Annotated in this window: 53 protein-coding genes and 1 other annotated feature; of the genes, 13 read left to right on the top strand and 40 right to left on the bottom strand. The window is 50.7% G+C overall.

The window, feature by feature from the left end:
- Positions 1-143: 143 nt before the first annotated feature.
- Genes ABEA66_RS35580 through speB (ABEA66_RS35610) form a run of 7 tightly spaced genes read right to left on the bottom strand, consistent with a single transcriptional unit; the run spans position 144 to position 8,104 of the window.
- On the bottom strand, positions 144-1,439 hold the full coding sequence (locus ABEA66_RS35580; RefSeq protein ID WP_345595226.1) for an MFS transporter: 1,296 nt from the start codon (positions 1,437-1,439) through the stop codon (positions 144-146).
- A gap of 52 nt (positions 1,440-1,491) precedes the next feature.
- Entirely contained in the window at positions 1,492-2,424 is a 933-nt protein-coding gene (gene opp4C, locus ABEA66_RS35585) for an oligopeptide ABC transporter permease (protein WP_192704536.1), read from the bottom strand.
- 17 nt (positions 2,425-2,441) lie between these two features.
- Positions 2,442-3,392, bottom strand: coding sequence for an ABC transporter permease (locus ABEA66_RS35590; RefSeq protein WP_079913523.1), 951 nt, complete (start codon positions 3,390-3,392; stop codon positions 2,442-2,444).
- Entirely contained in the window at positions 3,385-4,422 is a 1,038-nt protein-coding gene (locus ABEA66_RS35595) for an ABC transporter ATP-binding protein (protein ID WP_345595229.1), read from the bottom strand. Before ABEA66_RS35595 ends, ABEA66_RS35590 begins: the two co-directional genes overlap by 8 nt.
- A gap of 42 nt (positions 4,423-4,464) precedes the next feature.
- The gene (locus ABEA66_RS35600; protein WP_345595231.1) at positions 4,465-5,439 is read right to left on the bottom strand and encodes an ABC transporter ATP-binding protein; all 975 of its coding nucleotides are present in this window, start codon (positions 5,437-5,439) and stop codon (positions 4,465-4,467) included.
- 20 nt (positions 5,440-5,459) lie between these two features.
- The gene (locus ABEA66_RS35605; protein WP_345595233.1) at positions 5,460-7,097 is read right to left on the bottom strand and encodes an ABC transporter substrate-binding protein; all 1,638 of its coding nucleotides are present in this window, start codon (positions 7,095-7,097) and stop codon (positions 5,460-5,462) included.
- Between the two features lie 26 nt (positions 7,098-7,123).
- The gene (gene speB, locus ABEA66_RS35610) at positions 7,124-8,104 is read right to left on the bottom strand and encodes an agmatinase (protein WP_306293552.1); all 981 of its coding nucleotides are present in this window, start codon (positions 8,102-8,104) and stop codon (positions 7,124-7,126) included.
- 338 nt (positions 8,105-8,442) lie between these two features.
- Here speB (ABEA66_RS35610) and ABEA66_RS35615 point away from each other — a divergent pair, with 338 nt between their 5' ends.
- On the top strand, positions 8,443-9,042 hold the full coding sequence (locus ABEA66_RS35615; protein WP_345595236.1) for an ANTAR domain-containing response regulator: 600 nt from the start codon (positions 8,443-8,445) through the stop codon (positions 9,040-9,042).
- A 148-nt stretch (positions 9,043-9,190) separates the two neighbouring features.
- Here the strand turns inward: ABEA66_RS35615 and speB (ABEA66_RS35620) are convergent, their stop codons facing one another.
- Complete coding sequence (gene speB / locus ABEA66_RS35620; RefSeq protein ID WP_079913528.1) at positions 9,191-10,168, bottom strand: agmatinase; 978 nt, start codon at positions 10,166-10,168, stop codon at positions 9,191-9,193.
- 330 nt (positions 10,169-10,498) lie between these two features.
- Here speB (ABEA66_RS35620) and ABEA66_RS35625 point away from each other — a divergent pair, with 330 nt between their 5' ends.
- Positions 10,499-11,107, top strand: a complete 609-nt coding sequence (locus ABEA66_RS35625) for a transglutaminase-like domain-containing protein (RefSeq protein ID WP_345595239.1) — start codon at positions 10,499-10,501, stop codon at positions 11,105-11,107.
- A gap of 154 nt (positions 11,108-11,261) precedes the next feature.
- On the opposite strand, the gene ABEA66_RS35630 is transcribed toward ABEA66_RS35625, so the two are convergent.
- Positions 11,262-13,937, bottom strand: a complete 2,676-nt coding sequence (locus ABEA66_RS35630) for a YhgE/Pip family protein (protein ID WP_345595241.1) — start codon at positions 13,935-13,937, stop codon at positions 11,262-11,264.
- Positions 13,938-14,054: 117 nt separating this feature from the next.
- Positions 14,055-15,137 (bottom strand): Gfo/Idh/MocA family protein, encoded by a 1,083-nt coding sequence (locus ABEA66_RS35635; protein WP_345595243.1) that lies wholly within the window; start codon positions 15,135-15,137, stop codon positions 14,055-14,057.
- A 196-nt stretch (positions 15,138-15,333) separates the two neighbouring features.
- Between ABEA66_RS35635 and ABEA66_RS35640 the strand changes: the two genes are divergently transcribed.
- Positions 15,334-16,578, top strand: a complete 1,245-nt coding sequence (locus ABEA66_RS35640; RefSeq protein ID WP_425571591.1) for an MFS transporter — start codon at positions 15,334-15,336, stop codon at positions 16,576-16,578.
- A gap of 258 nt (positions 16,579-16,836) precedes the next feature.
- Here the strand turns inward: ABEA66_RS35640 and ABEA66_RS35650 are convergent, their stop codons facing one another.
- The 9 genes from ABEA66_RS35650 to ABEA66_RS35690 all read right to left on the bottom strand — a co-directional run bounded on the left by ABEA66_RS35650 (position 16,837) and on the right by ABEA66_RS35690 (position 26,022).
- A complete protein-coding gene (locus ABEA66_RS35650; protein WP_345595245.1) occupies positions 16,837-18,033 on the bottom strand; it encodes an MFS transporter in 1,197 nt (398 codons plus the stop codon).
- Between the two features lie 22 nt (positions 18,034-18,055).
- Entirely contained in the window at positions 18,056-18,499 is a 444-nt protein-coding gene (locus tag ABEA66_RS35655; protein WP_345595247.1) for a MerR family transcriptional regulator, read from the bottom strand.
- 275 nt (positions 18,500-18,774) lie between these two features.
- Complete coding sequence (locus ABEA66_RS35660) at positions 18,775-19,590, bottom strand: ABC transporter permease (RefSeq protein WP_079913535.1); 816 nt, start codon at positions 19,588-19,590, stop codon at positions 18,775-18,777.
- A gap of 1 nt (position 19,591) precedes the next feature.
- A complete protein-coding gene (locus ABEA66_RS35665) occupies positions 19,592-20,368 on the bottom strand; it encodes an ABC transporter ATP-binding protein (protein ID WP_345595250.1) in 777 nt (258 codons plus the stop codon).
- 4 nt (positions 20,369-20,372) lie between these two features.
- Positions 20,373-21,437: an ABC transporter substrate-binding protein gene (locus ABEA66_RS35670; RefSeq protein ID WP_079913537.1), complete on the bottom strand. Its 1,065-nt coding sequence runs from the start codon at positions 21,435-21,437 to the stop codon at positions 20,373-20,375.
- A 129-nt stretch (positions 21,438-21,566) separates the two neighbouring features.
- The gene (locus tag ABEA66_RS35675; RefSeq protein WP_345595252.1) at positions 21,567-22,061 is read right to left on the bottom strand and encodes a DinB family protein; all 495 of its coding nucleotides are present in this window, start codon (positions 22,059-22,061) and stop codon (positions 21,567-21,569) included.
- Between the two features lie 93 nt (positions 22,062-22,154).
- Positions 22,155-22,739 (bottom strand): sulfite oxidase-like oxidoreductase, encoded by a 585-nt coding sequence (locus ABEA66_RS35680; RefSeq protein ID WP_345595254.1) that lies wholly within the window; start codon positions 22,737-22,739, stop codon positions 22,155-22,157.
- 57 nt (positions 22,740-22,796) lie between these two features.
- Entirely contained in the window at positions 22,797-24,980 is a 2,184-nt protein-coding gene (locus tag ABEA66_RS35685; protein WP_345595299.1) for a PAS domain-containing protein, read from the bottom strand.
- Positions 24,981-25,074: 94 nt separating this feature from the next.
- Complete coding sequence (locus tag ABEA66_RS35690) at positions 25,075-26,022, bottom strand: Gfo/Idh/MocA family protein (RefSeq protein ID WP_345595256.1); 948 nt, start codon at positions 26,020-26,022, stop codon at positions 25,075-25,077.
- Positions 26,023-26,241: 219 nt separating this feature from the next.
- Between ABEA66_RS35690 and ABEA66_RS35695 the strand changes: the two genes are divergently transcribed.
- The gene (locus ABEA66_RS35695) at positions 26,242-26,823 is read left to right on the top strand and encodes a hypothetical protein (protein WP_345595258.1); all 582 of its coding nucleotides are present in this window, start codon (positions 26,242-26,244) and stop codon (positions 26,821-26,823) included.
- A 127-nt stretch (positions 26,824-26,950) separates the two neighbouring features.
- On the opposite strand, the gene ABEA66_RS35700 is transcribed toward ABEA66_RS35695, so the two are convergent.
- The 4 genes from ABEA66_RS35700 to ABEA66_RS35715 all read right to left on the bottom strand — a co-directional run bounded on the left by ABEA66_RS35700 (position 26,951) and on the right by ABEA66_RS35715 (position 31,236).
- Positions 26,951-27,967, bottom strand: a complete 1,017-nt coding sequence (locus ABEA66_RS35700; protein WP_345595260.1) for an aldo/keto reductase — start codon at positions 27,965-27,967, stop codon at positions 26,951-26,953.
- Positions 27,968-28,174: 207 nt separating this feature from the next.
- Positions 28,175-29,773 (bottom strand): anti-sigma-I factor RsgI family protein, encoded by a 1,599-nt coding sequence (locus ABEA66_RS35705; protein ID WP_345595262.1) that lies wholly within the window; start codon positions 29,771-29,773, stop codon positions 28,175-28,177.
- Positions 29,766-30,575, bottom strand: coding sequence for an RNA polymerase sigma factor SigI (sigI, locus tag ABEA66_RS35710; protein WP_079913545.1), 810 nt, complete (start codon positions 30,573-30,575; stop codon positions 29,766-29,768). The genes ABEA66_RS35705 and sigI overlap by 8 nt, the downstream gene beginning before the upstream one ends.
- A 232-nt stretch (positions 30,576-30,807) precedes the next feature.
- Positions 30,808-31,236 (bottom strand): hypothetical protein, encoded by a 429-nt coding sequence (locus ABEA66_RS35715; protein ID WP_079913546.1) that lies wholly within the window; start codon positions 31,234-31,236, stop codon positions 30,808-30,810.
- A gap of 450 nt (positions 31,237-31,686) precedes the next feature.
- On the opposite strand from ABEA66_RS35715, the gene ABEA66_RS35720 reads away from it, so the two are divergent.
- On the top strand, positions 31,687-31,896 hold the full coding sequence (locus ABEA66_RS35720; RefSeq protein ID WP_079913547.1) for a KTSC domain-containing protein: 210 nt from the start codon (positions 31,687-31,689) through the stop codon (positions 31,894-31,896).
- 342 nt (positions 31,897-32,238) lie between these two features.
- The gene (locus ABEA66_RS35725; protein ID WP_345595266.1) at positions 32,239-34,203 is read left to right on the top strand and encodes a glycoside hydrolase family 15 protein; all 1,965 of its coding nucleotides are present in this window, start codon (positions 32,239-32,241) and stop codon (positions 34,201-34,203) included.
- 110 nt (positions 34,204-34,313) lie between these two features.
- On the opposite strand, the gene ABEA66_RS35730 is transcribed toward ABEA66_RS35725, so the two are convergent.
- The 4 genes from ABEA66_RS35730 to leuB all read right to left on the bottom strand — a co-directional run bounded on the left by ABEA66_RS35730 (position 34,314) and on the right by leuB (position 37,826).
- On the bottom strand, positions 34,314-35,039 hold the full coding sequence (locus ABEA66_RS35730; RefSeq protein WP_345595268.1) for a polymer-forming cytoskeletal protein: 726 nt from the start codon (positions 35,037-35,039) through the stop codon (positions 34,314-34,316).
- Positions 35,040-35,437: 398 nt separating this feature from the next.
- Complete coding sequence (gene gcvH / locus ABEA66_RS35735; RefSeq protein WP_345595270.1) at positions 35,438-35,821, bottom strand: glycine cleavage system protein GcvH; 384 nt, start codon at positions 35,819-35,821, stop codon at positions 35,438-35,440.
- A 105-nt stretch (positions 35,822-35,926) separates the two neighbouring features.
- On the bottom strand, positions 35,927-36,475 hold the full coding sequence (locus ABEA66_RS35740; protein ID WP_192704561.1) for a peroxiredoxin: 549 nt from the start codon (positions 36,473-36,475) through the stop codon (positions 35,927-35,929).
- 271 nt (positions 36,476-36,746) lie between these two features.
- Entirely contained in the window at positions 36,747-37,826 is a 1,080-nt protein-coding gene (gene leuB, locus ABEA66_RS35745) for a 3-isopropylmalate dehydrogenase (protein WP_079913551.1), read from the bottom strand.
- Between the two features lie 246 nt (positions 37,827-38,072).
- Here leuB and ABEA66_RS35750 point away from each other — a divergent pair, with 246 nt between their 5' ends.
- Positions 38,073-39,257 carry an aminotransferase-like domain-containing protein gene (locus tag ABEA66_RS35750; protein ID WP_345595273.1) on the top strand — a complete coding sequence of 395 codons (1,185 nt, stop codon included), beginning with the start codon at positions 38,073-38,075 and terminating at the stop codon, positions 39,255-39,257.
- Between the two features lie 119 nt (positions 39,258-39,376).
- Here the strand turns inward: ABEA66_RS35750 and ABEA66_RS35755 are convergent, their stop codons facing one another.
- The 8 genes from ABEA66_RS35755 to ABEA66_RS35790 form a co-directional block, all read right to left on the bottom strand.
- Positions 39,377-39,508: a hypothetical protein gene (locus ABEA66_RS35755; RefSeq protein WP_256865525.1), complete on the bottom strand. Its 132-nt coding sequence runs from the start codon at positions 39,506-39,508 to the stop codon at positions 39,377-39,379.
- A gap of 379 nt (positions 39,509-39,887) precedes the next feature.
- On the bottom strand, positions 39,888-40,880 hold the full coding sequence (ilvC, locus tag ABEA66_RS35760) for a ketol-acid reductoisomerase (RefSeq protein ID WP_079913553.1): 993 nt from the start codon (positions 40,878-40,880) through the stop codon (positions 39,888-39,890).
- 173 nt (positions 40,881-41,053) lie between these two features.
- A complete protein-coding gene (ilvN, locus tag ABEA66_RS35765) occupies positions 41,054-41,542 on the bottom strand; it encodes an acetolactate synthase small subunit (protein WP_345595276.1) in 489 nt (162 codons plus the stop codon).
- The gene (ilvB, locus tag ABEA66_RS35770) at positions 41,539-43,281 is read right to left on the bottom strand and encodes a biosynthetic-type acetolactate synthase large subunit (protein WP_079913555.1); all 1,743 of its coding nucleotides are present in this window, start codon (positions 43,279-43,281) and stop codon (positions 41,539-41,541) included. The genes ilvN and ilvB overlap by 4 nt, the downstream gene beginning before the upstream one ends.
- Positions 43,282-43,991: 710 nt before the next feature.
- Complete coding sequence (gene rplT / locus ABEA66_RS35775) at positions 43,992-44,351, bottom strand: 50S ribosomal protein L20 (protein WP_079913556.1); 360 nt, start codon at positions 44,349-44,351, stop codon at positions 43,992-43,994.
- A gap of 41 nt (positions 44,352-44,392) precedes the next feature.
- Positions 44,393-44,596, bottom strand: a complete 204-nt coding sequence (gene rpmI, locus ABEA66_RS35780; protein ID WP_079913557.1) for a 50S ribosomal protein L35 — start codon at positions 44,594-44,596, stop codon at positions 44,393-44,395.
- A 22-nt stretch (positions 44,597-44,618) separates the two neighbouring features.
- Positions 44,619-45,134: a translation initiation factor IF-3 gene (gene infC, locus ABEA66_RS35785; RefSeq protein WP_036746454.1), complete on the bottom strand. Its 516-nt coding sequence runs from the start codon at positions 45,132-45,134 to the stop codon at positions 44,619-44,621.
- Between the two features lie 133 nt (positions 45,135-45,267).
- Positions 45,268-45,405: a sequence feature (ribosomal protein L20 leader region), on the bottom strand.
- 54 nt (positions 45,406-45,459) lie between these two features.
- Positions 45,460-46,695 (bottom strand): glycosyltransferase family 2 protein, encoded by a 1,236-nt coding sequence (locus tag ABEA66_RS35790; protein ID WP_079913558.1) that lies wholly within the window; start codon positions 46,693-46,695, stop codon positions 45,460-45,462.
- Positions 46,696-47,051: 356 nt separating this feature from the next.
- Between ABEA66_RS35790 and ABEA66_RS35795 the strand changes: the two genes are divergently transcribed.
- The 3 genes from ABEA66_RS35795 (at position 47,052) to ABEA66_RS35805 (ending at position 49,407) form a co-directional block, all read left to right on the top strand.
- A complete protein-coding gene (locus ABEA66_RS35795; protein WP_144028024.1) occupies positions 47,052-47,231 on the top strand; it encodes a hypothetical protein in 180 nt (59 codons plus the stop codon).
- A gap of 453 nt (positions 47,232-47,684) precedes the next feature.
- On the top strand, positions 47,685-48,212 hold the full coding sequence (locus tag ABEA66_RS35800; RefSeq protein ID WP_079913581.1) for a phosphatase PAP2 family protein: 528 nt from the start codon (positions 47,685-47,687) through the stop codon (positions 48,210-48,212).
- A gap of 70 nt (positions 48,213-48,282) precedes the next feature.
- The gene (locus ABEA66_RS35805) at positions 48,283-49,407 is read left to right on the top strand and encodes an MGDG synthase family glycosyltransferase (RefSeq protein WP_079913559.1); all 1,125 of its coding nucleotides are present in this window, start codon (positions 48,283-48,285) and stop codon (positions 49,405-49,407) included.
- A gap of 119 nt (positions 49,408-49,526) precedes the next feature.
- Here the strand turns inward: ABEA66_RS35805 and trmB are convergent, their stop codons facing one another.
- The 3 genes from trmB to ABEA66_RS35820 all read right to left on the bottom strand — a co-directional run bounded on the left by trmB (position 49,527) and on the right by ABEA66_RS35820 (position 51,207).
- Positions 49,527-50,276, bottom strand: a complete 750-nt coding sequence (gene trmB, locus ABEA66_RS35810; RefSeq protein WP_345595283.1) for a tRNA (guanosine(46)-N7)-methyltransferase TrmB — start codon at positions 50,274-50,276, stop codon at positions 49,527-49,529.
- A gap of 121 nt (positions 50,277-50,397) precedes the next feature.
- Positions 50,398-50,565 carry a hypothetical protein gene (locus ABEA66_RS35815; RefSeq protein ID WP_345595285.1) on the bottom strand — a complete coding sequence of 56 codons (168 nt, stop codon included), beginning with the start codon at positions 50,563-50,565 and terminating at the stop codon, positions 50,398-50,400.
- Between the two features lie 48 nt (positions 50,566-50,613).
- Positions 50,614-51,207, bottom strand: a complete 594-nt coding sequence (locus ABEA66_RS35820; RefSeq protein WP_345595287.1) for a WGxxGxxG-CTERM domain-containing protein — start codon at positions 51,205-51,207, stop codon at positions 50,614-50,616.
- A gap of 222 nt (positions 51,208-51,429) precedes the next feature.
- On the opposite strand from ABEA66_RS35820, the gene mnmL reads away from it, so the two are divergent.
- On the top strand, positions 51,430-52,392 hold the full coding sequence (gene mnmL / locus ABEA66_RS35825) for a tRNA modification radical SAM protein MnmL/YtqA (protein ID WP_192704567.1): 963 nt from the start codon (positions 51,430-51,432) through the stop codon (positions 52,390-52,392).
- Here mnmL and ABEA66_RS35830 read toward each other — a convergent pair.
- On the bottom strand, positions 52,289-52,981 hold the full coding sequence (locus ABEA66_RS35830; protein WP_345595290.1) for a hypothetical protein: 693 nt from the start codon (positions 52,979-52,981) through the stop codon (positions 52,289-52,291). The two genes, mnmL and ABEA66_RS35830, sit on opposite strands and share 104 nt — an antisense overlap.
- Positions 52,982-53,123: 142 nt before the next feature.
- Between ABEA66_RS35830 and mnmM the strand changes: the two genes are divergently transcribed.
- Positions 53,124-53,708, top strand: a complete 585-nt coding sequence (gene mnmM / locus ABEA66_RS35835; protein ID WP_345595292.1) for a tRNA 5-(aminomethyl)-2-thiouridylate-methyltransferase MnmM — start codon at positions 53,124-53,126, stop codon at positions 53,706-53,708.
- A 48-nt stretch (positions 53,709-53,756) separates the two neighbouring features.
- Complete coding sequence (locus tag ABEA66_RS35840) at positions 53,757-54,722, top strand: type I phosphomannose isomerase catalytic subunit (protein WP_079913565.1); 966 nt, start codon at positions 53,757-53,759, stop codon at positions 54,720-54,722.
- Between the two features lie 84 nt (positions 54,723-54,806).
- Here ABEA66_RS35840 and ABEA66_RS35845 read toward each other — a convergent pair.
- On the bottom strand, positions 54,807-55,105 hold a 299-nt coding region (locus ABEA66_RS35845), incomplete at its 5' end, for a group II intron maturase-specific domain-containing protein (protein ID WP_345595295.1).

The raw sequence follows: 55,105 nt of genomic DNA on the forward strand, positions 1-55,105 counted from the left end.
TTTTTATGCAATCCATTTATTACCTAATGCGATGAAGTTTCTTTACACAGAGGGACTTTTTCGACAATCTGCAAGACCGCCCAAATTGGCGGTCTGTGTTTCTTTATGCAGCGTGCAGGTGGAAAGCCTATTCAGCTTCAATTTTAATGAGGCAAGGTACGCAGCTTCACTTCCGTCACCGGATCGGGATCCTTGTTCATATTGGAATGAATGAAGAACATGACCAAAGCCGCCAGAGATGAGAGCGTGCCCAGGAAGAACACGGCGCCGATTCCCCACAAATCGAACGCATGCCCGAACATGAGCGGTCCGATCATTCTTCCGACATTAGCGAAGCCTCCTGCCAGCCCCATATAGAACGGGGCATGGATTCCGGAGCGTTCCGAGAAGAAGGTCGGTATGGCCGGCAGCAGCATCATTTCGCCCAGCGTAGCCAGAATCATTCCAATGATCAAGTACAGGTACAGCTCATGGAAGAATAGGATGAAGGAGAACGCCGATACGGAGAATAGTGCACTAATCAGCATTTGCCGGACGATATTTTGCGCGAACCTTCTTTTAATCCAGCTCGTAAAGGGCTGCCCCACAAGAATAACGATTCCGTTAACCGTCCATAGTAAGCTGTAGAACTTCAAGTCCATTCCCTGCTCTTCAATATAAGGCGCCACTCCTGTGGACCATTGGGTGAAAGACAGCCAGAAGAACATGGAGCCGATCGAAAGGAACAAATACAGCTTCACGTTTCGCAGCAGCTGGCCGCGGTTTAGCTGAACGATTTCTTTTCTTACGGAGGAAGCACCCTTCCCTTCCTCTTGTCCCTGCACCGATGCATCTTCAGCCGTCTGGACAGAGCTTTCCTTCATAAAGAAATACAAGAACACGGCGAACAGCAGGGTTGTGCTTCCCGTCAGCACATAAGTTAACTTAAACGAAATAGATGCAATAAGTCCTCCTACCATCGCCCCAATAGACAAGCCGAAGTTGTTGCATACATACATCACGTTGTACAGCTTGCGCCGATGCTCCTTCCAGCGGAAGCCGACATACGCATTCATCGACGGCATGGAGATGCCGTTCGTAAACCCGAGCAGACAGACCAGCATAATGTAGATCGGCCAGCTATCCGTAAACGCAATGGAGAATAACGCCAAGGAGGAAAGAGTAAAAGAGCCGGAGATCATCGCCTTGGGGCCGATCCGATAGTACAGATTGCCGCCTGCGAATTCTCCGAGCACGCTGAACAATGCCTGATACAGAACGATCAGCCCGGCTTCCCCGTACGATTTTCCCATCACATTGTGAACATATAGGGTGGTCAAAGGCCACATGACCGCTTTGCCCGTAGAATTCACAAAGCTGGCCGTTAAGAAGAACAGAGCATCTCTAGGAAAAGATTGCAGAACGGACCCGACTGCAGACGAAGCTTGTTTTAAGTTCATTTTTTTTCACCACTATCATTGTAAAGTCGCCGCTAGCCCGGAATCTTCCCCATTAAGCGTTAATTTTCTTAGGGTCCATAGCATCCCTCACACCGTCTCCAATAAAATTAATCGATAATACGGAGACGATGATAATGAGCCCCGGGGGAATCCACAGCCATGGCTGACTCGTCAGCGCCGTAATCGATTGCGCAGCGTTTAGCATATTACCCCAGCTGGCCGTCGGAGGCTGAACCCCCATCCCGAGAAAGCTTAGCGAGGATTCGGATAAAATGGCCGCCGCTGCGCCGAAGGTTGCATTCACAAGAATCGGTCCCAGGGCATTGGGGAGAATATGGCCGAACAGCAGTCTGGGTGTACTCAACCCAAGGGCTATGCCTGCTTTGACAAACTCCGTTTGCCGCAAGGACATCACACTCCCCCGGACGAGCCTGGCCACAGAAGGCCAGCCGAGCAAAGCCAATACGATTATAATATTCGATAACCCGGTGCCAAGTACAGTGACAAGCACCAATATGACCATCAAACTGGGGAAGGACATGACCACATCAATCACCCGATTGATCACCATATCGACCCAGCCGCCCATGTAGCCGGCAATGGCTCCGATGACCGTTCCTATCATAACATAAAGAGCTACGGTAACTACACCTACCGCCAAGGAAACGCGGGTCGCATAGATAAGACGGCTCAGCACATCGCGCCCCACCTGGTCCGTTCCGAGCCAGTGCTCGGCAGAAGGAGCGGCAGAGAAGGCCTTACCTATCGCGTTCGGGTCATAGGGTGCGAGCATCGGAGCAAAGATGCCGATGAGGATCAAAAGCGCAAGCGCGACCAAGCCGGCTACCGCCATTTTATGCTTCATAAACCGCCTGAGGATGATCTTGGCATAGCTGTCGGACACAAACTCGGGGGATCGGCTTTGAAGAATTGAAGGCAGCGCTTCTGCTGCGGTCAGTTCTTTTTGCATATCCATCGAAGACATAAGGTTCTCCCTCCATCCTAATTGTACTTAATCCGGGGATCAACAACGGCATACATCAAATCGGACCATAAGTTAGCGCACAGCACCGTGAGAGCGGCCAGCATGTTAATTCCCATCAACAGAGGAAAATCCCGGGAAAGAATCGCTTGAATGGTGAGCTGGCCCATACCGTTCCATTGAAAAATACTTTCTGTAATAACCGCTCCCCCGATCAGAATCGGGATGTCGAGCCCTGCGATCGTTATGACGGGAATGAGCGCGTTTTTAAGCGCGTGCTTGTTGACAACGAAAAACTCCTTAACCCCCTTGGCTCTGGCCGTTCGCAAATAGTCCTGGCCCAATACCTCCATCACACTGGAGCGTACATACCGCACCATCCCGCCCGCTATCGAGGTCCCAAGAGTTATCGTAGGCAAAATCAGATGCAGTACGGTGTCCCACACGCCCCCGCTTCCGCCCATCGTGCTCATGCCTCCCGTCGGAAGAACGCCGAGCAGTACGCCGAACACATAGATCAAGCCGAGACCTAGGAAAAAGCTTGGGATTGATACCCATAGAAAGGAATTCGCCGACATGAAATAGTCGAACTTGGAATTGGCTTTGACGGCGCAATAGACGCCGATGGGAATGGAGATCAAATAACCGAACAGGATGGAGGTTCCCATCAGGAGCAGTGTAGGACCGATACGCTCGGAGATGAGGTTAACGACCGGCTGAAAGGAGCTGAACGAATGTCCCAAATCTCCATGGGCCAGATTCAGCAGCCACTTCAGATAACGAAGCAGGAACGGGTCGTTCAAGCCTAACGCCTCGCGGCGAATAGCTTTATCCGCTTCGGAGACGTCGGGATTAACATACATATCCACGGGATCGCCGGGAGCCAGATTAATGATGATAAAATTCAGAAAGGTGACGCCGAGCAGTACGGGAATGGCGATCAATAACCGGCGGATGACATAGTTAAGCATAGGCACGCTCCTCCGCTCCGGACACTTCCGCCCCTTCGAGAGGAAAATGGCAGGCGACTCTATGCTCTCCTGCGGATAAGCCTGGCTCCCTCTCTCGGCAAACCGGCTGCGCTATCGGGCAGCGGGTGTGGAAGCGGCACCCTGAAGGAGGCGAAGCCGGACTCGGCACATCGCCCTCCAGTACAATCCGCTGCGCGCTTCTCATACTCGGGTTAGGCGCCGGATAAGCATCCAGCAGCGCTTTCGTATAAGGATGCCTCGGGGCAGAGAAGATTCGTTTCTTGGGGGCTATTTCTACGATTTTGCCCAAATACATGACGGCGATCCGGTCGCTCACATATTTGACCGCCCCGAGCCCATGGCCGATGAACAGATAGGTTAATCGGAACTGCTGCTGAAGCTCCTTCAGCAGGTTCAAGACTTGAGCCTGAATCGATACGTCCAGCGCCGATACCGGCTCGTCGCAGACGATCAGCCTGGGACGAAGCCCCACCGCACGGGCAATGCCGATGCGCTGGCGCTGCCCTCCGGAAAATTCATGCGGATATTTGCCCAAGCTTTGCGGCGATAAGCCTACAAGCTCCATCAGCTCTGCCGCCTGCCGGAGCGCCTCCGCCTCGCTCACGCCGGTTAATGTCCTAAGCGGCTCTGTCATAAGTTCAACAATTCGCTTGCGCGGGTTGAGCGAGGAATAAGGATCTTGGAAAATCATCTGCAAATCCGAACGGAGAGATCTCATCCTGGATAAGCCCAACGGAGCAAGATCCTGGCCCTGGAACAGAATACTTCCCTCCGTTATCTCCTCCAGCTTGATAATGCTGCGGCCGAGCGTCGATTTGCCGCAGCCGGATTCCCCTACCAACCCTACCGTCTCGCCGGGGTAGACGTCCAAGTCGATCCCGTCCACCGCTTTGATATGGCCGATCGTGCGGGAGAACACCCCGCGTTTGATCGGATAATATTTCTTAACCCCCTTCAGCTGCAATAGAGGCTCCTGAGGCACTGTTGCGCTTCTTCCGGTTGTCAGCATCGTCGTTCCCCTCCATCATTGGGATTTGTATCATTCATGGTGTTACTGCACGGCCTCGCTGCCGGACAACCAGCACCTTACCTTATGGCCCTCGGCCGCCTCAATCAGCGGCGGGGCCTTCTTGCATATCTCCGCAGCCATCGTACATCGGGCCTGGTAACGGCAGCCCTCCGGCATATCGAGCAGAGAGGGGACTGCCCCCGGGATGGACTGCAGCTCTTCGTCCTCGAGCTCCAAATGCGGAATGGACCTCATCAATCCGATGGTATAAGGATGCATAGGGCGCTCGAACAGCTCGAATACTTCCGCTTCCTCGACCACCTGCCCCGCGTACATGACGATAATGCGGTCCGCCATTTCGGCTACGACGCCCAGATCATGAGAGATAAGTATGATCGAGGTGTTCGATTCGGAGCGGATTCGCTTCATCAGCTCCAGAATTTGCGCCTGAATCGTGACGTCCAGCGCCGTCGTCGGCTCATCGGCTATGAGCAGCTTCGGCTTACAGGCCAGCGCCATGGCGATCATGACGCGCTGCTTCATGCCTCCCGAGATGGTATGAGGATACTGGTGCATCACTTCCTCGGCCCTCGGGAATCCGACCGCCTTCAGCAAGCCGACAGCATACTGCCAAGCCTCCCTGCTTCGGAGCTTCAGATGAATCCGGATCGATTCGGTCAGCTGGCTGCCGATCGTGAATACCGGATTGAGCGAGGACATCGGATCCTGAAAGATCATGGCGATCTCTTTGCCCCGAAGAGAACCGAGCTCATTATCCGGCATAGTGACGAGATCTTGGCCCTGGAACAAAATCGAGCCGCTCTTGATGCTGCCGTTTCGTCCGAGCAGCTTCAGGATAGACAGGGAGGTCACGCTTTTCCCGCAGCCGGATTCCCCTACAATGCCTAATGTCTCTCCCTGCATCAGCGTAAAGCTGACATCGTCAACCGAGGTCACCTCTCCCGCTTCGGTTCGAAACGCTGTACGAAGCTGGCGGACTTCCAAAAGCTCCTCCATGTGCTCACCTCATTGTTTTTTTATTTGCGGTACCATTCGTTCACACTGTAATGCATACCATCCGTTACGCCGCCCTTGCCTTCGACCGATTTGGACAGGGCGATCAGGTTGTATTCGGAATAGACCGTAATGAGAGGAACATCCTCCTGAATCGTATTCTGCAGCTCTTTATAAATCTGGAATCGTTTGTCCTTATCCGTCTCGTTCATTCCCCGGTTGAACAAGTCATCAACGGCTTTGCTCTTGTACCTCATATCGTTCAATGCCGCTGTGGAACGATATACTGTAGCCGGACCGTCGGGGTCCATCAAGCTGCCGAAGCTGCTGAGCGCCAGGTCAAAATCTCCTTTGACAAGCCGTGACACCGTCGTAGGGAAATCAAAGTTCACCTGCTTAACCTTAAGTCCGATCGACTGGAAGTTTTGCTGAATGATATTGCCTGCCATTTCCCTCGTCTTATCTCCCGTCGGAACGATCAATTCGATGGTCTTGTTCATATCGAAGCCCGCTTCCTTCAGCAGCTGCTTCGCTTTCTCGGGATCGAAGCCGTAGGATTTCACATTTTTATCGTGATACGGATGCGAGTTTGAATACGGGCCGTCCTGAAGCTCCCCCGCTCCCGGCATCAACTGGTCGACAATCATCTGGCGGTCAATCGCATAAGCCAGAGCTTGCCGCACCTTCTTATCCGGGAAGCGCTCCATGTTAATTTCAACGGAGTTGTAGCGTCTTGTCTGCTGCTCCTCGGTTCGGAGATTCGCGAAGGTCTTCACGGTCTTCCACTCGGAGGCCGGGATATTGCCGGAGCCTTGGGCGGCATTCATGTCGAGCTCGCCGGATTGCAGCTGGGCGACCATGTTGGAGGCCGGCATAATTTTAACGAAGACCTTGGCAATTTTGGGGGCTCCGCGATAATAATTCTCGTTAGCCTCCAGCTCGACATAGGCTTTATTCTCGTATTTCACGAACTTGTATGGACCTGACGTCACGTTAGGATTTCTCCAGAACGGGTTCTGGTTCAACGCCGCCGGATCGGCTCCCTCCAGCACATGCTTGGGGACTATGAGCAGATCGCTAAACCGTTCGTACAGCAGGTTAGGGTCTACCGGCTTGGAGGTCTTAAGCTCCAGATGCTTGTCGTCAATAACTTTGACCGATGACAGCTTATCCTGTCCGGCCTGAAGCATGCCCTTCTCGTTCAAGCCGTCCAAAGCGAAGATCGCAGAGCGCTGCGTGGTAATAGTCTTCGGATTGACGATCAGATTGATCGTAAATTCCACATCCTGCGCGGTGACCGGCTTGCCATCCGTCCAATTCGCATTATTGCGGATCGCTATCTTATAGGTTTGGTTATCCTCGGTAGTGAAGGATTCCGCCAACGCCATTTTAAAATCCAACGGGCCTACCGTCTTCACCAAGGAGTCGAAAAAGTACCGGTAGATGAATACGGCCCCGCTCGACCCGCTTCCGTCGGAATCAATCGGATTAAACATTAAAGGCGGATTCGTAATGCCGACGGTTAATTGATTTCCTGCGGCGCCTGCCGTGCTTCCGGCCGAAGCCGCCGGGCCCTTATCCGTTGCGGCAGGCTTGCTGCAGCCGGCCAGCATCAGCAAAGCGAGAGATATAAGGCCCCATGTCTTGTATGTCTTCTTCATCGACTCATCCCCCTTATTTGTCTCTTCTAGCCTACAGTGACTGTATCTTCGGCAGTCACGCTATCCATTCGACGTTTTACGGCCAACAGGCAGACAAACTCGAAGGCAATATTCGCTGCGTTCAGTGCCGTAATCTGATTGGCATCCCGATCCGGCAGCACCTCCACAAGATCAAAGCCAATGAAGTTGAGTCCGGCCAGTCCGCGAAGCATTTTTTGCGCCTCGTACGTTGTAAAGCCTCCTACCTCCGGGGTACCTGTTCCCGGTGCATAGACCGGATCAAGGAAGTCGATATCGAAGGTCAGGAATACCGGCCGGTCTCCAACCCTCGCTTTAATTTTGGCGCACAGCTCCGGAATGGTCAGCTCCCGGACGTCATCCGTGGTGAGAACCTCGAAGCCCATTTCCCTGGCGTCCGCCAAGTTGTTCGGCTTAAAAGCACTCCCCCTCATCCCCATCTGGATGGAATGCTCCGCATCGATGAGCCCTTCATCGACAGCATAGCTGAACACCGCTCCATGAGACCACATCCGCTCCGGATGCTTGGAACGCCCGGTATCGGAATGGGAGTCAAAATGGACGAGGCATACCGGACCATGCTTCTTCGCTGCTGCCCTAAGGTGGGGAAGAGAGATCGAATGGTCGCCGCCCAGCATAATCGGCACAATCCCCGCTTCGAAGACCGGTGTCAGCTGCTCTTCAATCGCCCGGTACGATTGCTCGATATAACCCGGATGCACGGTAAGGTCGCCATAATCGATGCCGGACAAATACTCCGAAATATCGATGTCATGCACCGGGGATATCGGTCGAATGCGCTGTGACATCGTGCGAATGGCCGAAGGGCCGAATCTGGCCCCGACTGCATAGCTCACCCCGGTATCAAACGGAACTCCGATAACGGCGAAATCAACCTGATCCAGTGTTTGGACATGCGGCAGATGCATAAACGTGTGAATTCCTGAAAATAAAGGCTTACCCATTTCAATTTGCGGACGGTACATCATAGCTCCACTCTCCCTTTTTTCCTTTTGGTTTGAAAACAGCACAAAGAGGCCGGTTGATAGAATTCAACGGCCTCTTTGCCTATACAAATCATCGCCTGGATGATTGTGTACTATGCAGTTGTTATGGCTTTATTATAGATGAGCACCACATATATGTCAACTATATTCACACAAAATCACCAAAACTTCATTTTCCTCATATTAATTGTTATGTTATATAACATAAATATAACATTGTTATTGACATTTTAAATTGTTTTCTTTGATAATTAACCTATACCTCACTTCCAACCCCATGTCTTTTTCAACTCCATACTCTTATATCGAGGTGATTATGCATGAAGACCCGGATTTTGCATGTTCATGACATCCCAACAACCAAGTGCCGAGTGGATGCAAGATTGAAGGAGCTAGACTACTGGGTCACTTCGATTGAAGCCGGCAATCTCGACTCTGTTCAGCGCAAAGCGGACATCATCGTTCTGGACGTCCCTGCCTGCAGGCTCAAGCATTGGCTTCATGAGGCGAATGTCCGTTTCACCCTCCCATTGTTCTGGTGGTGCGAAGAGCGCAAGCCTGCTACCGCGGCTCCCCACGACAAGGTAGATGGCATTCTCTGCTGCGGAATGAACGACAACGAACTGCAGTGGTCCCTCCTGCTCGGCATCAAAGGCTTTCAGCGGAGATTGCATCTGGAGAGAGAGTACAGCTTTCTCGCCACCAAATTCGAAGAAAAAAAGCTGGTGGACGATGCCAAGATCATGCTCAGCAAGCTCAAGGACGTCAGCGAAACCAAAGCTTACGAAATGATGCGCACCCAAGCCATGAATGAAAGAAAGAAATTAGTCGAAGTCGCTCAAGCCGTACTGAGAACGAACAGTCTCATCACCAAAAACAAATCCGCACCCAAGCACAAACAATACGATATCACTCCATAAAAATAGCCTCACAAAGATGAGACTTTGCCTTCGAAGCCACATTTTGCGTGAAGCCCGAAATTCATACATTGTATAACGTTAAAAAAATCGCGCTTACCCAAACAGGATAAGCGCGAATGTTTTGTTCATGATCAGCAAAAGCAAAGAATTACGAGCCCGCCACTGCCTCCGGCACCTTCTCTCCCATTGCATCCCGTTTATTCAAGGCCAGCAGCGTAATGACCTCATATACGATATGAGCGGCATTCAGCGCCGTCACTCTGGCCGGATCGCGGTCCGGCAGCACTTCAACAAGGTCGAAGCCAATGATATTCAGCCCCTTCAGCCCGCGGAGCATCTGAATGGCCTCGTAGGTGCTAAAGCCTCCGACCTCGGGAGTCCCCGTCCCTGGAGCAAATACCGGATCCAGGAAGTCGATATCGAACGTCAGGAAAACCGGCCTTTGACCCACCCTCTGCTTAATTCGGCTGCATAAAGCTTCGGGGCCGAGCTGTTTCACCTGATCCGTCGTCAGCAAATCATAGCCAAGCTCTCTGGTTTCCTCGTAATGCGTAAGGCTCGAGCACCCCCTCATTCCCATTTGGATAGAGCTCGACGTATCGATCCAGCCTTCCTGAGCCCCATGCCAGAACATGCTGCCGTGAGAAAACGGGCGATTGTCATCCACAGGCTTCCAAGCATCCGAATGGGAGTCAAAATGGACCAGACTGATCGGACCGTATGTCTTGGCGGCAGCCTGAACATGCGGGTAGGAGATCGAATGGTCGCCGCCCAAAATAACCGGTATGATTCCCTTGTCAAAAATAGGCTGCAGCTGTTCCTTGATCGCCTCGTAGCTCTGCTCGATATAACCGGGGTACACCATCAAGTCCCCATAATCAATCCCCGATAAATACTCGCTGGAATCGATCCCCTGTGCAGGATTCGTCGGCCGAATCCGTTGAGACATTTCCCGAATGGCCGAGGGGCCGAACCGAGTCCCTACAGCAAAGCCGGCACCGGTATCGAACGTATTCCCTATGACCGCATAATCCACATGGTCCAGCGTCCGCACATGCGGTAAATGCATAAATGTGCGAATTCCCGCAAAACCCGGCTTCCCTTTTTCAAATAATGGACGATACATTCAACAGCACCTCCGCATCAAAATAGTTTCTTTCCTAACACCTTACTGCGCCACCACACGCAAAAAGCCGCCTTCTTTATCGAAAAGAAAGCGGCTCTGTTGCCGAATCAAGCCTGACGATGCCGTTAAGCTTGAACTATGTAATTGTGCGGTTTATGTTATTTAAGTTAACATTTATATCCCATATAGTCAACTTGTTTTTTTAAAAATTAATTTTTTTCCTCAAAGCCATTGACAAAATCCCGATCAAAACCCATAGTGTTTTATACTAAGTAACACATAGATGACATTGAATGGAGTACAAAACCAATCAGGAGGCGTTGCAGCTCTATGAATCTTGTATGCGAATCTGATCACTTAACAGATTATTTATCTGAGTCGGAAGTCGTCGATTTCAGCCATCCGGCTATACAGGCCGCCGCTCAGCGGATCCGCAAGGACGCGGCCGACGAGCAGGCATGGGTCAAAGCCGCATTCGAGTTTGTGCGGGATGAGATCGATCATTCCTGGGATATTCAAGGCTCCATTGTCACCAGAAGGGCCTCGGAAGTGCTTGAGCATCGCCAGGGCATCTGCTATGCCAAGTCCAATCTGCTGGCCGCGATCCTCCGCAGCCAAGGCATCCCGACAGGGTTCTGCTACCAGAAGCTGACGCTAGGCGATACCCCGGACACCGGCTATTGCATTCATGCCCTGAACGCAGTCTACCTCGATTCGCTGCAGCGTTGGATACGCATTGACGCCCGCGGTAACAAGGAAGGCGTACAGGCGGAGTTCTCTACAACCGAGGAAAAGCTCGCTTTCCCAATACGCACGCATTATGAGGAAATCGACTATCCTGTCATTTACGCTCAACCCAATGCCAAAACGATGGAGACCCTCGCCAGCCATACCGACGTATTGACGATGTATCTTCACCGTCTCCCCACTGACCTGTGATAGAGCAGAGCGAGGCATTCTGTGGACGGGTAGTTCCCTGGCAGCTTTCTTTTTACCTCGTTAATCTTTAGTAAGGTTAAGCTTCCTTGCTGGCGAGTACACGGCCAAGAGCCCCCTCGGTACCATTCCGCCTTGAGGGCCTTCCTTGCAGTTGTTAAGGAATGAGCTTCGTCTGTCTCGCTTTCTCCGCAACCCGTTTGGTGTAGCCGCTTAAGGGCTTTTTCAACGCCAAGGCGACCACGTAGCACAAGATAATGAACACGATCAGGAAGAAGATGTCCTTAAGCGCAACCTCCCAGAGAATGCCTCCGACCGCCTCCCGCATAAGCCCGACCGCATAAGTAAACGGCATGAACGGATTCAAGCTTTGGAAAAACGGCGCCGCCGTGCTCACAGGGAACGTCCCTCCCGAGCTTGAAAATTGCAGAACAAGGAAAATGATCGCCAGCCCTTTGCCGATATTGCCGAATACGGACACCAGCGTATAGGTAATGGTGATGAAGACATTGCTGATCAGGAAGGCAAACAGGACGAACCATAGCTTATGCACTACGTAAGTCCCAAGCAGGAAGAAATCGCCGAGCGATACGATCAAGGCTTGAGCCAGACCAATCGTAAGGAATATGCACAAGCGGCCGAAATAAACCTCATAGCTCTTGTACACCCCTTCGGATCCTTCCACATCCACTCTCATTAACGAGACTAACAGCATAGCGCCTACCCAGAGGGAAAGCGTCGTGTAAAAAGGAGACATCGCTGAGCCGTAATTCGGAATCGGATATTTCTTGTCTTCCTTAATCAGAATCGGATTGGCAAGAAAATCACTTTCCTTCTGAATATCGTTTTGCAAAAACCGGAGCAGCTCGCTGATACTGCTGCCACTCTCCAGCCTTCGAATTTGATCCGCCGTTTTGCGGACGGCGTCTTCGAATTCCGGAAGATTGTTTCTGACGAGCCCTGCGACTTGATGAACCGCGCTCTCCAGCTCGGAGAACCTCGTCTGGTATAAATTCGAGAGCTTGCGCAGCTCATCCTCCAGGGCAGGCAGGTCATTTCTCACAAAATCAGCCGCTTGATGAACCTTTTGCTCGATCTTCGGCAAATCGTTATGGATGAACGGCACCGCTTCATTAAGCGCGGCTGTAAAATCATTCATTTTACTCTGAATCGTGCCCGCAGCTTCATGGATTCGTGCGCGAATCTGCGGCAGATCCTTTTGCAGCGCATCCAGCTCGGTCTGGGCGAAGCGGATTCCCGCTTGGGCATCCTGCAAAATCGCCTGAATATCTGGCAGCTTGGACTTCAATGTCTGCAGCACATCCGACGCATTGACGGCAACGGATTGGAGCTGCTTCAACGCCTTCGTTATATTCGGCACAATCTCCGAATCGTACCGGGATAGAATGTCTCCCAGCGCGGCGCTCGCATCCTTGGATAGCTTGTTCAAATTATCGACGATTTCTTTAGCTGGCCGCTCGCCTTTTTGAATCGAAGTGACGATGGCATTAATCAGCTCTACCTGCTGGCTGAAATTCGTCCTTACGGTCGTCAGCCTATCAATGACATTACTGAGAGGGCCTCCCGGCAAGTAGCTGTTCAGCCTTGTGAACAGATCTATTTGATGATCCAGTACTTTGACTGCCGTACTCAGCCGATCGGCCAGGAAGCTTAATACGCCGAGCAGCGGTTTAGGGTCGATATTGACATCCTGAAGCTGGCCGGTGATTTGCGTCACAGCATCCGCCGTTTGCTGGAGCAGGATCAAGTCCTGCTTAATAACAGGTACAAGCGCTTGAAAAGCGGCGTCATTTTTTTGCAGGAAATCATTCACCAGATCGGCGAAGGCTCCGCCATTCGTCGCTATAGCTTCCAGCTTAGGCAGTGATTCGAGCGCCGCGCCGACAATCTCATCCGCCTTGCGGGCGTCATTAATGGCCGTATTCATCGCATCCTCGACCTTGTAAAAGTTCTGGTCCAGCTCGACGAGTCGGTCGGCCGCCCTCTGGATCTCCGGCAGCTTCTCTTGAATGAGCAGCACGTCATTGGCCACCTCATTGACCTTGGGCCATTGCTCCTCGACCCTAAGCAGCGCAGCTCCGGCTTTATCGATCTCCGGAATTTTCTGCTCCAGCTCGACGATCTTGTCCCCCTTCTCGCGAAAATCGGGCAGCTTCTGTTCAATATCCAGCACCCTGTTGCCCATATCCTCAATCTCAGGAAGACGCGTTTCCAGCTCGAAGATGCGCTCCTCAATCTTACGGATGGTCGGCAGCTGCTGCTCGAATCGAAGGCCAAGCTCCTGCATTCTTGTCAGAACGGTCTCGCTGACCGTTTTAATAAAATTTTCGCTGATTTGTGAGGTGACGCTGGTCGCTCCTTTTTCCGTAATTTTCGGGGCGACCGCATTAATCTTTTCGTTAACCGTATATTGGATCTCGGGCTTCTGCACTTGTCCTTCCAGCACCTTCGCAATCTTCCTGGAAAAGTCGGCCGGAATAAGCAGACTGGCGTAGTACGTCCCCCTCTCCACGCCGCGGATCGCTTCCTCCTCATCCACGAAGATCCATCCCAGCTTATGATTGTCCTTCAAGCTTTCGATGACCTCGTTGCCGATATTGAACTGCTTATCCTGCACGGTCGCCCCCTCGTCCTTGCTGGTAACCGCAATTTTGATGCCGGATGTGTTCGCGTAAGGGTCCCACATCGCTTTCAGGTTAACCCAGGCATAGACGGAGGGCAGAATCGCAAGAGCTATCATCAGCAGCAGACCCGTAGGCACTTTGGCAACATTCCATAAATCCGTCTTGTATATTTGAAATATTCGTTTCATTCGCCATCCACCTAAAAGAGCGTCATTTGTTGTTTAATTTCTCCTTACCTGCCATATTCCATACTCCGTTCTAAGGGCAGCGAAGCTTATCGAAGGCAAGGCTTTTATCAAATCTGTTTACAGAGCCCACGGCTGACGTTCGGCCACTACGCTTTGCCCTGTTGCTATCGCTTGCTCGATCATTAAGCCCAAATAGTGATCCTGGGACGCATCCCTTAAGCTGTAGAAATCCGGCCCGCCCGCCGCGTAATTGGCCATATGCATTAAGCACGTGGCAATAGCAATTTCGTCATCGTACAGCCTTGCGGGTGCAAACGGATTGTCATAAACCCACTGCTCTCCCGCCATAATCCCTTTCAGGAAATAGCCTTCCAGATTCTCTTCTTCTCCCCGGTTAATCCGTTTAAAATCCATATACAGAGGCGTCTCATAATCAGCCAGCACGCGAATCCGGTTATCGAAGATCTCCCCGCGCTGCCCCCTTACGGACAGATGATTCGAGCGGGTCCAGGAGCGATGCTGATCCTTCGTAAAATCATAGATCCCGAGCTTCCCGCCGAAATCAAGCCAAGCAAGGTCGCGCTGCAGCGGAATCAATCGCTCCTCCGTCGGAGGGCCGCTGCGGGTCGGTCCCGCCACCCAATCGGATTCGAACCTTTTGGCCTGAATCGTTACATCTTCAAAGCCCGCGCCCAGCATTTTCCTGATCAGGCTGACCCCATGATACAAATGCGAGATGGATACGGTCGCTTCCGTTACCCGCCCCAGCCTCCCCGAGCGAATAAAAGCCAATCGCGCCGCATGCGCCGGCTGAAAATGATACTGCTCCGCCACCTGAACCCGAGCTCCCTGTAAGGTGAGCTTGTCATGAAGCTCGCGCAAGCCTTCGAGATCCGGAGCCGGCGGCGTCTCCGACAGCGCAGGAATGCCAAGCTCCGCCAATTGGAGCAAATACTCCTTGCAGGCAGACCGGCTGACGGATACCACGACAAAATCCGGCTTTTCCTTATTGAGCAGCTGATCCAGCGTCGGATAAACAGGAACGTTCCATTCTTGCTCAAGCCTGCGTCCCTTGTCCGGGTCCCTGACGACCAGACCGCTAACGCGGAACTGCTCCGGAAGCGCTTGGGCGATTCGAAGGTAAAACTGCGCCCGGAAGCCTCCGCCGCCTATAATACTGAACGACACCGGTTTCTCCATGATCAATCCCTCCTGTTGTGCCAATCATCTCCATCTAAAATAACTCATATTTCCATTTAATGAAACTGATTTTCGTAAATTCAGCAGAACGAGCCTCCCATTATAACATTCTATCGTTCAAAAAAAAGATTTTATCGGGAACCGCCGCTTATTAATGGTATGATGAACAAAAAAGATGAAGAGGGAGTGCTTCTTAGTGAATTTTTCCTGGAAACGCAATCTTTTCGTATTGTGGATCGGCACCTTTCTGGTGAGTATGGCTTACTCGGTATCCATCCCCTTCATGTCGATTTTTTTGCAAGAGGACCTGGGTGTCCACAACCATCTCGAGGCATGGACCGGCGTCATTTTTGCCTCCACCTTTTTAGCCAGCTCGCTGATTGCGCCCTTCTGGGGGTCGCTCGCCGACAAGTACGGCCGAAAGCCAATGATGCTGAGAGCGGGCATCTGCTTGGCCATCGCTTATTTCTTGTATTATATCGTGCAAAATCCTTATGAATTGATCCTTGTCCGGATCATGGAAGGCCTGCTTGCCGGCTACATTCCATCCGCCATCGCTTTGGTAGCGACCAATACGCCGGAAAAACATATCGGTTACGCGCTCGGCATCATTTCCACCTCAAGCGCGACGGCATCCATACTGGGGCCTTTGCTCGGAGGCGTCGTCAGTCATCTGATCGGACCGCGCGATACGTTCTTCGTCGCGGGCGTGATGGTGCTTATCGCGTTCGTCATCGCCATCCTGTGGGTGAAGGAGCCTTCCTTTAACAAGACCGATGCCAAGCGTTCCTCCATTGCAAACGATCTGAAAGTGGCCGCTTCGAACAAACCGTTAATGTCGGCCCTGCTCATAGTGTTCATTACGTCTACATCCATCATGATTCTGGAGCCGTTATTAACGATCTATGTATTGAAGCTCGGCTCCAGCCAATCCTCTGCATCGCTGAATGCAGGCATTATTTTCTCCGCCGTCGGCATCGCGACATTGATCGCCGCACCGCGTTGGGGGAAGCTCGGAACCAAACTCGGGTATGAGAAGGTGCTGTTCATCGGCCTGCTCGGCGGCGGCATAGGCAACCTGCTGCAAATTGCCTTCCACAATCTGATCGGCTTCGGATCGCTGCGCTTTGTGTACGGTCTGTTCTTCGCAGCCGTCTATCCTGCCTTGAACGCCTTCATCGCGCAGATGAACAGACCCGGGCTTCCGCAGCCGCGCGTTCAGCTTGAACCAGTCGGCGAACCAGATGGGACTGCTACTTGGCCCTCTGATCGGCGGCTTCCTGGCATCTCAAACCTCGATCCCTATCGTGTTCGCTATCAATGGGTGTATGCTTCTTCTCGTTGCGGTCTTATTGAAAATCCCGAGATTTTCGTTCCATACCAGCCCTGCCTCTTTGAAGGAAACTTCCAAGTAGCTTTCCTCCTACCCTGTAAAACATAAAAAGCCGACCTTTTTTTGAGGTCGCCGAATGAGAAGCCTTTAGCTTCGTGAAATTTGCTATATAAGGAAGTGGGGTATGCCTCGAAGGAGTTTACGTCCGCCTTTGAAACCCGTGAACATACCATTAATTTTAATCAAAGATTCACGGGTTTCAACAGCGGCTGGAGGGGCATATCCCACTGGAATATAGTAGCAACATTTCAAGTGAACCAGGCTTCTCATTAATAAAGCCGGCCTCAACAAGGCCGGCTTTTTATGTTAATGTGACGATTCTGCCCGATCAATATGCAACAAATGCTTCCGGCTGCTCAAAACGAGCAGAACAGAGATAAGCACGAAGCAGCCGCCTACGATGAACGGCACATGAGGGTTATACCACTCGGCCAGCTTGCCTGCAAACCACGGAGCGATCGCTCCTCCAAGGAAACGCAGGAAGCTGTATGCCGCCGAAGCGGTCGGACGCTCGACCGGAGCGGCCTGCATCACCGCCGTCGTGATCAGCGTATTGTTGTTCCCCAAGAAAGCGCCCGCGATGATAACCGCGATAATAACGACCGCTTTGCTCGACGTCCAAATCCCCATCGCAAACAAGGTTAAAGCGAACAAGGTCAGCATGATGCACATGGAGGAGATGGTGCCGTATCGTCTTTCAAGCTTAGGCGCCATGAATACGGATGTGGCTGCAAGAAGAAGTCCCCACCCCAGGAAGACGTACCCCAGGCCCCGTTCTTTCAGATGCATAACGAAAGGCGAATAAGCCAGCAAGGTGAAAAATCCGAAGTTATACAAAAATGCAGTCAGTCCGAGCGTCAGCAGCGCACGGTATTTCAATGCCCGGAACGGGTCCATCAAGGAGCTTTTAGCCTTCGTTAGCTTCTTCGTTTTTGGCATCATGATGAGAAGGAAAATAAAAGCGACCACCATCAGCACGCTAACGCCGAAGAACGGGCCGCGCCAGGAGATGGAGCCAAGCTCCCCGCCCAGCAAGGGACCAACGGAAATCCCTAGACCAATGGCCGCTTCATAGAGAATGATGGCTTGGGCTGTTCCCGCGGTGGATAAGGAGACGATGGCGGATAATGCCGTAGCGACAAAAAGCGCATTCCCGAGACCCCAGCCGCCGCGAAGCCCGACCAGTGTCCAAATGCCGTTAGAAGCGCCGCCCAATGCGGCGAATATAGCGATGATAATAATCCCCAGCAGCAAAGTCCATTTGGTACCTAATCTGGACGAAACGACGCCTGTAATCAGCATGGCAATGGCCATGACCATGTTATAGCTTGTGAAAAGCAATGTAACCTGGCTTGGGGTTGCATTCATTTTTTCAGCGATGGCGGGCAAAATAGGATCGACAAGGCCGATCCCCATAAATGCGATGATACAGGCAAAGCCTACGGCCCATACCGCTTTGGGTTGACTCAATAACCCTGTTTTCTCTGTTGATGCAGGTTCCATAGTAACGACCAACTCCTATTTATTATTTTTGCTCATTTTCTCCGCTCATTCTGGCTATGGCAGCCTGAACTCGTTGTAGAAAATGCTGAATGTCATCGCGCATTTCCGTCATTTTCTTCAGCTTCTCTTCGAGAATGTCCAACTGATGCTTCACGACGGGCTCAAGCTCTATTAACTTGGGCAGCTTCTCCTTGTCATCGGAAATTTGCCTGTATCCTTGTCTGTGGGATTCCAGCTCTTCTGTTAAGGCTACATAACGCTGCAGCTCCTGCAAGGAAAACCCCAGGACGTCACGGGCATTAATCAGCCTTTTCAGCCGGTCAATATGCTCCTGCGTGTACAAACGAATTCCGCCTTCACTTCGTTCAGGGGGAGGAAGTAATCCGATCTCCTCATAATATCGAAGCGTCCGTTTGGTCAAGCCGCATTCCTTCGCTACGTCATCGATCTTGAATTTTGCCGTCATCCGAATCATCCTTCTCTTTTGGTCGTATTCTATTATGCTCCAAAGTTAACGTTAACGTCAACTGTAACTTTTAACAAAACATCGATTGTAATATGCTTCGAACCTGAACCACCTATACAAATATCCCTGTAATGCGGGGGCCACAAAGCATCGTTTAGTACTTTGCGTGGGGGTGCCCCGATGCTTTTTTTAAATGTTTCAATATAAAAAAAGACCGCTAATGAATCGGCTGGAGCTCCAGCCTGTTCACTAACAGTCTCTTATTATAGCCAAGCTTATTTCCAAGGCAGCAGCTTGTTTTCAAGCCATTGCAAGCCGCGGTTAAACAGCAAGCCTAACAGCGACAGGACGACAACGCCGACCATAAGCTTCGTCGTAATCATCAGGTTCCCGTAATGGAGAATCATCGATCCTACGCCTTGCTGGGCCGCGATCATTTCCGCCGAAACGAGCAGCAGGAGCGAGGTCCCTGCAGCCAGCTTGAGCCCTGCGAAAATCATTGGCAAAGCTCCCGGAAGAATGACCTTCCGGATCACGTTAAAATGGCTGGAGCCAAAGGTAACAGCCGCTTTGATCCAGATCGGATCGACGTTCTTAACGCCGGAAAACGTATTAATAACGACAGGAAAAAATACGCCGAGCGCAATCATCGTAAATTTAGGCGTTTCCCCGATCCCAAGCCACAAAATGATCAGCGGCAGCAAAGCGATCTTAGGAATCGGATAGATCGAGTAAACGATCGGGCTGACAATAGCATCGGCCCATTTGGAGAATCCTAATAACAGGCCGACCACAATCCCGCATACGGCGCCAATGGCGTAACCGACAAGGATACGGTACAAGCTGGCCCACAGGTTCTCATGCAGCTCTCCGCTCGTCAGCATGTCCCAGCCTGCCGAAAGAATAGCCGTTGGGGCCGGCAAAAACAACGGAGGCATAATGCCCATCCGGCAGACCAGCTCCCAGAGCAGCAGAATGACCAGAATCCCAAGTACAGAGGCATACGCCGGCACCTTCAGCTCGAGGAAGGATACCCGGTTGCGGATGACATGGCGCTGTCCGGTTGATTTTTCATTTGATGATGCACTCATGCTATCCCTCCTTCAAAGCTTCTTGGGCGTCATGCCGAATCAGCTCCCAGATTTCATTCGAATAGTTCTCAAAGGCCGCGCGGTGCTCCTCCTTGTCACGGCCCATCTTGGGCAGATCAATACGGATTTGCGCTTTAATTTGCCCTGGATGGCGGGACAATACGATCACCCGGTCCGCCAAATAGACAGCCTCTTGAATGTTATGCGTCACATAAAGCGTGCTCAATCGGGTGCGGTCCCAGATCGAGAGCAGCTCTTCCTGCATCAGTGTCCGGGTTTGGGCGTCCAGCGCAGAGAACGGCTCGTCCATCAACAGAAGATCCGGCTCCACCGCAAGCGCCCTTGCGATGCCTGCCCGCTGACGCATACCGCCGGACAGCTGCTTAGGGAACGCCGATTCAAAGCCGTTCAGCCCTACCATATCGATATAATGCTGTCCTTTTTCCTTCTGCTCCTGTTTGCTTACCCCTTGCTCTTCCAGCCCGAAGATCACATTCTCATAAACGGTACGCCATGGGAACAGAGCAATCTCCTGGAAGACAATGCCGAGACGCGGCGGCTTCGCCGCATCGAAGCCCTCGAAATAGACCTCACCTGAGGAAGGAGACAAGAGTCCCCCGACAATGTTAAGCAGCGTCGATTTGCCGCAGCCGCTCGGTCCGACCAGGACGACAAATTCCTGCTCCTCGATGGCGAAGTTAATGCTTTTGAGAGCCGTTACTTCCCGCTTCTTGGAATCGATAAACTTCTTCTCAACGTTATCTACTACGATCCTCATTGCCTTATTTCCCCAGCTGCTTCAGGGCTTCATCCAGCAAGCTCGTATTGACGATACCCGCAGGATCAATCGCTTTATCGATCAGCTTTTCTTTGGCATACCAGTCCACTTGGGTCTTGATGTCGGTAGCGAGAAGTTTTCCGTCACGATCCATGTAAGGCAAGCCTTGTTTCACATTTTCTTCCGGCTGATCCGTGTATTTGGCAATGATTTTAACAACCTCATCATAGTTGGCTCCAGGAACCACTTTGCCGTCCTTCTGGGTCAATACCGCGTCATAATAGTAACGAGTCGCTTTGGCATAAGCCTTCAGGAAACGAACGGACAAATCTTTGTTATCCGCAAGCTTAGGAGAGAAGAATACGCCGGAGGTTTGATATTCAATTTCATCCCCGACTTGTGCCAGGACGCGGCCGTAGCCTTCTTTGGCGACGGTAGTCAAGTTAGGCTCATTCAGCATAACGGAATCCACTTGCTTGCTCTTGAGCGATTCCATCAAGCCTTTAATGCTGTTCAGAGGAACGAGTTCGACGTCCTTCAGCGTCAAGCCATGCTTTTCAAGCAAACGTCCTACCATGTAATGATAGGTGGAGCCTGTTTGGGTAATCCCGATTTTTTTGCCTTTCAGCTGTTCAATGGATTTCACGTCGGAATCCGTAGGAACCATGAAAGCCGTCGAAGAGTACCCTTTTTGCTCTCGGCCTTTATCGGCAACGATCACAAGCTTCTGTCCGCCTGCAACCATGTTGTACAAGCTTGCGGAGATTCCGGTCGCTCCAACCTGCACGCTTCCGCCCGCTGTTGCTACAGCAATCGGTTGTGCCGCGTCAAACCATTTGGGCTTCGCATCGATGCCCTCTTCCTTGAAGTATCCCTTCTCCATAGCAATAAAAATAGGTGCCGAGCTGGTCAGCTTGAGCATGCCGATATCCATCGAAACCGTCTCTGTCTTAGCCGGTGCAGCGGAGCTTCCGGGAGTTGTTGGGGCGGCTTCTTTTTTTCCACAGCCAGCTAGTGCGGCGCCGATACCCATTACTAACGTTAGTGCCAAAAGTGATGCCTTTCTCATGCTGTTTACCCTCCATTTTTTTTATGCGCAATTGCCAAACCTTATATCTGTTCGACGCGTTAAAGCAATTATCCTGCCTAAAACACTTTTTTTATTGAACATTGTTTAAAAATATACCTTCAATACAAATTAATGATTCCATTTCAAAATATTGTTATCTTGTTCTTGAAGCAGCCGTGCCATATAAACGATTTGCCCCGTATGATACCCGTAATGCACGGTAAGATGGTACAGCAGCCTTCCTATGGGGCGGTTATAGGTAGCGATTCCCGCGTCTTCCGGGTAATGAACCGTCACTTCCCGTTCCAGATCCTGCTCTGATATAGCCGAGAGCACGCTTCGCGACTGCTCCCTAACTTCCTTCAATCGGCCGTACAGCTCCTTGCAGGAGAAGCCTCCTTCAGCTCTGAATTCCGCGGAGCGCTCCCGGGTGTAAGGCAGCCCTCCGATACTGCTTGCAATATTATGGAATTCATTGCCTGCGAGATGAAGACACAGATTGCCAATACTATTAGTCCCCTCTTTCCGCTTCTCCCAAACCTGAGCATCCGAAATCCGATGCAGCGCCTTCTCGATCTTCTCCAGCTCCTGGTCAAGCAAACTTAAAGTCATTGCAATGAACATGCGGCACCTTCCTTGTGTGAATTACATAATTTTACATTTTCTTGGCTGTTCGAACGTAAAAAGAGCCGGCGTAACCGGCCCTCGTTGCGAGAATTAATCGAAATCGTAGCGCTGTTCCTTCCATGGATTTCCATACATGTGATACCCGTTCCGCTCCCAAAAGCCAGGCTTATCGCTCGCCATAAATTCGATGCCGCGCAGCCATTTGGCGCTTTTCCAGAAATACAGATGCGGTACGACCATTCGTACCGGATACCCGTGATCCGGGGTTAAGAGCTCGCCGTTATGCTTCAGGGCAAATAACGAGGTCTCCTTGAGAAAGTCCTCCAGCGGCAAGTTCGTCGTCCAGCCATGCTCGGCATGCAGCATGACATACTTCGCCTCCGGCTTCAGCTTCACACGCTTCATTACCTCGGCGACCGCTACCCCCTCCCATACGTTGTCCAGCTTGGACCAGGTGGTCACGCAATGGATGTCGTTACGGAATTCCTGCCGCGGCAGTGCAATAAACTCCTGGTAGCTGAGCGTCACTTCCTCCTCCACCAGGCCAAACAAGCGAAAATTCCAAAGGCTCATATCGTTGTAATAAGGCACGCTGCCGTAATGCAGCACCGGAAATCCTTGCGTCAACGTCTGTCCCGGCGGCACCCGGGTGGCCGTCTCTTGATTTGCGCTCATCTTCCCTTCCTCCTTCTGGGTTTATAAGGCTGGCAAGCCTTCTGCTTCCTCCCTTTATTATAGCCGCAATGAAGCCAGTTCTTCCAAAGGAATGTCGCACAAGGGCAAACTCATCTCTACCGTCGTGCCTTGATTGACCCGGCTCGTAATAGACATCTTCCCGCCATGATGCTCTATAATTTTCTGGCTTATCATCAATCCCAACCCGGTTCCGCCCTCCTTGGTCGTATAGAAGGGCTCGCCCAGCCGGGGCAGCTTGTCCTCCGGTATGCCGCAGCCCTGATCGATAATCCGCAGCATGGCAAGACCGGTATCTTCCGCAATGGTAAGAACAATATGAATGATTCCGTCGCGGGTCATCGCTTCGATCGCATTTTTCAGGAAGTTAATGATAACCTGCTTGATTTGATTCGGATCGCAATGCACGGCATAGGGACCTTGTCCGGCCGCCAGCTGGATTTCAATGTTTTTCATAATGGCCTGTGTGCCGATCAGCGTCTGGACCTCTTCTACCAAATCCTTCAGATCGGTCCTCCGCAGCTGAAGCGATTGCGGCTTCGACAGCATCAACAGCTCGCTTACGATCAGTTCAATGCGATCCAGCTCCTCCTTCATAATGGACAAATATCTGGGGAACTGCGCATCGGAATGCATCATCAGCTTCACAAAGCCCTTCAGCGCGGTAAGCGGATTGCGAATCTCGTGGGCAACCCCCGCAGCCAATTGACCGACAACGGACAGCTTCTCGGATTTGCGCAGAAGCTCATCCTTTCTCTTCTGCTCCGTTATGTCTTTGACCATAACATAGCAGCCAACCATAGCCTGGCGAATAATAATCGGGGCCGGTGTTATCAACAGATAGACTAGGGAGCCGTCCTTGCTGACAAGCCGCATCTCGCCGCAATCGAACGATTCTCCTATCATAAAGTGTTGGAACCACTGCTGGGCCCGGCCGGCATCTTCATAATAGAATAGGTCCGTAAAATGAAAATCATTCAATTCTTGCGCGGAATAACCCGTGATTTGCTCTGCGGCCGGATTGACCGAGACGATATAGCCCGTTTTGTCCAAGGCAATAATGGCCTCGGGATTGTATTTCTTCAGCGAAGTATAGCGGTCGATCGTTTCCTCCAGCAGCTGCTGCATTTTCTTATGCTCGGTTATATCCTGAACGGTGCCATGGATTTTCATTAAACGACCCTGCTCGTCCTTCAATGCAACTCCTTGGAGATGAACATGCTTTTCATCCTCATCCGGCAAAAGAATCCGGCATTCCAGGCTGAAGCTATGACCCTCCAGGGCATTCCTTATTTTCGACACCACCATGGGCTGATCGTCCGGATGGACATACGTCAGGAAGCGCTCATACGTTCCGACGCTGCCGCCATCCTTAATGCCATGAATGCGGAGCAGCTCCTCCGAGCATATGATCTCTTTGCTGTCCACATCCCATTCCCAGCTGCCGATAGACGCAATTCGCTGCGCTTCCTTCAGGCTTCTTTGGCTATGGATGAGAGCCTGCTCCGTCTCTATTCGTTCCGTCACGTCCCTTCCGATGGAGAGAATTTTATCTATTTCGCCATCCTCATTCAGGATCAATTTAACAGCCGTTTCAATCCAGACATAATGCCCGTCCGCATGGCGAAAACGCGCACATATTTTGTCATGCTCGCCGTACTGCCGGTTCATTATAGGGGCCACGTCGTCCGGATGGAAATATTCCACTAGTTGCCTGCCTATTAACCGGTCCGGTTCGTATCCGAGCAAGCTGTGGACAGCCGGAGACACGCTCAGGCATAGCCCGTCCGCCGTAGTGCATACGATAATATCCTGCGAGTGCTCGAACAGGATGGAGGAGATGTTATCCTGGAGCTTCTTATCCGAGATAGCCGTCAAATAAACAAGAAGGCTCTCCGGCGTCCCGTCGTGATTTCGAAGAACCATTACCTGTTCCGCCGCCCATATGACCTGCCCCGTCTTATGGATATAACGAATATCCAGGTGAGCGGAGCCGGTATGTCCCTTTAGCAATTCCTTCAGCTCTCGTTCTTCCTTAGCGCAGTCATCGGAATGAATGAAGCTTCGATGATCCCTCTCTATCAATTCCTGTTCTTCATAGCCGAGCATGCAGCAGAGGGCCGGGTTGACACGATTCCAAACACCATCCATGGATAGAACGGCGATACCTAATGGAGCAAGCAAAAATGCATGTTCATAAAAAGAAGGGTGTTCCAGATGCATTGAACTCAATAGTGACGCCTCCTTTGCATTTCATTCGTAACTGCTCAGGCCATTGACAAATCGAATCCACGAATCCATATCCAGCTTGCACGTGTTATAAGCGCGACGTCATCCTCTCAATCAGCTGATGAACCGGGAGGACACGATCGGCGCGAATCGCGCAAGCTTCCTTATCATCCAGGTGCTGAAGAAAATGGTCTACTGCCCCGGCGAAGCCGCGGCGGGCCGCGATCGTCTCCCAGCTGCCAAAGCCACCCGAACGGGGGAGAGCATGCTGCTCATAAAAAACAGCCGATTCCATATTCTTCACTTCGACGGAACGGCCGCTTCCATGCAGTTCAAGCTTCTCCAAGTCTGCCCCGGCCTGCCGTACCATGCTGAATTGACCTGCTCCTTTCATGGCTCGATCTACTCCTGGTCCGTGAAACACAAGACTGCCCGCTCCGAACAGCAGCCTCCCGGCAGCATCCTGCTGTTCTATGTACTGCAAATCCTCATACCGTTCTCCACCGATCCACAGCAGCAAATCAAGCATATGGATCAGATCGTCGTAAAGCGTATATTTGGCGCCGTGCTTCTGAAGCTTCGTCCTGTGCTTGGCAACAGAGCAAAGCTCGAAGCCTCCCGTCTCCTCCATCCATTGCTTCGCCTGGACATATAAAGGAGCGTAGCGGCGGTTAAAGCCAACGCCCAGCAGTACACCTTGATCTAGTGCGTACTTCGACATGGCTTCCGCTTCCCGGTAATCGTACGAAAGCGGCTTGTCCACATACACGGCCGTTCGCCGCTTCAGACAAGCCATAACCACATCATAATGGGTTTCCGTCGGGCTGTGGACGAATACGGCCTCTGGTTCTGCTTCGAGCAGGGCCTCCAACGTATCATAGCGTCCTTCTATGCGATATTGACGCGCTACCTTCTCCACAGTGGCCGGCGTCCGGCTGGCTACGCCGACAATGTGAACGTTCTCATTCGAACCAAGGAGCGGCAGGTATACTTTCTGCGCAATATCTCCTAGACCAATAATACCTATCCTTTTCATTAAGGAGCCTCCTAACGAAACTTACGGTCTTCTGCTGCGTATGTCATGTTGAAGCGACTATGATTCCTATTCTCGTTCCTCATCATCCGGATGACTCCTTCTTTTGGCACATGACAAAATAGCAAATCCCTTTAACTTGCTATAGACAATATGGTAGAATAGGAATATTGCGAATATATCGGCTTCAACATTTTGCTTTCCATCTGGGGGATGGCTTACTTGTCGAAAAAAAACATAAAATGGTTTTGGACTTTTCTCATTCTTTTTGCCGCTTTATTAGGTCTGGCCGCGCTATTTCAATCCGATATGCTTATTTATGCCGCAAGTGCAATACCTATATTTATCGTCTTATTCTTGCCTGATATTAAGAAGCATCAATATATTCGCAGCGGGAAACATTCCAAGAACTTCGCGATCTACAAGCAGGACAGCGGAGAAGAAACACTGGTTGTCATCGCATTTCAGCCTGGCTTCGTACGCTGGAAAGCCGGGAGACTGTACTTCCATCTGAACGATATCAGCGAAGACTCCAGCAAAGCCGCTTCGGTATTCCAAGGAAGTGAAGGAACGGTTGCCTCTCTGCCTGTGCTGTCATTCGATTTGTCCGCACACAAACGCAAGACCGGATGGATTAGCATCGATCTTGCACAGCTGGAGCAGCGAACGACGAATCTGTCCTACACCACCGACGAGATCAATCGTCTCGTGATCCGATTGAAGGATTTAGAGGAAGCGGCATTGACGATCATGTCGGCCTCCGCATCTTCCTCCAAAAACAAAAGTAAAAGCATCTCCGCTTAAACGCCGCGTATGTGCCGCCTCTACAGGCGGCATTTTTGTTTGTATAGGGATATGTATGTATCAGACATGCTCTGAAGGATAAAGAAGGGACGTTACCACAGCAGGTAACGTCTTATGAAATCCGATGTTAACGGTAGTAAGAAGCCGCTTCCTGGACCACCTTTTGCATCGGCAGATGGTACGGACACTTTTCCTCACAAAGCGGCTTCTCCCTACAGGGCTCATAATCGGCACAGGAGAGAATCTTGTCCTTCTGCCTCTCATAAAAACCGTTGCCCTTAGGCAGCAAGCCCAAGGTTTGCCGTACCTGGCTTGAGATCATAATATCCGGAATCGTAACACCGATCGGGCAAGAGCAGTAGTTGCAGCGGCGGCAATTATGGCTTCCCAGCTCAAGCGCCAGCGCCTCCAGCTCCTTGCGCTCCTCCTCTTCCACCTCTTGCTCCATCGCAGCCAAATTTTGCTTGACCTCATCCACGCTAATCATGCCCGAAATGATGACATCGACATTCTGGCTGTAAGGATAACGGATCGCTTTCTCTACTGGCTGTATGAAGCCGCCGGATAGCGGCTTCATCGCCACCTTGCCCATTCCCATCTGCGTAGCCATAGGAATCAGCTCATTCAGGGCAAACGGCTGAGCCAGGTTCAAATGGAACAAGACTTGATCGAAATCTCCCTTGCTGATCCACTTGGCCAGAAGCTCCGGTCTATGCCCCGTAATCCCGATAAAGCGGACCTTGCCCGCTTCCTTCATCTCCAAAGCCGCTTTGTAGGCTCCGTTGTCTTCCATGGCCTGCTTATATTCGCTTACATAATTGACATAGTGAATTTGCAGCAAATCTATTACATCGGTCTTCATTCTGACCAGGCTTCGCTCAATCTCTTCCTTGGCGGCGGCATAATCCCGCTTATTCGTCTTGGTCGCCAGAAAATACTCCGAACGGCGATGGGAGATCGTTTCCCCAATAATCTCTTCGCTGTTCCGGTACCCTGCAGCCGTATCGATGTAGTTGATGCCGTGATCCAGCGCGTAATTTAGCGTATCTCCGGCCTGCTGCAAGGAAACTCCAGGCAAATTCATAGCTCCGAAGCCTAATGCCGATACCTGAAAACCGGTTTTTCCAAATGGACTGTATCTCAACTGCTTTCTCCCCTTTATCCCGAAAAAATAAGAAGTATAGACAAAGCTTCCCGTAAGAAGCTGGTAGATCATATTCAAGTTACTATTTTATCATAACCCCGGTCGTTCCGGCATAAGAGCCAACAAAATTCACGCAAAAAACACAGCGGCCAACATTGGCGGCTGTGCTTTTGCTTGGCGCAGTTAACGCCACTTTTCTTTGCCATGTTATCTTCTTTGATTCTTACCCTCATCGCTCTTCGTTGAATCATCTTTTTTTGAATCGTCAGATTTCTTATCATCCGTCTTTTTGTTGTCCTGTTCCTTCTTGCGATCGTCATCCGATTTCTTGTCGCTCTGCTTGTCATTAGGCTTCTTGGCATCGTCTTGACGTTTTGTATCCTCCCGCTTGCTATTATCGTCATCCTTGCCGGAATCATCCTTTTTCGGATCGCTGGCCTTCTTCGGGTCATCGTCCTTCTTCTTAGGATCATCCTTCTTGGAATCCGAATCTTTGGAGGAATTGTCGCCTTTTTTCGGGTCATTCTTGTTGTCGTTCCCCGAACCGGAAGTACCGGGAATCCGCGTTCCCGGCTTTATACTCGGTATTGGGGGTGTAGGCGTCGGCTTGAACGAAGGCTTTGGCGTAGCCGTCGATCCCGGCCGTTTATCGTCCTTCCGGTCATCGTTTTTATTGTTATTCGTGTTGGTTACGCCGGAGCCGTTCTTTTTCGGATCATTTTTGTCGTCGTTCTTGTTGTCATTCTTATCATTCTTGTCGTTCTTGTCATTCTTGTCGTTCTTGTTACTGTTCTTGTTGTCATCCTTGTTGTCGTTTTTGTTGTCATTCTTGTCATTTTTACTGTTCTTATCATTCTTATCGTTCTTGTCATTCTTGTCGTTCTTGTTGCTGCTATTGTTATTGCCGGTAGTGCCTTTCCCGTTGCTATCCTTCGAGGTTTGTTCTTTTTTCTTCTCTTTCAGCTTCTTATCCAGCTCTCCGGACTTTTCTTCTTCCACCAGCTTCTTGATATCGGCCTTAGTCGGCATTTTATCAGGCTGAACGATCGCCGATTTATTATCCGGGTTATTCTTTACGATCTGATGAATCGACTCCTTCTTCAGATCATCGAGCGTCACATCGACACCATTGTTTTTGGCGTTCAAATAAACCGAATATTTCCCCATCGAGACGTTGTTCTTCTTCGCTTCCTCCCTAACCTCCTGCGGAGCCGCAAAAGCCTCCACCTGATAGGAGCTTACTTGCTCGGGATGGGTTTGCTTAATATGCTCGGAAACCTGCTGACGGAGCTTCTCGGCAATCTTCGTATCGTCTACCGTACTTTTCTCCTGAACGACGGAGCTGGCAATAACAATGTCCGCCTCGCCTTTGGCAAGCGCCTTCTGCTCCGCCTTGTCCAGCAGGGTAGCTGTTACATTCTCAAGCGTTTTCCCCTTATAACTAACCTCTTGAATCAATTCGGTGCCGTCATCATTCAGCCCTCTAAGCTCAAGCACTTGTTCCTTTTCATCGATTCCCATCTCTACGGACGGGTTGATGTCCAGCGATACATAGGCAACGACCTCGGAGCTGCCCATTCTGCCGGCAAAGCTGGCGAATACGACCAGGCAGAACACGACCGCCGCAACGAGAGCGGACCGGCCGGCTACGGACGGGCTGCGCCAGTTCAAGCCGGGTTCGGCATAGATAATTTCCTCGCCAATCTCGCAGCTGCGGTTTTTGCGGGGAATCTTATCAAATTTGCCGTCCTGGCGCATAACGATAATGTTGGATCCCGTCATCTCCATGACGATGCCTTTATTCATTTGCTACCCCCCCTTCTTGTTCATCCTCTTTAATATGTAGATAGTCTCGAAGATATGGATAAGGCCCGTTATAAATTAAAGCGACAGCAATGATAAATTTGCGGTTGCGTTCCAATGTTTTTCGGGACACCTTGACCATGTCCAGCAATTCCTTAATCGGCAGCATGCGCTTTGAGAGCATGGTTCTCATCAACTCGGAATCCTCGGAGAGCTGTCTGCCAATGGCAAACAGAGCCTGCCTGGAATCGTCATGCTTCGGAGACGCGTCCACCAAATCCGAAAATTGAATACCAAAATCAGCCAAACAACGATTCAAATCCAATATTTCGCTGCGCCGCTCCTCCATTCCTTTTTGCTTCTCATACTGCTCGATCGCCTGATGGATTTCCACCGGGTTCACGACGTTGTCCTCTTCGTCCTCCACTTCGAACATGCTGTAAGGGATCTGCTGCGTGAAGCGCTGCTCCTTACGGACATAGTCAATTAAGCGGCGTCGAATGACCTGCTCGGCAAAACCGAGAAAAGACCGACCCGCCTGCGGGGAGAATTGGTTAACGGCTTCATTAAAAGCGCCCAAAGCAATACTAAATTCATCATCTCTTGCCGGATCTACATACCTTTTGCAAAAACGGCTCGTTACCTTCGCAACATACGGCTGGTAATCCGTAATAAATTGATTGCGCAGGCGTAAATCACCCTCTTGAATCCGAATCACAAGTTGCTCAGGTGTTTGCGAATCCGATGTTTCAGGGTGGTGAGACTGGCGTTTTCCGAGAAATCTCTTAAATAAAACGAGCAGCAATCGTTCCACCTCACACTATATTTTTTCGCTATCGTCATGGTTGTTTACGGGGGTCGTTTTGTGTCTCAGCATTTATTATATCACAGGTAATATGAACCAAGCTTTCTTTGTCGAATAATGCTGTCGCAATCGCTGGCTTACTAGCGGTGAAAACGGTTCAACAATTAACCGTGCATGGGGTTAAAAGGCAACAAAAAAACGTCCCTAATAAAAGAGACGTTGTCGGGTCCAATTATGTTAAGCCGCGCATCGATTTTTTGTTATTTAATCTGCTCTTGCGCTGGCTGAGGATATTCAGCCTGTGCTTAAGCTGCTCCTCCCATTCGACATCGCCCCATGCTTTGGCCACCATCAACAGATCCAAAGACATATCGATTTGACTGCGTACGACCTCGAAGGGATCTTCATTCTCATGATTGACGCAGTTTTCAATTAGTTCCGCCTGGCTCCGATGGTCGACATACTCTTGAAAATCTACTTCCGGAGCTCCGTCGCCATGCGCATATTCGGCTAATATATCGTACTCGCTTTCTACCAAATAATGAACCTCGACCCGGTGACATACCGGACAAAATAACAGGGGTACATTATGAATCTGTGTTCGTATATGTTTTAAGGTTCCTTTCGTTCCGATCATACTGGCGCCACAACAAAAGCTCATCTCTACGCCTCCTATAGATTCCCTTTCCATCCATAATAGTGAACAGGGTGTAGTCAATAATACCGAGCATATTCGCCCGTCATCTACGGGTCACTCGCTTAGGGGATCATGATAAACAGAAACGACTTATCGTCTATTATAACAGCAGGCGGGTTCCGTGAACAAGGCAGTTGAGGATATTACCAATTTTACGCAGGACCTGGCTGCGAATGGATGATCCTCCTTTTGCACATGCTGTAATGGCGTGAAATTGTGTTTCATCTTCCATAGATTAGGGTAAATCAATCAATATACCCCTTTTCGGGCCGAGTCATGGTAAAAGCATGGTTCTGCACATTCTAATCTGCTGTCCAAAGGCATATAGTAAGAATATGTCGACGTAATCTGTTACGGCTCCGTGTTGCTATGCCAACGGTATTTTCATTCTCATTTCCGAAGGGAGAGAGCCTCATGAAGTACATTCCGATCGGATCCAAACAAATCGCCTTCGTGCAGTACGATGATCAATCCTCGCAAATGCACATCCAATACCATACGGGACAAACGCGGGTTTGCTCTGGAGTTAACGAGGAGCAGGTACAGCAGCTGCTGCAGTCCGACAACCCTTATGACCTCATGGTCCGGTTAACCCGGGTGCCGCATACCGCGCAGCAAGTCTGATCCCCGCATACCGATCTCATGCATGGGAGCTAAAGCCCGCGTACGTGATGATGACCCGAAGGCTTTATATATCCGGCATGGGGATACATACCCTTGGTTTCACTCGGGGTTTTCCGGTCTCCGCTTTAGGGTGGAGATTTTATTTTTGCCCGTTAAGCCCCTTATATAAGTATAGTTCCCGCATTATAGGAAATAGTAGAGTAATAGAGAAACCGTCATGGAGAAAAAAAGATGGATGTACGGATCCATACAAAAGGAACCGGCGAGGATTGACCGCGCTGGCAGAAAAAGGTACGCTAATGGATGAAAGTACACTCCAGATAAATAAAGGATGTGGGTGGATTGCCAAGACATTTAGTCATCGGAAACGGCAAGTTTTTGATCAACTTAGACCGTCAAACGTACATGAGAGATTTATATTATCCCTATGTAGGGCAATTAAACCACGTCGGAGGGTACCAATGCAGAATCGGTCTATGGGTCGACGGAGCCTTCACCTGGTTGAATGATCCGGATTGGTCATTCCGGTTAGCCTATGCCGAGGATTCCCTGATCACCGAAGTCACTGCCGAGAATGCCCGGTTAGGCATTACTTTGCTGATTAACGACGGGGTGCATCAGAGGGAGGACATTTATTTAAAACGGGTACAAATTCACAACCAATGGGATAAAGTGCGCGAGGTACGTATATTTTTCAACCAGGACCTCGTTATTAACGAAACCGAAGTCGGCGATACAGCCGCTTATTATCCGATCAATAATACGGTATTTCACTATAAAAAAGATAAATATTTCATGTTCAGCGGCAGTACGGGTCCGGAAGGCATCTATCAGTACACTACCGGGGTCAAACGGTTTTACAATGCCGAGGGCACTTGGCGGGATGCCGAGGACGGCCACTTGATGGGCAACGCTATTGCGCAAGGCTCCGTTGACAGTACCATCAGCTTCCGGCTCCATGTGCCCCCTCATGCCGATGAAATTATGTATTACTGGATGACGGCAGGCAAAAATCTGGAAGAGGTCAAAAAGCTCGACGCCTATGTGAAGGAAAGCCATCCCGGCAAGCTGCTCGACCGCATCAAGGTGTATTGGCAGCGCTGGGTTAACAAATCCGAGCGCGATTACGGCGATCTCAGCCCGGAGGTCGTGCGCCTCTATAAGCAAAGCCTGCTGATCGTAAGAACGCAGACGGACGTCAACGGAGCGATCATCGCCGCCAATGACTCGGACATTATGCAGAGTAACAGAGACCACTACAGCTACATGTGGCCGCGTGACGGCGCTTTAATCGCCTATGCCATGTCCATGGCCGGCTATCAAGGCATGGTAACGCCCTTCTTCCACTTCTGCGCCAACGTGCTGTCGCCGGAGGGATATTTGCAGCACAAATACAACCCGGACGGAACGGTCGGCTCCAGCTGGCATCCTTACATTCATGGAGGCAAGACACAGCTTCCGATCCAGGAAGACGAAACCGCGCTGGTCTTGTTCGCGTTATGGCAGGACTTTCTGAAGCACGGCGTCATCGAGCTTCCCCAGTCTTTGTACCGTACCCTGATCCGCCGGGCGGCCCGCTTCATGTCGACTTACATCGATCAGGATTTGAACCTGCCGAAGCCGAGCTACGACCTGTGGGAGGAACGGTACGGGATCTATACGTTTACGGCCTCCGCCGTATACGGAGGGCTCATCGCTGCCGCAAACTTCTGCAGCCTGTTCGGCGACGAGGAACGCAGCAGCAGGTACAAGCACACCGCAGAGAGGATCAAAGCGGGCATCCTGAAGCATCTGTGGGACGACGAAGAGCAGCGCTTTGTCCGCGGCCTTTATCTCGAGAACGGAGAATGGGTTAAGGATAGAACCTTCGAGAGCAGCGTATTCGGCATCTTCGAATTCGGCGTCCTGCCTGCCGACGATCATCGAGTCGTCCGTACGATGCAAACGAACCGGGACCGCCTGACGATTAAAACCGATATCGGCGGCGTAGCGCGATATTACCACGACTATTACTTCCAGCGTTCTTCCGACATCGAGAACATCCCAGGGAATCCATGGATCATCTGTACGCTCTGGATTGCCGAATGGGAGATCGAGTATGCCAAGACGCTGGCCGAGCTCGAAGGACCGCGCCGTACGCTGGAATGGGTCGTGAAGCACGCTATGGAAAGCGGCATCCTGTCGGAGCAGCTCGATCCGTTCGACGGAAGCCCCGTATCGGTAGCTCCTCTCACCTGGTCACATGCGACCTATGTGCTTACAGTCGTCAAATATATGGAGAAGTACCAGAAGCTTACTAAAGCTTAAAGCAACTAAGTCGCCATCAATAGATAAAGCCTGGACTCACCCGCTACTTTTGCGGGGAAATCCAGGCTTTTATTGTGTAATGGGCCAACCGTGAGGACGATGGCGGAAGCTTACACTTGCTTCGCTTCCTGAATCTGCGCCTGAGGATCGGAGACCAAGGCTTCCTTATACTCCACTCTTTCGATTACACAGCCCGGACCTGCCTTAATCCGGTTGCCCCTCACGATTTTGGCCGTCGTGTACTCCAATTCAATATCGTCGCCCTCTATGATGTCGACGGTCAACTGTTTGGCGGCGAATTTGGGCAGAAAAGGGTTCAACAGCGACTTCAGCCCGCTCCGGCGCACGGTTATCTTCTCTCCGCCAATTTCCTGTGCCCGGCAAGGGCCGTACATAGTAATATCGATGCGTCCAGCATTCAACAGCCCGCCGACTTGAACGGTCCCCTTCACCTCGAAGGTTTCCGCCTCGCTGTCGCCATCGATTTGAAGTCCGCCCTCAACGCGAACATGGTCGCCGGCCGCGCTGCCCTTGATTTGGGCGGAACCGCTGCAGTCCAGCTCGCGGTAAGCGAGATTGCCGTCAATCTTGGCCTCCCCGCTGACCTTCCATCGGGACGCTTCGGCATTGCCTTCTATGCGGCAGGTTCCGCTGATCATGGCGTCCTCCGCGTGCAATTGACCTTTGACTCCCCCTTTGCCATTGACTTGAAACTCCATGCATTTGGTGTCGCTCAGCAAGGTTCCGAATCCGTCAATCTTGACGTTTCGAAAGCTGCCTCCGCCCGATGTTCCGCTGCCTGCAATGACGATATCCTGATCGTTATAATGTTCCATTCCGTTCCCTCCATCTTCATGGTATGCCCCATTCTGCATATCCTCAAATTTACAATCTCTAGTAAGCTTAATTAACGAAACAATGTTTCAAATTACAATCGGCTTTCACAAGTAAGGAGTAGGTGAAATGGTTAGAAGTAAGCTGTGAATGCTATAATGAAGCATGAAAGTCATGATCTCACAAACACAGTGTAACATAACACTGTTACGTTGTAAATACAGAGAAGCCTGGTCAACATGGAATGAATGCCATATTTTTTGCTCCGAGCCTTTGTCTAGCGTCAGGAATATCCTTTATATGCCATACCTAACCACATCGTTTGGTTACCAGCCGCTTTTACTTTGAAAAAAACTCCTCACCTTATGCTTTATGCATTAGTTGAGGAGCCGCTTTCTTCTTATTCATGCCCGTAGGTTGCTTCATACTTCGCTGCATCCCACAGCTTGTCCAGCTCAGCAGAATCCGCGATCTCCACCACGATCATCCAGCCGTTGTCGTACGGGGACAAATTGATAACGCCCGGGTTGTCCTGCAGCTTGCGGTTAATGTCGATAACTTTGCCGGAAATCGGCGCGTACATCTCGGACACGGTCTTGACCGACTCCATGCTTCCGAACGGCTCTCCAGCTTTGAGCGTATCCCCCACCTCGGGAAGCTCTGCGAACACAATCATGCCAAGCTCTTCCTGCGCGAAATCGGTCATGCCGATAACCGCCCGATTGCCTTCCACACGAACCCATTCGTGATTTTCGCTGTATTTCAAGTTATGTAATACTTCCACTTGCCGTTTCCTCCTGTCTGACAATTAAAAAAAACCTCTAGCTGCAGTATAGCAGACCAGAGGGAGATTTTGAAATACAAGTATTCAAAACCGAACTACCGGAGCTTATTTCGCAACCAGGTGCTTGTCGCCTTTTTTCCAGTTCATTGGGCACAGACCGCCGGATTGCAAAGCCTCCAGCACGCGGAATGTTTCTTCTACGCTGCGGCCGACATCGTTGTGGTTAACTACCTGATATTTTAATTCGCCTTCCGGGCTGATGATGAACAGGCCGCGAAGCGCAATACCTTCTTCTTCAATCAACACGCCATAGTCGCGAGCAACCTTTTTAGTCAAGTCAGATGCCAATGGGAAGTTCAGCTTGCCCAGGCCGTTCGAATCCACTGGCGTGTTGATCCATGCACGGTGGGAATGAATGCTGTCGGTGGATACGCCAAGAACTTCTGTGTTCAGCTTCTGGAAATCAGCATAGGCTTCGCTCAGAGCCGTGATTTCGGTTGGGCATACGAAAGTGAAGTCCAACGGATAGAAGAACAATACCAGCCATTTGCCTTTGTAATCGGACAAGGATACTTTGCCGAAATCCTGGCCGTTGCCTGCTGCAGTTTCCATTGTGAAATCCGGCGCTTGTTTACCTACCAAACGTTCTGCCATTGGATCATGTCCTCCCCTAACGCTTGTTTTTCATGTAAAATCGTACCAAACGCCCCAGGGAAAGTCAATATTATAACAATTACTTATTAATAATGATTATAATTCACATTATTTTTTCATGCCATAAACAATGAAGACCCTTAACCATCCCCTGCAGATGGAAGAGTCTTCACTATGATGAATCTATTTATAAATGCAATACAGAGGACGCAGGAGTCGGAATTGATGATACATCGGCTCCAGACCTGCCCTTGGGTGCCTTTATAACCTATTATTTACGGATCGCATTCACGATCAGATCGCCCATAGCGGTCGTACCGATCGCTTTGCTCTTGTCTACAGCGATGTCGCCTGTGCGATGTCCGGCATCAAGAACTTCTTTTACCGCACGCTCGATAGCTTCAGCAGCATCATGATAGCCGAAAGTCAAACGGAACATCAAGGCTACGGAAAGAATCGTTGCGATCGGATTCGCTACGCCTTGACCCGCGATATCCGGAGCGGAACCGTGTACCGGCTCGTACAAGCCGAATGCGCCTTCGCCAAGAGATGCGGAGGACAGCATGCCGATAGAGCCTGTCAGCATCGCTGCTTCGTCACTCAAGATATCTCCGAACATATTCTCGGTTACGATAACGTCAAAGCTCGAAGGACGACGAAGCAATTGCATAGCACAGTTGTCAACCAATACATGCTCGAGCTCTACATCCGGATAGTCAGGAGCGATACGGTTTACCGTTTCTCTCCACAGACGGGATGTTTCAAGCACGTTCGCTTTATCTACGGAAGCCAGCTTTTTGCGGCGGGTTCTTGCAATTTCAAAAGCTTGACGCACGATGCGCTCAACCTCTTGAACGTTATATACGCAAGTATCAACCGCTTCTTGTCCGTTAGCGCCTTCGCGACGGAACTTCTCGCCGAAGTAAATACCGCCTGTCAGTTCACGCACAACGATCAGGTCGGTGCCTTCCAATACTTCCGGCTTCAAAGTGGAAGCATCCTTCAAGCAATCGAAAATTACGGCCGGACGAATGTTGGAGAAAAGCCCCAACGCTTTGCGAATGCCGAGAAGACCTGTTTCCGGACGAAGCTCTTTAGAGTTGTTATCCCATTTAGGACCGCCAACTGCACCCAGCAGCACAGCGTCGGCTTTTTTACATAGATCCAATGTTTCTTGAGGAAGCGGAGTTCCCTTCTCATCGATAGCGATCCCGCCGAACAAGCCGTGCTCGGTTTCAAAACGGTAGCCGAACACCTCTTCCGTCTTCTTCAACACTTTCTCAGCTTCAGCTACAACCTCAGGTCCGATGCCGTCCCCGGCGATTACAGCGATTTTTTTAACGTCTGCCATTAGGTTCACTCCTACACTTTAAGTATTATATTCTTTGTACCATATTTAGCCCCCTGTGACAAAGATATAAAAGCTATGATCGTCATAGGAATTGCCTATAATAACAAAGAGAGACCCTCTGACAGCCGTTTCTATGGAATGCCGCTTATGGAGTTCATTGCCCTTGCAAAAAGAAGCTTGTCATCCCGGTTCCAAAGGTTTACAATACTTTGAAAAATACATGTCATATGATAAAGGAGCCTGTGTATGGATTACCGATTCTCCGATACGACGGAAAGCTTCAAATCTTCGGCAGTAAGGGAAATTTTGAAGCTGACCCAAGGCAAGTCCATCATATCCCTCGCAGGGGGATTGCCGAACGAGCAGTATTTCCCTATTGATGCTGTAAGGGATGCCTTCTCGCGGGTGTTCGACGAAGGCAAGCAGGTGCTGCAGTACGGCCTGACCGAAGGGTTCACCCCGCTTCGCGAAAGCATCAGCCGCCACTTACAGCGCAAGCAAATCCATGTCGGCATCGATGATATGCTTCTTACGACAGGCTCTCAGCAAGCTATTGACTTGTTGACGCGGGTGTATGTAGATCCCGGCGACGTGATCCTGGTAGAGCGTCCCACCTACCTGGCGGCTCTTCAAATTTTTCAATCCCGCCAGGCGCGCATCGTCTCTGTCGATTGTGACGACGACGGCATGAATCTAACCGATTTGGAAAATAAGATTCAGCAGTATAATCCTAAGCTGATCTATGTGATCCCTACCTTCTCCAACCCTTCCGGAAAAGCATGGAGCCTGGAACGCCGCAAGGGCGCTCTGGACATCTGCAAGCGCAATAACGTGCTTATCCTGGAAGATGATCCTTACGGCGAATTGCGGTTTGGAGGCGAAGAGGCTCTGCCATCGCTCTTCGCGCTGGACGAGCATCCGAACGGCTGCGTCATCTATACGAGCACCTTCTCCAAGATCGTAGCCCCTGCTCTACGCACCGGCTGGGCTATCGGGGACCCTCGGGTTATCCGCCATATGACGCGCGCGAAGCAGGCCGCTGATTTGCATTCCAGCTCGATGGACCAGCAAGCTCTGCATCAATTGTTCCTGCATTTCGATCTTTATGGACATATCGACCTGGTACGTACGGAATATGAGAAGCGCATGCGTCAAATGGTCGAGCTGCTGAAGCAGCAGGATTGGAACGGCGCCCGCTGGATCGAGCCCAAAGGCGGCATGTTCATCTGGGTGGAGCTCCCGGAGCACATAAACACAGAAGAGCTTCTTAAGCTCGCCGTAGAAGAAGGGGTAGCTTTTGTTCCCGGTGTCAGCTTCTACGCGGATGAGCCTAAGCATAATACGATGCGTTTGAACTTTACGCATACCGATACAAAGCAGATGATGGAAGGTATCGAACGGTTGAACCGAGCTATTCATAAAGTGCTGTGATTGCTGTGTTCGGCGTACAAAGAAACAGCAGCCCTCGATTGTATTCGAAGGCTGCTGTTGTTTTATTCTATGCGCTGCAGCTCAAAGGCATGTTCTCGTGCGAGCCAGTTCTCTTTCTATTAATAGAAGCACGCTCTCGTCACGATAACCAGCAAAATGAACAGTACCAGGATAGTGCCAGTGCTAGTAAAGACGCCGCCTACTCCTGTTCCACAGCCGCAGCCAACTCCTCCTAATCCGAATCCTCCCATAGCTCCCATCCTCCCTTCTTAAGGAACTGATGTATTTTATGATAGACGCTTGCAGAGGGAGTGGGCTATTAGAGGAATAGGGCATATCCCCAGGAGGGACAACCGTCAGGCATCTCAAAACACCCCTATCAATGTACAGGACCATGCGTAGAAGCGCGACAGCTGCCATTCCGGCTGGATTAGAAGCACAATACCCCCACGGGCGATGCCTCGGCATCGAAGCTGATTCAAGTACTTTGCGGCAAGCCTCAATCCAAAAAAGTTGCATCGTGTCAAAAAAAGACGGCTTGAAGATGGGAAAGCCGGAGGATATTCCCCCCTGCATTCCCGTGTCTTCAAGCCGACTTGATTCATACTCTATATTATGCGGAACGAATTATTACTTCTTGATCCAGTGCATCATTTCACGCAGCTGGGAACCTACTTGCTCCAACGGATGCTCGGATTCCAGACGGCGGGTAGCTGTCAAGAAAGCACGGCCGGATTGGTTCTCCAAGATAAAGTCGCGAGCGAATTTACCTTGTTGGATATCGGAAAGCACTTCTTTCATTGCTTTCTTAGTTTCTTCCGTAATGATGCGAGGACCTGTTACATAGTCGCCGTATTCAGCAGTGTTGGAGATGGAATGTCTCATAGTAGCCAATCCGCCTTCATACATCAGGTCAACGATCAATTTAAGCTCGTGCAAGCACTCGAAGTAAGCCATTTCTGGAGCATAGCCAGCTTCAACCAAAGTTTCGAAACCTGCTTTAACCAATGCGGATGCGCCGCCGCACAGAACTGCTTGCTCACCGAACAAGTCTGTTTCGGTTTCTTCACGGAAGGAAGTTTCGATAACTCCTGCACGTGTGCAGCCGATACCTTTAGCATAAGCCAAGCCGATTTCTTTAGCTTTGCCTGTTGCGTCTTGGTGGATAGCAATCAAGCCAGGTACGCCGAAGCCTTCAACGTATACACGGCGAACCATGTGACCTGGGGATTTTGGCGCTACCAGCAATACGTCTTTATCAGCGGACGGATTGATTTGGCCGAAGTGAACGTTGAAACCGTGGGAGAACATGATCGTTGCGCCTTGTTTCAGGTTCGGCTCAATTTCGTTATGGTATACGCTTGCTTGAGTTTCATCCGGCATAAGGATTTGAACTACATCAGCCAATTTGGTTGCTTCCGCAACGGAGAATACTTCGAAGCCGTCATTTTTCGCTTGCTCGAAGGATTTACCTTGGCGAAGACCGACGATAACTTTCAGACCGCTGTCGCGCAGGTTTTGCGCTTGGGCATGTCCTTGGCTACCGTAACCGATAATTGCGATTGTTTTCCCTTTTAGTGCGTTCAGATCAGCGTCTTTTTCATAATAAGTTGTAACTGCCATGGATAATAGCTCCTCCTTTTGTTTAAAAACCCTGTGAGTGGGCGATACAACGGACGACCTGTCGGCCAAGGACCGCTGCAATGATTTCAAGCCCTAAAGTGATCCGCTCTAACCCCCACTCACAAGGGTCATTGTACCGTTAGTAATGGTTCCCTACAACAGAAAAATAATGACTATTTCACCGACCCGCGAATCATGGCGGTAACACCGGTTCTGGACAGCTCGCGAATGCCGTAAGGCTTCAGAAGCTCGACCATAGCGTCGATTTTCTCGGAATCCCCGACCACCTGAACGATCAGCGAGGACGGGCCGATATCGACAACCGCGGCACGGAAGGTTTCGACTACGCCCAGAATTTCAGGGCGAGCGCCAGGCTCCGCACTCACCTTGATCAAAGCAAGCTCACGGGCAACCATAGGGTTCGAGCTCAAGTCAACGACTTTAATGACGTCGACCAGCTTATACAGCTGCTTGGAGACTTGCTCGAGCGTCTTCTCGTCGCCGGTCGTTACGATAACCATACGGGAGAGACCCGCTTCTTCGGATTCTCCCACCGTAATGCTCTCGATGTTAAAGCCTCTGCGTCCGAACAAGCCGGATACGCGCTGCAGGACGCCGGGTTGATTGTTCACTAGTACGGAAATGGTATGTCTGTAATTCATTCCGAATCCCCCATTATCATTTCATCTATCGTCGAGCCCTGTGTAACCATCGGATACACGTTCTCACCTTTACGGACTACGAATTCGACGAGTACCGGACCCGGGGTGTCCAGAGCTTCCTGCCAAGCACGGCGCGCTTCCTCTTTGTTCGTTGCTCTCAAGCCTTTGACGCCGTAGGCTTCTGCCAGCTTGACGAAGTCAGGGCTTCCTGCCAGGTCGATATGGCTGTAACGGTTGTCGTAGATAATTTCCTGCCATTGACGCACCATACCCAGCACTTGGTTATTGATAACGGCAATTTTGACAGGGATGTTATTGATGGCGCAGATCGCCAGCTCTTGCGAGCACATTTGCATACCGCCGTCGCCGTTGATCGATACGACCAAACGGTCGGGGTGAGCTACCTGCGCACCGATAGCAGACGGGAATCCGAAGCCCATCGTGCCCAATCCGCCGGAAGTGATCCAGGAGCGCGGATGATTGAATTTATAGTATTGGGCGGCCCACATTTGATGCTGGCCTACGTCGGTCGATACGATCGCTTCGCCCTTTGTCGTTTCGTGAATCATCTCGATGACATATTGCGGCTTCAGCTCCGTATCGGAGTCCTTGTAGCGCAGCGGACGATTTTTGACGTTCTCCTGAACTTCCTTGATCCAGGCTTCCGAGCTGGCAGGCTTCGCTTTTTGCAGCGCAAGCTGCAGAACGGCTTTTACGTCGCCGACGCAAGGAATCGTAGCTTCGATGATTTTGCCGATTTCCGCCGGATCTACGTCGATGTGGACGATTTTCTTCGCTTTCGGAGCGAAGCCATTTACCTTCATCGTGACCCGGTCGTCAAAGCGTGCGCCGATGCTGATCAGCAGATCGCAGTTCTGCAGAGCATTGTTGGCCGCATAAGCTCCGTGCATCCCCGGCATGCCGATCCACAGCTCATGAGCGCTTGGGAAGCCGCCCAGGCCGAGCAGCGTCGTCGTTACCGGAATGCGTGTCTTCTCAGCGAAGGCCAGCAGCTCTTCTGACGCGTTGGAGTATACAACCCCGCCGCCTGCCAGAATAACCGGACGTTCGGATTCGGCGATAGCCTCCAGCATACGGTCAACCTGCAGCTTGTTAGGCTGAACGGTCGGGTTGTAGCCGCGAATGTCCACTTTGTCGGGATAATAGAAAGGCGCTTTATCGTTCGACACGTCCTTCGGAATATCAATCAATACCGGACCCTTACGTCCTGTAGAAGCGATATGGAAAGCTTCCTTGATGATCCGAGGCAAATCATTAACGTCGCGAACCAAATAGCTGTGCTTCGTAATCGGCATCGTAATACCGGTAATGTCAGCCTCTTGGAAAGCGTCCGTTCCGATCACCGAGGTCGCTACGTTCCCCGTGATAACAACCAAAGGCACCGAGTCCATGTAAGCTGTCGCAATCCCCGTCACGAGGTTGGTAGCCCCCGGACCGGAAGTGGCGATACAGACGCCGACTTTACCTGTAGAACGGGCGTAGCCGTCAGCCGCGTGAATAGCTCCTTGCTCATGGCGTGTCAGAAGGTGCTTGAAGTCCTTATTTCCGTGCATCGCATCGTAAATATATAAAACCGCCCCGCCCGGGTAACCAAAGACGCAATCTACGTCCTCCAGCAGCAAACTACGCAGTAACATTTCCGACCCTGTGATGACATCCGGCTGCAGCAGCTCTTTACGCAATTGTTCTTTTGACTTTTGAGTGGTTTGAACGATCATGATTTTTTCCTCCTCTCGAAAAATGAGAAAACGTCTGTGACGTATTCGAAGTACGGCTGTATGGACAGCATCGTACAAAAGCAAAAAACCCCTCTCATCCCAAACGCCGACAAAGAGCGTCTGAAGGGACGAAAGGGGTTCTAATCTTCCGTGGTACCACCCAGAGTTTGTTATCTGCCTCACAGCAAACAACCTTAGCAGGTATGAAGCCATCCTTCGGCAAGCATACCTTCAGCACGGTAACGTGTGCTATTCCGATTCCCCCTACTAGCTAAGCCATTACAGCCGGCATACTTTTCAGGGAAACAGCTCCGAGGTGAGCTCGTACATAAGGGATTAAGGCATCGGTTGCAGCTTATCCTCTGCTCTCTGAACATAAGAGCCCTTATAACTTCGTCCTCATCATTGCCGTTTTCAGCAAGTTGTACTTTTCAATCATTATATGCCGAAACATCCGAAGAGTCAAGTGCCATTCCCATGATGATCGTTCGCATTTTTTGGGATAGCCCCACAAAGCCATCGATGCCGCTGACGCGGTGCCACAGGGACTGGAAATGGGGGGCAAGAATAATTCCCACAGTAGCTGGGCTTGGCATCGAAGCTGTTCAGGTGCTTTGCGGGGAGCTACGAAATGGTTGGGGTCTATGCAGCAAAAAAAAATCGCTTGCCCATTGAACCAAGTCAAGGGAAGCGATTTTGAACTATTACGCTTAGGCGTTAACTTTTTGCTTAGCTGCTGTAGCCAGATCGTTAAACGCAGTGATGTCGTTTACGGCAAGCTCAGCCAACATTTTGCGGTTAACTTCGATGCCGGACAGCTTCAAGCCGTGCATGAATTTGCTGTAGGACAAGCCGTTCATGCGAGCTGCTGCGTTGATACGAGTGATCCACAATTTGCGGAAGTCGCGTTTTTTCTGGCGACGGTCACGGTATGCATACAGCAAGGATTTCATAACTTGCGCGTTAGCTGTTTTAAATAAACGGTGTTTGGAACCGAAATAACCTTTAGCCAATTTCAAAATCTTTTTATGACGACGACGAGTTACGAACCCGCCCTTTACTCTTGCCATGATTCATTACCTCCAAAGTTTAAGTAGAATAAAATTACGAATTAACCTTTGATGTTAGCCAGTTGCTGCTTCAAGCGTCTTACGTCGCCTGCAGCCATAACCGGGTTAGTAGCAAGAACACGCTTTTGACGTGCGGATTTACCGGATAACAGGTGGTTTTTGTAAGCTTTGTATCTTTTCACTTTGCCTGTACCTGTAATCTTGAAACGGCCTTTCAAGCTGCTATGTGTTTTCATTTTTGGCATGACGTGTAGTCCTCCTTATAAATTATACTTGCTGCTTCGGCGATAAAATCATGATCATGCTGCGGCCTTCCAGCTTCGGTCTGCGCTCAACAATGCACAGTTCCTCCACTTCGGCTGCCATCCGCTCAAGCACTTTTTGCCCGATGCTAGCATGGGCGATTTCACGACCGCGGAAACGGACGCTCAGCTTGACCTTGTCGCCATCATTCAAAAACTTCACGACGTTGCGCTGCTTTGTTTGAAAGTCATGCTCATCAATCGTGGCGCTCAAGCGAACTTCTTTAATTTCGATGACTTTCTGGTTCTTACGGGCTTCCTTTTCTTTCTTCTGCATTTCATAGCGGTACTTCCCGTAATCCATGATCCGGCACACCGGCGGCTTCGCCGTTGGAGCAACGTTAACCAAGTCCAAACTGGCATCCACAGCAATTTGAAGCGCTTCGCGAATCGGCTTGATCCCGAGCTGCTCCCCATCCGCACCGATCAGACGAACTTCCTTCGCCCGAATTTCATCGTTAATTAAATGCTCTGTACTAATAACCTGCCACCTCCATTAGGATTGTGAGATAAGCCTCTATGGGGATCTTTCAAATGAACGACCGCACCCAGAGGTTGGTTTATGCGCCAATAGGAGTGAGTTTTCGCTAAAGCAAAAACAGTTCCTATGTGCTAAAAAAGAAAAGACGCGGGCACAATGGGCCCACGTCTGTTAAGGTTCAAGTGATCGATTTCATTCCACATTCACTTTAGCTTATAACCAGCCAACTTCAAGTCGGTCAGGTGAGAAGCGGGCGCTTCTTCTTTTGCACCAAAGAATCATATCATATTCTATTTAGGAAGTCAACAAGTTCGCAAATTGTAAGCTAGCTAACCTGCTTGCTTTGAACCTCTTCCAATCGAATGACCCTTGTATGCTCCGTATGGCTCCATTGCTTGTTGTTTTGCGTGAAGAACGCGTACACCGTAATCGGCCACCAGGAAAGCATAAATACAGGGAACGTGATCAGGTACATCCAGGTTTTCCAGGACGCCTTTTCGATAATCAGCGCTAACGGGAACAGGACGTAGCTGACAATAGCAACGATCGTGAACAGGGCCGGCGCATAATCGAACAGCGATCTCAGTGAAGGAATACCCGGCATCATCATATCGATCCACAACGCGATGGAAACGATAGAACCGATCAGAATGACATAAACATTCAGCGCGTATACGGCCGTATCGATCTTGGCCCAGCTGGCTTCCTTCAGACCCTGCCAGAACAACGGGAAGAAATAGCGGCGGGCGACATCAAAGTGTCCCTGCATCCATCTCAAACGCTGCCTTGCCGATGCCTTGAAGGTCAGAGGCTTCTCGTCGTAAACCTTCGCATCATAGTTAAACGTAGGATTAATGCCGCGCTGCACGCAGCGCATAGTGAATTCCAGGTCTTCCACCAGGCTTGTAGCGCCCCAGCCGATCTCTTTCAGGAGATTGGTTTCAAAGCACATGCCCGTTCCGCCAAGGAAATTAGCCAGTCCCAGGTTTTCACGAGGCAGCTGCCACAAGCGGTTGCAGTACCAGTAGGTTACCGCGTAAGCTGCGGTAATCCAGGAATCGTTCGGATTTTTGGTATCCAGGTAAGCTTGAATAACACGGGAACCATTGCACAGATCATTGTTCATGTGCTTCAAATAATCAGGGTTCACCAGATTGTCTGCATCGAACATAACGACCGCATCATAGCTGCGGGGCATCTTCCAGAGCTCCTTCAGCATCCATTCAATGGCAAAACCTTTGCCGCGAAGCTTCGGATTGTTGCGCTCGCAGGCATGAACGCCCATGTTCCGGGCGATGTCTGCGGTTTTGTCCGTACAGTTATCGCAAATTACAAAAACGTCATACAATTCTTTCGGATAATCGAGGTTTTTCAGGTTATCGATCAGCGCTCCGACGACTTGTTCTTCGTTATGAGCCGCAACCAGTATGGCAAAAGACTTTTGCGGTGCATGCTGCGCTTTAGGCTTGCGCCGGAACCAACCAAAGCATGTCAAAAAAAGCTGGTATCCTCCGACTAACGCCAAGACAATCTGAATGCCTAGTATTACATTGTCCAGCATCATAAATCCCCCTTTTTTATGTACCTCAAAGTCTTTTCTCTCTCTACTCTCTATAGTTATGAACTTCGATGGTCTCTTTTGGATTTGTGTGGGTAGCCGAATATGATTTTCCTCTCTTTGCCCCGTTTTGTCAAAAGCCCCTGAAAGCTCCTTTTAGTCAGATCTATGAGCTATACGGTCAAAAACAAGGCAAATTAAACAAAGCTCTCTGCCAACCAGCTTTTACATCTCATTTTCATCGATTTTCAGCTTTTTTTCAGTTTAGCATGATTTAACAGCTGCAGCATCCGGGCAATTAACGGATTCAGAAGCCGCTTGTCCTTTCAACTTGCGCTTGTACAAGCAGGTACCTAAATGTGATCCCACGACTGCGTAAGCTGTATGCCTCCCTGCCGCGGATTACGGGAACGGCATACGCTACTATGATACAACAATTCAACGTCGTGTACAAATTGTGGAAAATGTACCCAAAAGGACATAAGGATGCCTATGCGGCGGCACTTCATAATTCCTTACCCTGCCGCGAGCCATTCTAATCATCCGAATGACGGGCTTGTGCACTCATACATTCTAGGTCTAATGGGCCCGTCCGGCAAAACCGCAACACGGCACCAGCACCCGCTATCCAAATTGACGAATGTTTCCGTCTCCAACCCTCAACTCTTCTAAAATTGTTGCATAATCGACAGGAGAAAAGGGAGGCTTGTTCGTTCATAGAAGCTCACAGGTTGACAGGTGGCCTGTCCATTAACCGTTCGGAACACGTCTCCCGAATAGCCCCGACGTGATAGGAAATGCCGTTTGAGGACCCCGTAGAGCTTCTGGGCTCTACAAGCGGTCGCCCATTGTTAGAAGAGCATTAACGCGGCGTTAAATATGATTTGAGCCTTTTTATTATGGAATTGATATTCCATTAACAAAAGGGGATTACACTTATGTATATGTTCGCTATCTTGAGCTTATCCCAATTTTTGAAGGAGGAAGGGGCAATGAGCAAAGTCATGCTCTGGCTTCAGTTTCATGAAAAGCGGCTGTTTCGTTGGGTCAATCAGCGGCTTCAGCACAAAGTACTCGATTATGTATTTAATACGATAACCCACCTGGGAGGCGCGACGATGACGATCCTGGCATCCCTGGGCTTGACCTTATTCGGGCAGGACGGCTGGAGAATGGCCGGGGTCCATTGCTGTGTCGCTCTGGCACTCAGCCACATCCCCGTTGCGATTATAAAACGAGCCTACCCGCGGCTTCGTCCTTATCTTGTTCTTCCCGACACGAATACATGCAAAAAGCCGCTGACCGATCCTTCCTTTCCGTCCGGCCATACAACCGCTATTTTTTCCCTCGCCGCACCGATATCTTATGCCGCCCCCTGGCTGGGAACTATTTTCATTCCGCTTGCATTCTTTGTAAGCTTGTCGCGTATATATTTAGGACTCCACTATCCATCCGACTGCTTGGCCGGGTTCTTGATCGCAATGACTGCCGTATTGGTCACCGCGCCGATATTCGGGTAATGATTTGGGCATAATAGGGACTATGTTCACTTTCTGTAAACCATTTGGCACAAGGTATGGTGAAGAGCCTATGAGTAAAAAAAGGGTCTTGTTATTATCCGAAGGCTTCGGTGCCGGACATACGCAAGCTGCTCACGCTTTATCTGTAGGCCTTCGTATGCTCTCTCCCGATATTCAGACCCGCGTTATGGAGCTTGGTACTTTTTTGCATCCCACACTGGCTTCATGGATTCTGACGGCCTATCGCAAAACCGTCACGAAACAGCCTAAACTATACGGCCTCATGTACCGCTACCAATACAAAAAATCATTGAACCGCTTTACCCGGCTGGCGCTGCATCGGATTTTTTACTCCCATGCCGCCGAGGTCATCAATCACCTCCGCCCCGACACTATCGTATGTACGCATCCGCTTCCAAGCGCCGTAATTTCCAGGCTAAAGCGGGCCGGTTTAGATGTTCCCTTATGCACGGTTATAACGGATTATGACGTTCATGGCACCTGGGTCAGCCCCGAGGTAACCAAATACCTCGTACCAACTCCCGCCGTAAAAGATAAGCTGCTCCAGCGCGGCGTTCCCGCCGAGGCGATCGAGGTTACGGGCATCCCGGTCCACCCTAACTTTTGGGAGAGGCATAACCGCGAGGAACTCCGGGCCCGCTTTCAGCTTAAGGCTATGCCCACGGTCCTTATTATGGGCGGAGGCTGGGGCTTGATTCACAATACGGAGTTTATGCAGTACTTCACCCGTTGGCGTGACCAAATACAGCTGATTATTTGCCTGGGTAAAAATGACAAGGCTCTAGGCCTTTTATCCGAGGACGAAAGGTTCAGGCACGAGAATATAAGACTAATGGGGTTCACGAGAGAAGTAGATAAATGGATGGACGTGTCGGATTTATTAATTACAAAGCCCGGAGGAATGACCTGCACGGAAGGACTGGCCAAAGGAATTCCCATGCTCTTCTATACACCGATTCCGGGCCAGGAGGAAGAAAACCTGCAGTATTTCACCCAGCACGGCTTCGGCGAGCGGATCAAGTCTGCGGAAACGATCGACCATTGGTTTCAGCTGCTGATAGACCGGTACCCGGAGGTCCAAAAAAGAAGAGCCCTGCTGAACCGGTATATAAACAGCTATAAGCCCGCAGATTGTCCGAGCGCCATTATGGAATTAGTGAATGCAAGCCGCTAAAAGACTCCGGAGCCGGGTCCCTACCCGTTTATCAATGACCGGAGCTATATGTTGCGAAGATATTCTAGCCGATGAAAAAAAGCATGCCGGGCCTTAGGGCTCAGCATGCTTTTCCTATATTAATCCTCTTCCGCATCGTCAGAAGCTTCCACGTTCTTTTCCTGCCGTTCATTCAGCTCCAGCTGGCGCAAATGGTTCTCTAAAGCAGCGGAGCCGATAACGACCTCCAGGCGATGAATATTCATTCCCTTATCATGAAACTTCATTTCATATTCCGTCATAACCAAATCCGTTCGCGGTCCTTCCGCGTGAAGATCCAAAGAAATGTTGCGCATGCGAAGTCCCATATCGGCAAAAGAATTCAATGAAAATTCGAATAAGGAACGCGAATCTGTCTTGAAATGAATTTCGCCCAGGTCATTTAAAATATCGATATATTTGCGAACAAAGCCGGAATGTGTCAAACGGCGGCGCGCGTGACGTTTTTTGGGCCAAGGATCGCTAAAGTTCAAGTAAATGCGTTCCAATTCGTTCGAATCGAAAATATCCTCGATTTTTTCAATATTAAAAAGCGCCAGTCTCAAATTGTCCAGAGTCCCGCCATGCTCCTCACGGGAAAGCTGCGCCTTCTCAGCCGCTCTTCTCAGCAGTTCGTCGTACATATCGACGCCTATGTAATTGATATCGGGGTTCAAGGCGCTGAGCTGACTGATAAATCGGCCCTTCCCCATTCCCAGCTCGACATGAATAGGCTTGTCATTGCCGAACAATTCCTTCCATTTGCCTTTATAAGCCGCTGGATTTAATAGGATAAGACCCGGTTGTGCCTCCAACGCTTCCCTGATCCCTTTTCTACCACGTAAACGCATCGTCATCCTCCAAAAAACTGCAATCTCAATTTCAGTTCAGTGAGAATTATACTCTGAATTGCCGTTAAAGAAAAGACCGGTCCATGCAACCTGCCCTGCATGGACCGATATAAGCCGGATATCATACTTCGAGAAGGTGATAATCCACTTTGGGCTGTTCGGAAAACAGATGAGCTTCCATCGTTTCTCTCACCTTTTTACGAGCCGCGGCGGCCAGCCCCGGCTGTTCCCAGAAGTGAGTACCCATACTGAGCGCCCAAGCTTCTTTAACCGTAAGCTCCACGAGCATCTTGTGATCTCCGGATGGAAACATAAAATGGCTCATAGGGTGCCCGAATTAACGGTCGTTTGCATTAGACTCGTTACGGTTGTTGTTGCGAAGTCCTGCCAAGCCCAGCAAACCAAGCAAGCCTAACCAGCCCCAGCCGGAGCCTGTTCTTGTCGTATTGTCCGCGTTAGCACGGTAGCTGGTTGTGTTGTAATTTCCGCCGTAGCCATATGGTCTGTACGTGTGATCATACGTATTTCCATACGTATTCATACGGTTCAGCAAATTGTTGCTGCTATAAGTTCCCGTTCCAGTCCCGGTTCCGGTAGGCGTGCTAGTGCTTGTGGCATTGTTCGTGTAGGTGCCGTCAGGTGTCGTGGAAGTTCCTGTAGTGGAACCCGTCGTGCTTAAATTAGTCCCGGTAGTAGTACCAGTGGTACCATAAGTGCCAGTACCGGTAGTACCCGTACCCGAAACGCCTGTGCTAGAGGTCGTATCCACATTATAAGTGCCGTAATTGCCGGTAGTCGACGATGTCGTTCCCGTACCGGAAGTAGTCGAAGTACCCGAAGTCGAAGTGGATGCTTCGGCAAAAGCTTGTCCCCCAAATCCCAAAGAAGCAGTAAGAGCCAGGGTCATAACGGTTTTACTAAGCTTGTTCATGTGGTTGTAATCTCCCTTCGCAGCTTGGTTTTGTTGGTGCACCTTTAGCATGGTCCCTTGATGAAATAAATATCCTCACCGGGCGATAGGAGCTTTTGTCAAGGAAAAATTCGCAAAGCATGCGTTTTTGCGATAAAATAAAGAGGTCGAAGATCCTCGAATTCCGCTCCCAAAGGGACTTCCGAGGTTAAGCTCATACAACTATAAAGGAGTTCACTATAGATGAAGCAAGCGGCAATATCACCTATTCCTGCAAGCTGGGGAGATAAAAGGTTTCATACCTGGAACGTGGAAATGCGCCGGCAGTTTGGTACGAAAGTATTCAAGGTTATGCTGGATGCAGGGTTTACTTGTCCCAATCGGGACGGATCTATTGCGGCAGGAGGCTGTACCTTCTGCAGTGCGCGGGGGTCGGGAGATTTTGCCGGCAGCCGCCGCGACGATCTGGTGACCCAATTCAACAAAATTCGGGATCTGCAGCATAAGAAATGGCCCGAAGCCCAATATATCGGTTATTTTCAAGCCTATACGAACACGTATGCCCCGGTAGAAGTGCTTCGGGAATATTTCGAGGTTATTCTGGAGCAGCCGGGAGTTGTCGGATTATCGATTGCTACAAGACCCGATTGCCTTCCCGATGACGTCGTCGAGTATTTGGCGGAATTAAATGAAAGAACGTACCTGTGGGTGGAGATGGGACTCCAAACCATTCATGAATCTACCTCGCAGTTAATTAATCGGGCCCACGACACGGAATGCTACCTGGATGCGGTAGCCAAGCTGCGCAAGCATAACATTCGCACCTGCGCCCATATTATTTACGGGCTTCCCGGCGAGACGCATGAAATGATGCTGGAAACCGGCCGCGCCGTGGCTCAAATGGATGTGCAGGGCATCAAAATTCATCTTCTCCATTTGATGCGCAAAACTCCGATGGTCAAGCAGTACGAAGCCGGTTTGCTGCAATTTCTGGAAAAGGATGAGTATGTGAAGCTGGTCGTCGATACGCTGGAAATATTGCCTCCGGACATGATCGTTCATCGGCTTACCGGAGATGCTCCGAGGGATCTGCTCATCGGACCTATGTGGAGCCTGAAGAAATGGGAGGTTCTGAACGCATTCGATCAAGAGCTGAGAAGACGCGATACTTGGCAGGGTAAATATTGGAATAAAGACAGGTCCTGAATATACAAGCCATCATTACACAGAGAAAGAAGATGAAGGGAAACGACCAAGGATGTACATGACGAAAGGAGCAATGCTTCGTGAAAAAGACATGGATAGCGGCGCTGGTCACCGCCGCGATGATCTCCGGCTGCACCAGCGAGCCTGCCTCGCAGCCGAAGGAAAGCCCGACGCCCGCGAAGCCTGCTGACACGGGCGAGCTGGTCTCGCCGCCAAAGGCGGAGCAGCCGGACGATACAGCGTCCGGCACCACCGCTGGCGGCGACAGCGGGGCCGCTGCCCCTCCGGCGGCAGCGGAAGAGCCTGCTGCGCCCAGCCATGGCGCAGCAAGCGGCGGCGGCGCGGCGACGGGCGCGCCGAAGAAGCCGGCAGCGGACAAGCCGACGCTGCCGCCGGCAAAGACGCCGGCGTTGAAGGAGCCGACGCCGTCCCCGCAGACGGTGGCCGAAGCGCCTAAGCCCACCGAGCCGGTAACGCCATCCTTGCCGGCCTCAGCCTTTAAGGAGCCGCCTAAGGCAACTCCCTCCCCTACGCCGTCGGGAGAAGGCAGCAAATCGCCTATCGTCCCTCCGGTACAGGATCTTCTCACTCCGCCTATGGCGGGGGGAGGCAAATAAATCGTGTTTCTTCTATAGAATATGTAGGTTTTAAAACTATGTAATTTTTTTAACGGCAATGATCCTTTGAACTTATTTTATTATTGAGACTATAGTCATATTTTGGAGGCTCCAATGGGTTTCTTATCCATTCTAAGCTTTGCTCATAAACTGATACAGGAACGTGTCGCTCCAGGCGAGACCGTAGTGGATACTACGGCAGGCAATGGGGTCGACACCGTTTTTTTAGCCAAATGCGTAGGTCCGCGAGGAACCGTTCACGCCTTCGATATTCAGGAGCAAGCCCTGCTTCTGACGGAGCAGCGTGTTGCCAAAGAGGTGCCCGGGGGCTCCTCGGTTCAGCTGCATTTACGCAGCCATGCGCTGCTCAAAGACACTCTGCCTATAGCGGCGCATGGGCACGTCGGAGCTGTCATGTTCAATCTGGGTTACTTGCCGGGCGCCGACCAGGAGACGATTACGAAGCCCGAATCCACCATCCCTGCGCTGCAAAGCGCTCTGGACGTTTTGCGTGTCGGAGGGATTCTGACGATTGCCTTGTACACCGGGCATGAAGGCGGCGGACTTGAAGCCGAAGCCGTTCATCAATGGGTCGAACAGCTTCCGCAGCAGCAGTACCAGGTCCTGGAATATCGCTTCCTTAACCGGCATAACAGCCCACCTTACTTACTGGCGGTAGAAAAAAGACAATCGAGCTGATATAATGCTACTAAAAAATTGGAAAAACCTTAGAAAGCAGGGAATGCATTGAAACCATATCCATTATTATTTCAACCCGAAATGAAAGAGCGTGTTTGGGGCGGCCGTGCCCTGGAGCAATTCGGCCTGAAGCTGCCCGATGGCCCGATAGGCGAAGGCTGGATGATTGGAGATCATCCGAACGGCACAACCAAGGTGGTGAATGGCGAGCTTGCGGGCATGGGCCTGGATCAAATTCGCGAGCAATATGGCAAAGAGCTGTTCGGCACCAAAGGCTTCTCCGAGAAAAACGGCCGTTTCCCTCTGCTGATCAAGCTGCTGGACTGCCAGGACGACTTATCCGTTCAGGTGCATCCGAATGACCATTACGATCGCCTTCCGCAAGGAGAGCTCGGCAAGACGGAAATGTGGTATATTCTCGATGCCAAGCCCGGCGCCAAAATTATTTACGGGCTGAACGACGGAGTAACCCGCGAGCAATTGGCTCAAGCCATTGAGGAAAACCGCATTCTGGATTGCTTGCGTGAAATCCCGGTTGAAGCTGGAGACTCCTTCTATATCCCTGCAGGTACGGTTCACGCGCTGGGCGCAGGAATTCTGGTAGCGGAAATCCAGCAAAATTCGGACAGCACTTATCGTTTATACGATTACAATCGCTTGGGGCTTGATGGAAAGCCGCGTGAGCTTCACATTGAAGACTCCTTGAACGTTATCGCTTACGAAGGCTCGGGTTCCTCCTATATGAAAACCGAGCTTGCGGGCGCCAATCAATGGCTTACGCTGGCACGCTCTCCGTTCTTCATTACGGAAAAAGGCAAGGTGGAGCAAGCCTGGGCACTGCAAACCACTACAGAAAGCTTTGTGATTCACATCATCTGCGACGGCACCGGCACTATCCAATGGGCCGATGGAGAGCTTGCCGTCAAGCCTGGAGAATGCTATTTGATCCCGGCCAATCTGGGGAACTACACGTTGACCGGATCCATGACCGTGCTTCGCAGCTATCTCCCTTAACCTTAATCGAGTAGGAGGGGGTGATTAACCCCCGTCCTCTCACACCACCGTACATGCGGGTCCGCATACGGCGGTTCCAAAAGGTTAACAAAGCTCCGAGTAACGAGAAAGTAAACTTTTCAGCCCTTTCGATTCCCAGTGGGACGTCGGAAGGGCGTTGTTTGTGTTTCGAGACATTTCCCATGCTCCTCGCCGGGAGTTGGCCATTTTTAAGACCGCCCATTCAGGGACTCCGAGTGCTCGAAGTTCACGAATGCGAGTTTTCACACGCTTCCATTGTTTCCAGAGGCACATTCGCAATCGTCGTCGAACCCATTGGTCGAATCTCTTGCAATGGTTCTTCGCCGAAGCGAGTCGGAAGTATCCCATCCATCCCATGAGGT

The organism is Paenibacillus vulneris, from assembly GCF_039543185.1.
GTDB classification, from domain to species: Bacteria; Bacillota; Bacilli; order Paenibacillales; family NBRC-103111; genus Paenibacillus_S; species Paenibacillus_S vulneris.

What these genes read in the sequence shown, in the direction of transcription:
- rpmI (WP_079913557.1), bottom strand. Translation starts at nt 44,596, where the DNA reads ATGCCAAAAATGAAAACACATAGCAGCTTGAAAGGCCGTTTCAAGATT.
- ABEA66_RS35815 (WP_345595285.1), bottom strand. Translation starts at nt 50,565, where the DNA reads ATGCTCGTGGAGCTTACGGTTAAAGAAGCTTGGGCGCTCAGTATGGGT.
- ABEA66_RS35790 (WP_079913558.1), bottom strand. Translation starts at nt 46,695, where the DNA reads ATGCTGGACAATGTAATACTAGGCATTCAGATTGTCTTGGCGTTAGTC.
- ABEA66_RS35805 (WP_079913559.1), top strand. Translation starts at nt 48,283, where the DNA reads ATGAGTAAAAAAAGGGTCTTGTTATTATCCGAAGGCTTCGGTGCCGGA.
- ABEA66_RS35730 (WP_345595268.1), bottom strand. Translation starts at nt 35,039, where the DNA reads ATGGAACATTATAACGATCAGGATATCGTCATTGCAGGCAGCGGAACA.
- ABEA66_RS35820 (WP_345595287.1), bottom strand. Translation starts at nt 51,207, where the DNA reads ATGAACAAGCTTAGTAAAACCGTTATGACCCTGGCTCTTACTGCTTCT.
- leuB (WP_079913551.1), bottom strand. Translation starts at nt 37,826, where the DNA reads ATGGCAGACGTTAAAAAAATCGCTGTAATCGCCGGGGACGGCATCGGA.
- ABEA66_RS35650 (WP_345595245.1), bottom strand. Translation starts at nt 18,033, where the DNA reads ATGGAACCTGCATCAACAGAGAAAACAGGGTTATTGAGTCAACCCAAA.
- ilvB (WP_079913555.1), bottom strand. Translation starts at nt 43,281, where the DNA reads ATGATCGTTCAAACCACTCAAAAGTCAAAAGAACAATTGCGTAAAGAG.
- ABEA66_RS35590 (WP_079913523.1), bottom strand. Translation starts at nt 3,392, where the DNA reads ATGCTTAACTATGTCATCCGCCGGTTATTGATCGCCATTCCCGTACTG.
- speB (WP_306293552.1), bottom strand. Translation starts at nt 8,104, where the DNA reads ATGATGTACCGTCCGCAAATTGAAATGGGTAAGCCTTTATTTTCAGGA.
- rplT (WP_079913556.1), bottom strand. Translation starts at nt 44,351, where the DNA reads ATGGCAAGAGTAAAGGGCGGGTTCGTAACTCGTCGTCGTCATAAAAAG.
- ABEA66_RS35635 (WP_345595243.1), bottom strand. Translation starts at nt 15,137, where the DNA reads ATGGAGAAACCGGTGTCGTTCAGTATTATAGGCGGCGGAGGCTTCCGG.
- ABEA66_RS35660 (WP_079913535.1), bottom strand. Translation starts at nt 19,590, where the DNA reads ATGAGTGCATCATCAAATGAAAAATCAACCGGACAGCGCCATGTCATC.
- ABEA66_RS35740 (WP_192704561.1), bottom strand. Translation starts at nt 36,475, where the DNA reads ATGGCAGAACGTTTGGTAGGTAAACAAGCGCCGGATTTCACAATGGAA.
- ABEA66_RS35680 (WP_345595254.1), bottom strand. Translation starts at nt 22,739, where the DNA reads ATGAGCGCAAATCAAGAGACGGCCACCCGGGTGCCGCCGGGACAGACG.
- ABEA66_RS35715 (WP_079913546.1), bottom strand. Translation starts at nt 31,236, where the DNA reads ATGAGCTTTTGTTGTGGCGCCAGTATGATCGGAACGAAAGGAACCTTA.
- mnmM (WP_345595292.1), top strand. Translation starts at nt 53,124, where the DNA reads ATGGGTTTCTTATCCATTCTAAGCTTTGCTCATAAACTGATACAGGAA.
- ABEA66_RS35800 (WP_079913581.1), top strand. Translation starts at nt 47,685, where the DNA reads ATGAGCAAAGTCATGCTCTGGCTTCAGTTTCATGAAAAGCGGCTGTTT.
- ABEA66_RS35690 (WP_345595256.1), bottom strand. Translation starts at nt 26,022, where the DNA reads ATGAAAAGGATAGGTATTATTGGTCTAGGAGATATTGCGCAGAAAGTA.
- ilvN (WP_345595276.1), bottom strand. Translation starts at nt 41,542, where the DNA reads ATGAATTACAGACATACCATTTCCGTACTAGTGAACAATCAACCCGGC.
- ABEA66_RS35665 (WP_345595250.1), bottom strand. Translation starts at nt 20,368, where the DNA reads ATGAGGATCGTAGTAGATAACGTTGAGAAGAAGTTTATCGATTCCAAG.
- ABEA66_RS35600 (WP_345595231.1), bottom strand. Translation starts at nt 5,439, where the DNA reads ATGGAGGAGCTTTTGGAAGTCCGCCAGCTTCGTACAGCGTTTCGAACC.
- ABEA66_RS35720 (WP_079913547.1), top strand. Translation starts at nt 31,687, where the DNA reads ATGAAGTACATTCCGATCGGATCCAAACAAATCGCCTTCGTGCAGTAC.
- trmB (WP_345595283.1), bottom strand. Translation starts at nt 50,276, where the DNA reads ATGCGTTTACGTGGTAGAAAAGGGATCAGGGAAGCGTTGGAGGCACAA.
- ABEA66_RS35615 (WP_345595236.1), top strand. Translation starts at nt 8,443, where the DNA reads ATGAAGACCCGGATTTTGCATGTTCATGACATCCCAACAACCAAGTGC.
- opp4C (WP_192704536.1), bottom strand. Translation starts at nt 2,424, where the DNA reads ATGTCTTCGATGGATATGCAAAAAGAACTGACCGCAGCAGAAGCGCTG.
- ABEA66_RS35755 (WP_256865525.1), bottom strand. Translation starts at nt 39,508, where the DNA reads ATGGGAGGATTCGGATTAGGAGGAGTTGGCTGCGGCTGTGGAACAGGA.
- mnmL (WP_192704567.1), top strand. Translation starts at nt 51,430, where the DNA reads ATGAAGCAAGCGGCAATATCACCTATTCCTGCAAGCTGGGGAGATAAA.
- ABEA66_RS35655 (WP_345595247.1), bottom strand. Translation starts at nt 18,499, where the DNA reads ATGACGGCAAAATTCAAGATCGATGACGTAGCGAAGGAATGCGGCTTG.
- ABEA66_RS35630 (WP_345595241.1), bottom strand. Translation starts at nt 13,937, where the DNA reads ATGAAACGAATATTTCAAATATACAAGACGGATTTATGGAATGTTGCC.
- ABEA66_RS35580 (WP_345595226.1), bottom strand. Translation starts at nt 1,439, where the DNA reads ATGAACTTAAAACAAGCTTCGTCTGCAGTCGGGTCCGTTCTGCAATCT.
- speB (WP_079913528.1), bottom strand. Translation starts at nt 10,168, where the DNA reads ATGTATCGTCCATTATTTGAAAAAGGGAAGCCGGGTTTTGCGGGAATT.
- ABEA66_RS35705 (WP_345595262.1), bottom strand. Translation starts at nt 29,773, where the DNA reads ATGAATAAAGGCATCGTCATGGAGATGACGGGATCCAACATTATCGTT.
- ABEA66_RS35595 (WP_345595229.1), bottom strand. Translation starts at nt 4,422, where the DNA reads ATGCTGACAACCGGAAGAAGCGCAACAGTGCCTCAGGAGCCTCTATTG.
- ABEA66_RS35675 (WP_345595252.1), bottom strand. Translation starts at nt 22,061, where the DNA reads ATGTTCATTGCAATGACTTTAAGTTTGCTTGACCAGGAGCTGGAGAAG.
- ilvC (WP_079913553.1), bottom strand. Translation starts at nt 40,880, where the DNA reads ATGGCAGTTACAACTTATTATGAAAAAGACGCTGATCTGAACGCACTA.
- ABEA66_RS35685 (WP_345595299.1), bottom strand. Translation starts at nt 24,980, where the DNA reads ATGCATCTGGAACACCCTTCTTTTTATGAACATGCATTTTTGCTTGCT.
- ABEA66_RS35670 (WP_079913537.1), bottom strand. Translation starts at nt 21,437, where the DNA reads ATGAGAAAGGCATCACTTTTGGCACTAACGTTAGTAATGGGTATCGGC.
- ABEA66_RS35750 (WP_345595273.1), top strand. Translation starts at nt 38,073, where the DNA reads ATGGATTACCGATTCTCCGATACGACGGAAAGCTTCAAATCTTCGGCA.
- ABEA66_RS35625 (WP_345595239.1), top strand. Translation starts at nt 10,499, where the DNA reads ATGAATCTTGTATGCGAATCTGATCACTTAACAGATTATTTATCTGAG.
- ABEA66_RS35605 (WP_345595233.1), bottom strand. Translation starts at nt 7,097, where the DNA reads ATGAAGAAGACATACAAGACATGGGGCCTTATATCTCTCGCTTTGCTG.